At 44.9% G+C, this 57,671-nt stretch carries 32 protein-coding genes and 1 pseudogene (2 of these 33 cut by a window edge); 19 read left to right on the top strand and 14 right to left on the bottom strand.

All coding sequences use genetic code 11. The features are described 5' to 3' along the window. On the bottom strand, positions 1-1,636 hold the 5' portion of the coding sequence (locus L1271_RS18025; RefSeq protein ID WP_235368451.1) for a beta-propeller domain-containing protein. Its footprint begins 368 nt before the window's first position; the window shows 1,636 of its 2,004 coding nt (coding positions 1-1,636); it begins with the start codon at positions 1,634-1,636; its stop codon lies off the left edge, out of view. Between the two features lie 210 nt (positions 1,637-1,846). Between L1271_RS18025 and L1271_RS18020 the strand changes: the two genes are divergently transcribed. From L1271_RS18020 to L1271_RS18005, 4 genes are read left to right on the top strand one after another with little or no spacing between them, the layout of a single operon-like run. Further along, complete coding sequence (locus L1271_RS18020) at positions 1,847-2,722, top strand: MipA/OmpV family protein (protein ID WP_227388037.1); 876 nt, start codon at positions 1,847-1,849, stop codon at positions 2,720-2,722. After that, positions 2,697-3,101 carry a DUF3019 domain-containing protein gene (locus tag L1271_RS18015; RefSeq protein ID WP_227388036.1) on the top strand — a complete coding sequence of 135 codons (405 nt, stop codon included), beginning with the start codon at positions 2,697-2,699 and terminating at the stop codon, positions 3,099-3,101. The genes L1271_RS18020 and L1271_RS18015 overlap by 26 nt, the downstream gene beginning before the upstream one ends. Then, positions 3,101-3,790, top strand: coding sequence for a response regulator (locus L1271_RS18010; protein WP_010603913.1), 690 nt, complete (start codon positions 3,101-3,103; stop codon positions 3,788-3,790). Before L1271_RS18015 ends, L1271_RS18010 begins: the two co-directional genes overlap by 1 nt. A gap of 7 nt (positions 3,791-3,797) precedes the next feature. Further along, complete coding sequence (locus L1271_RS18005) at positions 3,798-5,036, top strand: ATP-binding protein (RefSeq protein WP_235368450.1); 1,239 nt, start codon at positions 3,798-3,800, stop codon at positions 5,034-5,036. A 125-nt stretch (positions 5,037-5,161) separates the two neighbouring features. Here the strand turns inward: L1271_RS18005 and L1271_RS18000 are convergent, their stop codons facing one another. From L1271_RS18000 to L1271_RS17990, 3 genes are read right to left on the bottom strand one after another with little or no spacing between them, the layout of a single operon-like run. After that, on the bottom strand, positions 5,162-6,364 hold the full coding sequence (locus L1271_RS18000) for an MFS transporter (RefSeq protein ID WP_235368449.1): 1,203 nt from the start codon (positions 6,362-6,364) through the stop codon (positions 5,162-5,164). Positions 6,365-6,400: 36 nt separating this feature from the next. Continuing rightward, on the bottom strand, positions 6,401-8,152 hold the full coding sequence (locus tag L1271_RS17995; protein ID WP_235368448.1) for an ABC transporter ATP-binding protein: 1,752 nt from the start codon (positions 8,150-8,152) through the stop codon (positions 6,401-6,403). Further along, positions 8,153-9,967: an ABC transporter ATP-binding protein gene (locus L1271_RS17990; protein ID WP_235368447.1), complete on the bottom strand. Its 1,815-nt coding sequence runs from the start codon at positions 9,965-9,967 to the stop codon at positions 8,153-8,155. Positions 9,968-10,489: 522 nt separating this feature from the next. On the opposite strand from L1271_RS17990, the gene L1271_RS17985 reads away from it, so the two are divergent. From L1271_RS17985 to L1271_RS17925, 13 genes and pseudogenes are all read left to right on the top strand, one after another. Continuing rightward, a complete protein-coding gene (locus L1271_RS17985; RefSeq protein WP_158299147.1) occupies positions 10,490-13,486 on the top strand; it encodes a salicylate synthase in 2,997 nt (998 codons plus the stop codon). A gap of 3 nt (positions 13,487-13,489) precedes the next feature. Then, on the top strand, positions 13,490-23,242 hold the full coding sequence (locus L1271_RS17980) for a non-ribosomal peptide synthetase (RefSeq protein WP_235368446.1): 9,753 nt from the start codon (positions 13,490-13,492) through the stop codon (positions 23,240-23,242). Beyond that, on the top strand, positions 23,239-27,768 hold the full coding sequence (locus L1271_RS17975) for a non-ribosomal peptide synthetase (RefSeq protein WP_235368445.1): 4,530 nt from the start codon (positions 23,239-23,241) through the stop codon (positions 27,766-27,768). Before L1271_RS17980 ends, L1271_RS17975 begins: the two co-directional genes overlap by 4 nt. Next, complete coding sequence (locus L1271_RS17970) at positions 27,761-28,543, top strand: thioesterase II family protein (protein WP_235368444.1); 783 nt, start codon at positions 27,761-27,763, stop codon at positions 28,541-28,543. Before L1271_RS17975 ends, L1271_RS17970 begins: the two co-directional genes overlap by 8 nt. A gap of 180 nt (positions 28,544-28,723) precedes the next feature. Further along, the gene (locus L1271_RS17965; protein ID WP_235368443.1) at positions 28,724-29,680 is read left to right on the top strand and encodes an ABC transporter substrate-binding protein; all 957 of its coding nucleotides are present in this window, start codon (positions 28,724-28,726) and stop codon (positions 29,678-29,680) included. Between the two features lie 19 nt (positions 29,681-29,699). Then, positions 29,700-30,713: a FecCD family ABC transporter permease gene (locus L1271_RS17960; RefSeq protein ID WP_235368442.1), complete on the top strand. Its 1,014-nt coding sequence runs from the start codon at positions 29,700-29,702 to the stop codon at positions 30,711-30,713. Further along, positions 30,710-31,783, top strand: coding sequence for a FecCD family ABC transporter permease (locus L1271_RS17955; RefSeq protein WP_235368441.1), 1,074 nt, complete (start codon positions 30,710-30,712; stop codon positions 31,781-31,783). The genes L1271_RS17960 and L1271_RS17955 overlap by 4 nt, the downstream gene beginning before the upstream one ends. Before the next feature lie 8 nt (positions 31,784-31,791). Beyond that, positions 31,792-32,622 (top strand): ABC transporter ATP-binding protein, encoded by an 831-nt coding sequence (locus L1271_RS17950; protein ID WP_206471746.1) that lies wholly within the window; start codon positions 31,792-31,794, stop codon positions 32,620-32,622. Between the two features lie 23 nt (positions 32,623-32,645). Then, complete coding sequence (locus tag L1271_RS17945; RefSeq protein WP_235368440.1) at positions 32,646-33,521, top strand: ABC transporter ATP-binding protein; 876 nt, start codon at positions 32,646-32,648, stop codon at positions 33,519-33,521. A gap of 9 nt (positions 33,522-33,530) precedes the next feature. After that, positions 33,531-36,860: a hypothetical protein gene (locus tag L1271_RS17940; RefSeq protein WP_235368439.1), complete on the top strand. Its 3,330-nt coding sequence runs from the start codon at positions 33,531-33,533 to the stop codon at positions 36,858-36,860. A gap of 269 nt (positions 36,861-37,129) precedes the next feature. Then, a pseudogene (locus L1271_RS17935) lies at positions 37,130-39,280 on the top strand (TonB-dependent receptor). A gap of 96 nt (positions 39,281-39,376) precedes the next feature. Then, complete coding sequence (locus L1271_RS17930; RefSeq protein ID WP_235368438.1) at positions 39,377-40,513, top strand: saccharopine dehydrogenase NADP-binding domain-containing protein; 1,137 nt, start codon at positions 39,377-39,379, stop codon at positions 40,511-40,513. Beyond that, a complete protein-coding gene (locus L1271_RS17925; RefSeq protein ID WP_235368437.1) occupies positions 40,510-42,387 on the top strand; it encodes a hypothetical protein in 1,878 nt (625 codons plus the stop codon). The genes L1271_RS17930 and L1271_RS17925 overlap by 4 nt, the downstream gene beginning before the upstream one ends. A gap of 70 nt (positions 42,388-42,457) precedes the next feature. On the opposite strand, the gene L1271_RS17920 is transcribed toward L1271_RS17925, so the two are convergent. After that, positions 42,458-43,369 (bottom strand): AraC family transcriptional regulator, encoded by a 912-nt coding sequence (locus tag L1271_RS17920; protein ID WP_102058252.1) that lies wholly within the window; start codon positions 43,367-43,369, stop codon positions 42,458-42,460. Between the two features lie 1,496 nt (positions 43,370-44,865). On the opposite strand from L1271_RS17920, the gene L1271_RS17915 reads away from it, so the two are divergent. Together L1271_RS17915 and L1271_RS17910 are read left to right on the top strand one after the other, a co-directional pair. After that, a complete protein-coding gene (locus L1271_RS17915) occupies positions 44,866-45,825 on the top strand; it encodes a DUF3137 domain-containing protein (protein ID WP_235368436.1) in 960 nt (319 codons plus the stop codon). Between the two features lie 226 nt (positions 45,826-46,051). After that, on the top strand, positions 46,052-46,987 hold the full coding sequence (locus L1271_RS17910) for a hypothetical protein (RefSeq protein WP_235368435.1): 936 nt from the start codon (positions 46,052-46,054) through the stop codon (positions 46,985-46,987). A gap of 269 nt (positions 46,988-47,256) precedes the next feature. Here the strand turns inward: L1271_RS17910 and L1271_RS17905 are convergent, their stop codons facing one another. The 9 genes from L1271_RS17905 to L1271_RS17865 all read right to left on the bottom strand — a co-directional run. Continuing rightward, positions 47,257-48,684, bottom strand: coding sequence for an alkaline phosphatase D family protein (locus L1271_RS17905; RefSeq protein ID WP_235368434.1), 1,428 nt, complete (start codon positions 48,682-48,684; stop codon positions 47,257-47,259). Between the two features lie 102 nt (positions 48,685-48,786). Then, positions 48,787-49,677 carry an SMP-30/gluconolactonase/LRE family protein gene (locus L1271_RS17900; RefSeq protein WP_235368433.1) on the bottom strand — a complete coding sequence of 297 codons (891 nt, stop codon included), beginning with the start codon at positions 49,675-49,677 and terminating at the stop codon, positions 48,787-48,789. A 7-nt stretch (positions 49,678-49,684) separates the two neighbouring features. Continuing rightward, entirely contained in the window at positions 49,685-52,054 is a 2,370-nt protein-coding gene (locus L1271_RS17895) for a family 20 glycosylhydrolase (RefSeq protein ID WP_235368432.1), read from the bottom strand. Positions 52,055-52,058: 4 nt separating this feature from the next. Next, a complete protein-coding gene (locus tag L1271_RS17890) occupies positions 52,059-53,012 on the bottom strand; it encodes a sugar kinase (protein WP_235368431.1) in 954 nt (317 codons plus the stop codon). Then, positions 53,009-54,439 (bottom strand): sodium:solute symporter family protein, encoded by a 1,431-nt coding sequence (locus L1271_RS17885; RefSeq protein WP_235368430.1) that lies wholly within the window; start codon positions 54,437-54,439, stop codon positions 53,009-53,011. Before L1271_RS17885 ends, L1271_RS17890 begins: the two co-directional genes overlap by 4 nt. Before the next feature lie 37 nt (positions 54,440-54,476). After that, positions 54,477-54,863 (bottom strand): RidA family protein, encoded by a 387-nt coding sequence (locus L1271_RS17880; RefSeq protein WP_010603922.1) that lies wholly within the window; start codon positions 54,861-54,863, stop codon positions 54,477-54,479. A 30-nt stretch (positions 54,864-54,893) separates the two neighbouring features. Continuing rightward, positions 54,894-56,360, bottom strand: a complete 1,467-nt coding sequence (locus L1271_RS17875; protein WP_235368429.1) for an N-acyl-D-amino-acid deacylase family protein — start codon at positions 56,358-56,360, stop codon at positions 54,894-54,896. Beyond that, positions 56,360-57,232, bottom strand: coding sequence for a MurR/RpiR family transcriptional regulator (locus tag L1271_RS17870; protein WP_010603924.1), 873 nt, complete (start codon positions 57,230-57,232; stop codon positions 56,360-56,362). The genes L1271_RS17875 and L1271_RS17870 overlap by 1 nt, the downstream gene beginning before the upstream one ends. 13 nt (positions 57,233-57,245) lie before the next feature. Then, positions 57,246-57,671, bottom strand: the 3' portion of a protein-coding gene (locus tag L1271_RS17865) for an amino acid deaminase (RefSeq protein ID WP_235368428.1). 801 nt of this gene lie beyond the right edge of the window; only the last 426 of its 1,227 coding nucleotides appear in the window; the start codon falls outside the window, past its right edge; the stop codon is at positions 57,246-57,248.

The following is a 57,671-nucleotide window of genomic DNA, read 5'->3' as shown; positions in this document are numbered from 1 at the left end:
CAAATGTATGATCTTTTAATAGCTTGGGTTCAGCAGGATTTGCAACATCAAACAAACTCACTTTGGTGCCGGGCTGCACGTTTCCATCAGGGTCTCCAAGGTGCTGACCTACCCCAAGAAGCAAACCGTCACCAACAGGGTGCAAATAAGAAGAGAAACCGGGGATCTCTATACTTCCCGCGATTTTAGGCTGTGATGCGTCAGATAAGTCCAGAACGTAGAGAGGATCTATTTGTCTAAAGGTCACGATATAAGCTGTATCGTTAAAATATCTAACCGCATAAATATCTTCATCCACAAGCCCCGTATCCGGATTAATTTTGCCAATAGGGGTTGGATTTTGGCTATTTGGTAGCGTCGCCACAGTGTTGAGTTCATTCCCTTCTGGTTTGAGCATATACAACTTATGGCTATTACCGATATCTGTATCATACTGACTCGTTACTACGCGCAGAACGCCATCTTTTTCATCAAATCGAGTCGCAGCCATCGTCTCGCTGACACGAGCAAGTTGACCTTCCACCTCACCTGTTGCTTGGTATGTCACCCCTTCGTCCGTTAACAATAACTTATGTAATACTATGCCTGATGGATCCCAGATTGATGTGTTGACATCACCATCACTGCCATTAAACGAGTAATTGTAAAGATACACAGCTGTTGCAGACATATAAAAACCAAAGGTGCGCGTGCTGACGCAAGTTGTTTTCACCTCATCAGGATTGCGAATGTCAATTTCCGTGACTGTTGTTAAGCCATTATATCCATCTTGCGTGGTAGCATCTGCTGGCAAATAACAGCCATCTGCGGCAACCAGTGGCGCTACACTTCCTTGCTTTAAATTTCTAAATTGGGGTAATAAATCGTTAATGTTAGTATCCATTAAGCGATTGTAGCTTGCTACTTTGTCAGCGCTATTAAAACCACTGTAGCGTATAGTGTGGTCGGCGATAACATAGAGTTTGTCACCGATTAATCTGCTGCCAACTAATGAACCATCAATTTGAAAGCGTTTTTCGACCTCAGCCTGTGCGGGTAGGGATACGTTACTAAAAGCAAGCTCAATCACGCCTTGATAATTTACTTCAGGTTGAACATCCAGTTCAGACATACCATCAGCAAAGTCATACTCATAGTCCATTAATACGCTGATGAGTTGATTGTTTTTAAGGTAAAGATTTTGGCTTGCAAACTCTGAATCTGATACCGCTAATTCATTAACTTGTGTAGGGACATCCGTAGCCTCAGTATCCAAGATCCTAACGAAGGTTTTGCTGTCTGTATCCGTGTATGCAACGCTGGTCGAGCCGCCGATAAATAAGTAACGACCATCGAATTTAATCCGGTCGCTTTCTGATACCCCTTCAACCAGTTGATTGGTGCCTGAGTAAGGTGCACTATCTGTGATTACAGATGGATTTTCTAAATCATCGCCATTATTCAACCCACCGCTGGCAACGAAAATGCCGTTTTTGATAAACTGACTAAACTGAGCTGATGAAGCTGACTTCAACGGCGCAGAGCTATTATTAAGCGCGTTGAGTTCTGGTAATTTATCTTCATCATTGTCGCTACTACCACCACATGCGCAAAGGCTAGCGGCAAGCGGAAGACTGAGCCAAATTTTGCATCTCATGATATGTTTCCTTGTAAGTTAAGTGCCAACGTAAGCCTAAACTTTCACACTAAAATTTCTGTTATCTTCGCTACTTGTTTTGTTATTTAATGTTACCCTTTCTGGTAATTTGTACAGCGACTGGTAAATTACACTGGTAGTAATAATGCGCTTTGATTGACACCTCTAAAAAGCCAGTGCAAAGCCCAAATTCAGAACTGGAGTTCCAAGTTGAATAAGTTATTAATGGCCTTAACCTTGCTGGTTACCACTCAGGTAAATGCCACGGTGGTGCCATGTGACGCCAATGACAGCGAGTGTACGCCAGTCGATGAATGGCGATTTGGCATTGCGCTTGGCGGCGGCGTGATCTCCAACCCACTCCATGACGGTGAAAATATTCCCTTGGTTGTTGTGCCCTATATTAGTTATTACGGTGAACACCTCTTTCTTGATAATGGGACTTTGGGCTATACCTTTCACTACACTGATAAATTTGATCTTAGCTTGATCGGCACGTTTAATACCGAGCAGGCCTATTTCGAAAAATTTCACCCGAGTAATATATTCGTGCAAAAAATGGGGTTTGATGCCAGCAATGAGCTACCTGGCGGTGAATTTGCCGCAGAGCAAACCGCTATTTCCTTAGACGATATCGAATCGAGAAAATGGGCCATAGATGGCGGCGTTTTAGCCCACTGGATAATAAGTGATAGCGTAAAAATCAGCGCATCATGGCTCACCGATATCACCAACACTTATCAAGGTTACAATGCCGATGTTGGGGTTAGCTATCGTTTTAGGTTCAATAATTCACCTAACACTTATGTGTTTATTAAAGCGGGGCTAAAATGGAAAAGTCGACAACTGGTGGACTATTACTACGGCATAGACAAAGCGGATACACCGAATAGTGAGCTATGGTATAAAGGCAGTTCAAGCTTCCAGCCTTATGTTAGCTTTGCCTACTCTTATCCCGTAAGTGAGTCTTGGACCTTCAAATTTAACGCTAAATATCAGCAACTTGATAGCACAATGACAGATAGCCCGATAGTCGAGGATAGCTATACCGCGACGGTTTTTGTCGGGGGAAAATATGAATTTTAGGCTGTACTTAATCACAATTATAATTTTCAGCGCACCAAGTAAAGCTTTAACCAAACCCAACAATGGCATTAAATTAGAAATAAAACCTATTACATGTATGGTGAAACAAGCAGGGCAACGCTGCGAAATGACGGCAAAAATTGCTTGGCAATCGCCCGCTAAAATGGACCTCTGTTTATTTCAGGAAAAACAAAAATTACAATGCTGGGAGCAGGCCAAGGAGGCAAAATCAACACAAATTATCCACCTCTCAAAGTCCATGCTCTTTACCCTAAAAGATGCTAAAAATAACGTTGTTGCAAAACAAAATATTGAAGTACACACAAGCGTCAACCAACAATATAGACGCAAACTCAGAAGCGATTGGAGTGTGTTTTAATGGCCAAGGTATTACTTGTCGAAGATGATGTAAAACTAGCGGAGTTAACCGCAAAGTTCTTAATCCATAATGGCTTTGAAGTCGTTCAATTACACAATGGTATTAACGCCATTAAAGCGATAGAAGCCGAAAAACCAGATATTTTAATTTTAGATATTATGCTTCCAGGCCTTGATGGTTTTTCTATTTGCAAAGCTGCACGCGGTGATTTTAAAGGGCCGGTTTTATTTCTTACCGCCAAAGATAGCGACTTCGACCATGTAAAAGGGCTTGAAATCGGTGCTGATGATTACATTATCAAGCCCGTTGAGCCATATGTGCTACTTGCCCGCTTGAATGCGCTATTAAGACGCACACAAAATGATGAAGTTCAGTCTGACTCCATTACCTTAGGGGAATTACAAATAGATAAATCGGACCGTAAGGTCTACTTGGCAGGTGACGAAGTTGAACTAACCAGTTATGAATTTGATTTACTAAAGACATTGGCAGGCCATGCGGGCGAAACGCTGAGTCGAGACTATATCTATAAACATGTTGTTGGCCGCGAATATGACGGATTAGATAGAAGTGTTGACGTACGTATTAGCCGTTTACGTAAAAAACTTGGTGACAATCTAGAGCAACCTGCAAGGCTTATTACCGTGTGGGGCAAGGGCTACCTCTGCTCTAAGTCTGCTTGGGGCTAGTGTATTTGTGCTAAAACTATTGCTCAGCCTCTATTTGGCTGTGTTTACCAGCATTGTCGTTATTAACCAAGTGAGCGAAGCTATTTGGTCTCATTGGGTGCACTCCGCGCCCGATGAGTTACGACACGCAAAAGCAGTTGCTAATACGCTCAAAGCGAGTATTTCCTCACACAACTTACCCCAAGAGTCGGAAACCGTGAAAATACTCAACATGGACGATGTCGCTTGGCTTCCAGAGCAAGCCGGCACTTTAGTTCAAGGTGGTATTTTAACGAGCTTTGACGATGAAGGTAGCGCATGGCTGACTTTCAAAGTACCTGATTCAACATTACTGATGCAGCTAGGGCCATTAGCACCAGCCGCTTCAGCGGCCAATAAACAATGGGTCATCAAATTGCTTTCTTATGCCGTGCTCGCATTTTTACTTATGCTGTGGATACGGCCCTTGTGGCTTGATTTATTGCAACTGAGGTATATCACCGAAAATCTCACTCAAGGTCAACTGCCCAAAGCGACCCGACATTCCCGGTTTTCTGCTATTTCAAATTTAACCGAGCAGATCCGCGATTTGGCATCTCAAGTCGCAAGGCTAATTGAAAATCAAAAACTACTCGTTAATGCGGTTTCTCACGACCTGCGAACCCCACTTGCCAGACTCAAATTTGCTTTAGCCATGTTACCAGAGCAAAGCCGTGAGCAAGCAAACGATATGGCGGATGATGTGGTCGAAATGGAAGCCATGATTGATGAAATGCTAGCCTACGCACGGCTTGAATTTGAAGTAGATAAACTTGAGGTAACACCACTGGATCTTTGCGCGCTTGTCGACGACCAGATAAACAAACTCCGTAAGCTCACCGATAAACAAATAACTCTTAATAAAAAGAGCATGCAGGTTATCGTCTCAGGTAACGCTCACTACCTCTCTCGAGCCATTCAAAATATTGTGCAAAACGCCGATAAATACGGTCGCTCAAACATCGAAATTAGTCTTGAATGTGACAAAAGCAACGCTTATCTTCATATTGAGGATGATGGCGATGGGATCCCTAAATCTCAGTGGGAATCGGTTTTTATTCCCTTCTCTCGCTTAGATGAAAGTCGCAGTAAAGACAACGGTGGTTATGGCCTCGGGTTGGCTATCGTGCGTAAAATCGCCACTTGGCATCGCGGCAGTTGCCATGTTGGGTTTTCCGAACTTGGCGGCGCGAAGTTCACGCTGACTTTGCCCCGCGCTTCATCTTGAAACTCTGATCACACGCACACCTGCTGACCTATGTGCGTGTATTCAAGGCATATAGAAGTTGACGGACGCTACCCTAAGAGATAACAACGGCTAAAGAGCAAGTAACTATCCCGAATTTTGGGTGATTAAGCGCGAGTGCGAGCTGGGATCAGAGCGACTAATAATAGCATTCCTGCTATTAGCCCATACGGCAACCCAATCTCTATTTCATAAATAACAGTTCCAACAATCGGGCCAATTACAATACCCAGTCCTTGCGCCGCCGAAATCGTTCCGGCCGCCGCACCTTGCTCATCAGACTCCACCGAGTTGGCAGCCAAAGCAGAGACAGACGGATATATCCATCCCATACCAAAGCCAGCGACACCATAGCAAACCCAGAGCAAGATAGGCGCTGATGCAAAAATCGCAGACACAAATCCAGCGGCAGCGATGACTCCGCCGAATTGGATTAGCCGCGCAGGCTGCCATTCAAGCTTCTGGAGTGCTACTTGCGCGATAATCAGTGCCACACCAACAGTCGCAAGTGCAATCCCTGCAGCACGTGCAGTGTCAGCAGGGTCAAGCTGAAGCCTATCAAGGATAAAAAAGCCAACTGTGATCTGCGCAACAGCCACACTAAAAGCTGCTATAAAAGCCACGGTAACAGGTCGACGTAGCCTTACATCCGTTAAACGAACGCGATTGTTGCTGGGTTTTGCATGTCGTTCGTACCTTGGCAGTACCCGCCAAAGAACAATCAGGGCAATAAGGGGCAACATTGCGGAAATATACAAAGGCATACTTAAGCTAAAAGGCCCAAGTAGTCCAACAAACCCAGGACCAATCACCATACCAGCCGCACTTGACGCACCAATCCCCGCCATCGCTGCCGCGCGTTGTTTAGGCACAACATGATCCGCGACTAAAGCGGCGCAAGTCGCAGGTACCGCAGCATAAAACATCCCAGCGAATCCACGTCCAACCACTATGCCTGAAAATGCAAGCACGGGCACTAATGCGGTCTGCATCGCAAAGTCGATAAAGACTGCTAAAAATGCATAGCTAATGACAAAACCTGTAAGCCCAAAGAGTATCACCGGGCGCCGACCTTTTCGGTCACTAAGGCTTCCCCAGAACCGTGCCATAATAACCCAAGCAACTCCAGCAACTGTCATCGCCGCGCCAATTTGCCATGCTTTGAGCCCAATCACATGGGCAATAGGACCTGCTAACGCAGTAAACCCCATCACAGCCATAGTGCAAACAAATGTCTCAAACATCAGCGGCTTCAGGCTAAATGCATCACCCGCCTCTGGCATCCCCTCATTGCTGGCTAAATTAGTCATTTTGCTTCCTTTTGATGATGGCAATACAAACTCCTTTTACACAAATTGCATAGCCTGCGTATTCCAAAGATATGTATAGTGCCCCCTCTGCGCTAACAAGCGATGGTGACAACCCGACTCCACTACTTTACCTTGCTCAAGTACAATAATGTGATCAGCACCCTCTATACTAGAAAGCCGATGTGCAATGGTCACCACGGTACGATTGTGCAACAGGTTATTCATGGCGATGATTACCTCTGATTGAGTAATAGGATCAAGTGAGGCTGTGGCTTCATCAAGCAGTACAATAGGTGCATCTTTTAATAGTGCTCGGGCAATTGCAATACGCTGTCTTTGACCGCCAGATAGCAATAAACCACTATCGCCTACTCGGGTATTTATGCCATTTGGTAACGTATCAACAAACTCTAAGCAGTTAGCCGTTTTGCACGCGTCTTTTACTTCTTCATCACTGGCATCTAGCCGACCAATACGAATGTTTTCAACAATACTGGCATCGATTAACTGAATATCTTGAAACACCATACTAACTAACTGATGCACGCCCTTGGAGCCAATATCTTTAAGATCTAGGCCACCGATTTTCACACAACCTGAATTAGGGTCAAAAAAGCGGGCACACAAATTTAATAATGTAGACTTGCCACTACCAGATGCACCTACAATGGCCATTGTCGTGCCTTGTGGCACACAAAAACTCACATCATCTATGACCTTTTTAGCCCCGTGTTGAAACGATACTCGCTCAAACTCTATATCAAAATTGCTTGGTAATTGGGGGCTATCTGGCTCTACCAACACAGGCTCATTTAGAATAACCTCAAGCTTGCGCTCAGACTGCATAGCCAGACGTAAAACCGTTAGATATTCGCCAACTTCTTGAAGGGGTTCAAGTAGTTTGATTAGCAGCAGGGCAAATAGAATAGTGGTAAAATCTACGCCTGAAAAACGCTGCTCGGGTAAGGCTATGGCTAGCATTATCACAAACATACTGAGCACCATATTTAGCACTATGCGATAGGTTAATACGGGGCCGGCTCCCCACATTTCCACTTGTAGGCTATGCTGCTTTGTTTTCTCTAGCTGCTTGGCAAGATGGGACAACCATGTTTGTGCTTGGTCATATAACTTGAGGGTTTTTAACGCTTCAATATAATCGGTAATAGTGCTGGCACTTTGCCGATATGATTGCTGCTTAGCGCTAGCGACTTGCACAAACTTTCGTTTCGACACCTCCATTACCCAAAATGCTAAAGGCAATAGTATCAATGCACTAAGGGCATAAATAGGATTGATAAATAACATCACCACTAGACCAATCACAGGTGTCACCAAAGCAGAAATCAGATCGGGAGCGATATGGGAAAAAATACCTTCAATTTTCTTTATATCCTCAGTGAGCATTTCTAAAAACTCACTGCTATGGGTGCGTCGCACACGACCAAGAGGCAGATGTCGTACATGATTAATCAATTTAATACGATACGCATGAACAACCTGATAACTGCCGACAAAGCTCTGATACTGGCCTATATATGCACATATCAGTTGCATCACAAAGCAACAACCTAGCGCCATCAAATAATCCACAGGTGTTGAAAGCCAAGGCATCATTTTTGCCGTGGTTAAAAACTGCTGTTGTAGCCAGTGGAAACATAACAGCAGCGGTGCAATTGCCACACTACGTTCCAACACTCGAAAAACAACGCCAGTATAAAAGCGCCACTTGCCAGAGCTTGCATGCTCTATCACACGACCAATACTCAATAATGCTTGTCTGTCCATTTAAATCTCATAATGTATAGGTTGGAAATTTGACGAGTCTTTCATCGGACTTTGTTGCTCTCCTTCGCTTTGTTGTAGCAACCAGCTGTGACGATAATAATCACAATTCGACAACAATTCGCCATGAGTTCCCTGTGAGACAATTTTCCCCTCTTTCAAGACAAGGATCTGACCGATATTTTCAAGACCTAAATACTTGTGGGTGATCACCAAGAAAGTGGTGTTTGGATAGTACGTTTGAATAGCCTGATAGAATTTAGATTGTGTCACATTATCCATTGCGGCCGCAGCTTCATCTAAAATCACCAAAGGGGGCTCGGCCACCAAAGCACGTGCAATAGCAATACGTTGTTTTTCTCCCCCAGACAAATTTTGTCCGCGTACTTGTACCTGGGTTTCGAGGCCATCAGGCAATTGACTTATCCAAAGCTTTAGTTGAGCGACCATAATGGCGCGCTCTATCGCATCGGAGCTAATATGGTTACGGCCAAACAAAATATTGTCTCGTAGGGTACCCTCAAATAAATAACACTCTTGCGTCACCACACTCATAAAGTGTGATCGGACACTGTCACTCATTAAACACACATCCTGCCCGAATAGTTGCACTTTACCTGATGAAGGAGACAATAAACCACATGCCAACATCGCAAGCGTGGATTTACCATTACCAGATGCACCGACTATAACATTCAATGAATTGGGTACTAGCTTAAAGTGCACGCCCGCCAAAACCTGATGAGATTGGTAAGCAAAATCCACGTGATGAAACTGCATCAGCGGCAACCTTTTATCAACTTTAACAGGTGTGCTAGCTGAATTAGAAAAGCGCGCCATGTAGATAGGCGTGATCCGTTTAACGCCAGCTAGTAACTCGTTTGCTTCCATAAAAAAACGACTCACTTTGATGATTGGGTTAAGCATGCCAACAGCCAGTAATATACTTAAAATAACCTGCTCAGTAGTGACACTTTGCGCACTATGTAAACTAATCGCTGCGGGTAGCAAGCAAACAAAAGATCCACTCAGCAATGCGGTGTATAACGTCCAGCCAGGTACCGTTTGGCCGGTGAGTTCGAGTACCAACTTTTGGTATTGATCCAACTTTCGATTTAAAACGGCAAATCGTTTACTGTCTAAATTATATAGCTTCATCAACGGCATATTTTTAACGTAGTCACTTAGTGTCGTGGTCAAATCCTCTGACACAAGGCTAAACCGCTCGTACTGACCTGCTGTTTTATGCATAAATAAACCACTAACAAAAAATGCTAGCGGCACAACAACAACCGCACTGAGTGCAAGCCGCCAATCTATAAATGCGATCACCGTAAAGACGACACAAGGTGTAAGGATTGCGTTAAACAACTCAACACTTTGATGGGCTATAAAGTTTTCAATATGCTCAACATCTTGCAATATATTTTGTTTTAAAACGGCGGGGTTTTGAGCACTGAGCCATAGCAACGACATATTTGCCAATTGGGTTGCGAGTGTCATTCTAACTTTAGTGAGCGCCTTAGAAGAGACTTGGTGGCTGAAGTAATAGGCGCCCATAGCACACCCTGATTTCAATAAAATCGCGCCACAAATCCCTGCAGCAATCCATAACAATTGTTCAATCGAAGCCGATAAAGGATTAAGTAAGGCTTGAATAGAAAGAAATAACAAATACACAGGCACGATTTCAAGCAAAGTGACAAGCACCATTAGGCTAAAAGCTATCAACATTTTGCCTTTATAAGGTGCACAGATAGCAAAAATAATTGACCAGGGACTACAATGTCCCTCGGTTTCATGCGATTCAACACGCATATACCTACTCCTTTAAATGCGGTTAAAAATCTGTCGTATAAACTAACCCTAAGCGGTATTAAAATCGTGCAACAACGCAAATATGCTCTTGCCGATCCCATAGCTTTTAGAAATATCAGGTTTATATCAACCAAACGTGCAACTTGAACAGCAGAGTCAATCATTAAAGACTAGAACAAATACCTAGTTTGTATCTCTGGTTTATGCTGCCACTTTTACCACACCGTGATTTATCTAAGCGCAATAAAAAATAGCGCTAAGCCTATTGCAGCAACCCTGACAACGCTCCCCTTATCCGTTCAATATCCCCCAGATCGGAAATAAGTATAAGTTCTCTGATATCCACGCAAATTTTCCCGAAAAAATTACCGATAGGGGCATACAACAACTTTTTGGGGTGGGAACAAATTGTCCAAAAACATATTTTTTGGGCAAGAAAAAAAACTTCATGACAAATAACACTCGCAGTTGCCTCGACTCAAAAAATAAACCGCGACCGTGCTTCATAACCGGAGAACAATAGTGAAAACAACAACTGATACGCCAGTCCGACTGAAAGCTGAGCAAGACCTCTATATTGAAAAAAATATTTGGCAGCAACAAAGTCTTGGTTCCCTTGTCGCCGATTGGCGGTCTCAATTTTCAGATAACGTCGCCCTGATTGAAGGTGAAACTGAGCTCACTTACGCTCAATTTGAGCAACGCGTGATAGCGCGCCGTGCTGGATTTTGCAATATCGGCTTAAAAGCCGGCGACCACGTGATGATGCAATTGCCTAATTCTCTCGATTTTGTAATTAGTTGCTTCGCAATGTTCCAATTAGGTGTCATCCCAATTTTGGCCATGCCCGCGCAGCGTGAGTCCGATATTGTAGCGTTGTGTGAACTCAGTAACCCTGTAGCATACGTAGTGCCAAGCAGTTATTTGGGTCACGATTATATTGCCATGGCCCAACGTATTGTGTCCAAATGTTCAAGTATTGAGCATGTCTTGGTCACGAGTGATACACCAAGCGATACCCCGTATACATCCCTTTCTCAGTTAGACAGCACCGAGCCCATGCAGGTTTCTAATATTGATCCAACATCCACGGCACTCATGTTGCTTTCTGGTGGTACTACAGGTACCCCTAAACTTATTCCACGCAGTCACAATGACTATTACTTCAATGCCAAAGCTTCTGCCAAGCTATGTCAATTTGATGAGCAAACCACTTATTTAGCGGTTTTACCAATCGCCCATAATTTCCCTTTGGCATGTCCCGGGATCATTGGCACGCTTTGTCAGGGTGGAACAGTGGTGCTGTGTCCAACACCTGGGCCAGACGAAGCGTTTCCACTTATAGAACAACACAAAGTTACTCACACCGCTTTGGTACCCGCTTTAACGAAACTATGGCTTGAGGCTAAACAATGGGATGACACCGATATAAGTAGCCTGCAACTGCTGCAAGTGGGTGGTGCTAAATTCACTGCCGAGCAAGCGACACAAGTGCCTGATGTACTTGGTTGTCAACTGCAACAAGTGTTTGGTATGGCCGAGGGATTACTGTGCTTCACCCGCCTGGATGATCCGTTAAATGAAGTGATGCATACCCAAGGCCGCCCACTTTGCGACCTCGATCAAATACGCATTGTTGACGAACAAGGCAACCCCGTCGCTCGAGGTAGCGTTGGTGAGCTGCAAACCAAAGGTCCTTATACCATCGCGGGTTACTACAAAGCACAAGCACATAACCAAACAACCTTTACCGCCGATGGCTTTTACCGTACGGGTGATTTAGTACGTATGAACCAAGCTGGTAACCTAATTGTTGAAGGGCGGATCAAAGAACAGATTAACCGAGCAGGAGAAAAAATCGCTGTCGCAGAAATAGAACAACGCCTGCTCTCCCACCCCTATATTGATGAAGCCATACTAGTGCCCGTACCAGACGCATATCTTGGCGAACGTAGCTGTGCTTGCATTATTTCTAGTCAACCTGTTTCCCTCAGTGAGGTTTATCAACTACTGCAAGAACAGCAGGTAGCACGCTTTAAATATCCAGATCAAATCATTTCGCTCAGCTTTTGGCCACTCACTGCTATAGGAAAGATCAATAAAAAAGCACTAATAAAACGTGCTGAAGATGAGTATGTAGAGACCACCATGAATCAGTTAAAACCAATACCCTATGTTGAAAAAACCATCTCTGTCCAGTCAACTTTAGCGCAGTTAGCCCCGAGTATTTCTGAGCTCAGTAATCATCCATTTAAAGCCGTATACGAGTGTAAATCTGCTTGGTCTGTTGGCCTTGGCAAAGTAGCTGAACTGCACTCTAACGGCAACGAAATAATCTTACAACAAGGTGAAAAGACAAAACACTTTAATGGCAAGCCTTTTCCCGAGCTGATGGCGCAGGCCCTGCAAAGTATTCAATTCGAAAACTGGCGGTTATATGGCGTAGCTAAGTTTGAACTAGCCAGCGTATTTCACGGTATTCAAACACGCACTGAGCATGAAAAGTCTTTACAATTATTTGTGCCAAAACTAGAGGTACGCCTTGAAGCAAATAAAGCGACATTGCGCGCGTTGACTGAGGCTGACCTCAAAGCGCTTGAAACATTAGTGTTAAAAGCAGATACATCATGCGTACAAACGGAGAGTACGGCTGCCTTTAAGCCTCTAAAAACACCACAGATCAACACGCAATATAAAGATGAATATAAAACATCGGTTGCTAAAGCCATTGAAGAAATTTGCAACAGGCAATATCAAAAAGTGATCTTGTCTCGCCGTATTCATGTACCGGACAGCATTTGCTTGAATAAGAGCTTCCGCTACGGCCGTTTACATAATTCCCCTGCACGCTCATTCCTCTACCAGCTAAACGACTTTTCAATTGCAGGTTTCAGCCCAGAAACCCTACTCGAAGCCAGCAACAAGGGATATATCAGCACACAGCCTCTAGCTGGTACTCGCTCACTTGGTAACTCGCCACAAGAAGAGCAGCAGCTGCGAGAAGAACTTCTTAACGACACCAAAGAAATAGCCGAGCACGCTGTATCAGTAAAATTAGCCCAAGAAGAATTGGAGCAAATATGTGAACCCAGTTCAATTTCGGTAAGTGAATTTATGGCTGTGCGCCGTCGCGGCAGTGTACAACACCTAGCCTCTCGCGTCTGCGGTCAACTAAGTAATGGTAAAAACCCATGGCATGCATTTCAAGCGCTCTTCCCTGCGGTTACGGCGTCAGGGATCCCAAAACGTGAGGCCATAGAAGCCATATTGCGCCTTGAACCAAATAGCAGAGGTTGGTACAGCGGCTGTGTAATGATTGTAGATAATGACGGGTTTATGGACTCAGCTTTAGTGCTGCGTTCAATTTATCGCGCCAATAACAGTACATGGCTACAAGCTGGCGCTGGTGTCATTGATCAATCTAAGCCTGAGCGTGAATTGACAGAAACCATCGAAAAACTCAGTTGCATCGCCAACTACCTAATTGATGAAAAAACGTTAGAAGAGGCGCAGGGCTAACACATGGCACAGGTAAAGACCCCCCTAAATAAGAAACAGCTGTTAAAACATGTACAAGCGTTTGTGCAAACACCGCTTGAAGACAAGCTAGATGCCAACCTTATTGAACTTGGCTTAGACTCAATGCATATGATGCGTTTGGTCAATCAGTGGCGAAAACAAGGCGCAAAAGTGACCTTTTCAAAACTGATTGAACAACCAGTTCTTAGCGACTGGATAACACTTTTATGCACGCAAATTGATACTGATGTCGAAGTTACTGAAGCCCCTAAACTACCCGATATAGATCCCTACGCAGAGTTTGAGCTCACTGACGTGCAATATGCCTATTGGATTGGTCGCCAAGATGAGCAAGAGCTTGGTGGCGTCGGTTGTCACGCCTATCTGGAAATAGACAATCAAGACATCGATCCAATTAGGCTCGAACAATCTTGGCATGCACTTTATCACTATCATCCCATGCTACGTGCGCAGTTTACTGAGTCTGGTACCCAGCAAGTGCATTCATCGCTACCCACTCCGGGGCTTGCAATTAACGACTTTAGGTCACTAACTCTTGATGAGGCAACTAAAGCGGCAGAACAAATCCGCAGCCGTCTATCACACCGAAAATTAGGTATTGAGTATGGTCAAACCCTAGGGCTGGAATTGAGTTTACTTCCCGAAGGAAAATGTCGGATCCACTTTGATGTAGACCTACTGATCGCTGACGTGCAGAGCTTAAATATCTTATTAAAAGATCTTGCGGTGCTTTATCATGGCGGTACACTCAACACGGATCCACACTGGAGCTTCGCAAAGTATCTAGCGTTTGAAAATGCACAAAATAAAGATAAGTTTGAAGCAGACAAAGCTTATTGGCAAACGCGTTTAGCAACCCTACCTTCGGGCCCACAGCTTCCCCTTCGTTGCGACCCTCGAACGATCACTCGACCAACATTTTCTCGCCGTTTGCACACCTTGAGCCAGTACCAGTGGAAGACGCTTAAAAATACCGCACAACAGCATCAAGTGACGCCCGCTATGTTGCTCGTCACTAGTTATGCGTACGTACTTGCCAAATTTAGTGCCGAGCAGAAATTCACGCTGAACTTACCTCTTTTTGATCGCAAAACTCAGCACCCAGGCATTGAAAACATGGTTGCCGACTTCACCAATCTATTGCTTTTAGATTGTGATTTTAGTGAAGCAAAAGGTTTTATTGATCATACGAAAGCAATACAAAGCCAGTTTCACCAAAACGTTGCACACAGTGATTATTCCGCAGTTCAAATCCAACGCGATTTAGTAAAACACGGTTATGCACAGGGTGTGAGCGCACCTATCGTATTTGCCTGTAACTTAGGCACCCCACTTCTGTCGCAACAAGACACGGTATTAGGTCAATTTAACTATATGATCTCGCAAACGCCGCAAGTGTGGTTAGACCATCAAGTCTATGAAGTCGATGAAGGTTTGATGCTGGCATGGGATGCTGTGGATGAGATTTTCCCAGAGTCGCTAATTGATACTATGTTTGCAAGCTATGTTGCATTACTTGAAAACCTAGCGGCAAATAGCAGTGCATGGCACGCATTACATCTTATTGACCTGCCAGAGTATCAGCAAATCCAACGCAAAGCAGCCAATAACACCGTCGCACCTTATACCCCACATACATTGCATGAAGCATTTTTTAGAGGTGCTCAGGTACACCCAGATAAGACTGCATTAATATTCAACACCGAACGGTTAAGCTATCGCACCGTCGCTGAAAAAGCGCTACGCATAGCCGCTTATTTGAAGCAACAAGGGCTGAATAGTGCAGAACCTGTAGCCGTAACATTACCCAGAAGCGCTGAGCAGATCATAGCGATACTTGGAATACTGGCAGCCGGTGGCTGTTATGTGCCTATAGGACCTCACCAGCCTCAATCACGGCGAGAAAAGATCCATCGCACCGCAGAGGTCAAGCTAGCAATTGCTATTGGTGACGATCCAGAACATGACCCAGCAGTAAAATGTATTGATATTCAACAAGCGCTTTTAGCTGAGCCACTAGAATCAGCTGTTATCAAAGACCCTGCAAATCCCGCCTATATCATATTCACATCGGGCTCTACAGGTGAACCCAAAGGGGTTGAAATGAGTCATCAGGCCACTGCCAATACCATTTATCAGCTCAATAAAGACTATCAAATTGGCCAAGATAGCTGTGCGCTCGGGGTTTCAGCGCTTGATTTTGACCTTTCTGTATATGATATTTTTGGTTTGTTAAGTGTTGGCGGACAGCTAGTCGTTATTGATGAGCAGCAGCGCCGTGATGCACAAGCATGGCTTGAGCTGGTACATCAACACAAGGTAACTATTTGGAACTCTGTTCCGATATTGCTAGATATGCTTTTGACCACGGCGGAACAAGATAGCCGCCAACTGCACTTTGAGCAGGTGATGTTGTCTGGTGATTGGATAGGCTTAGACCTTCCTCCTCGGCTACAACATATCAGCGCCACCAATCCACCTATTATTGCAATGGGTGGCGCAACAGAAGCAGCTATTTGGTCAAACCGGTGTGAAGTTCGCTCACCACTGCCACTGCATTGGCACTCAATCCCATACGGTAAACCTCTGCCAAACCAAAAGTATCGCGTTGTTGATAAGCACGGTCAAGATTGCCCAGATTGGGTTCCTGGTGAGCTATGGATCGGCGGTATTGGTCTAGCAACTTGTTATCGTGGTGATAGCACGCAAACGGCGGCACGCTTCGTTGAACAACATGGCGAGCGTTGGTATCGCACTGGCGACCAAGGTCGTTACTGGCCTGATGGCAACCTCGAGTTTTTAGGACGCATCGATCATCAAGTTAAAATACGCGGGCATCGTATTGAGTTGGGTGAAATTGATACAGCCCTTGCCAATATTAATGGTGTTCAGCGCGCTGTTACCGTGACCATTGGCGAGCCTAAGAGCCTAGCGAGTGTTGTGGTTTTAGCTGCTCAAAGCACGTTAGACAGCGCCGCCATACAACGCCAATTACACAAGCTACTGCCAGATTATATGGTGCCAAGCCATATCGAATTTGCACCGCAGCTGCCACTCAGTGGCAATGGTAAAATAGACCGAAAAGCACTTGTCAACCAGCTGGCTGCCACGCAGCAGCAGTGTGCGTTGAGTTTAACCGCGCCGCAAACAGACAACGAAAAATGCCTTGCCAATATATGGCGGTCTTTACTGGGGGTTGAGCAAATCGGTCAGCAAAGCCATTTCTTCGAGTTAGGTGGAGATAGCTTAATTGCGACTCAGCTTATTGCAAAGCTCAAACAACAAGGTTTGGCATCTCCAAAACCACTGCCCGACTTATTCTCATCTCCTCAATTAAGCGCCTACGCAGCGCGTTTAGAAAGCATCGCGCCGATAACAAAACTCGAAATAGTGGCAGATCTAGATAATCGTTATGCACCATTCCCTCTCACCGAGGTACAACGTGCTTATTGGATGGGCCAAACACCGGGATTGCCGCTTAACTGCAGCACTTTGTATTTGCTAGAGTTGGAGGGAGAAAATGTCGATATTCAACGTATGGCAAAAGCTTGGGACCAACTGGTTGAGCACCATGAGATGCTGCGAGCAGTGATCACACCAGACGGTCAGCAACAACTGCTGTCTCATTTACCTGCGGTGTCTATTGCACAAGTGAGCTTGAAATCAGAAACCAATAATCACGCCAATGCTGCTCGGGATCATCTCCACCAGTTTTGGCGTAGAGTTTGTGAACAGGCGCTACAAAGCCACGACCAAAATGAGTCAGTGACGTTACCTAATCACCGTATTTGCGCCGTAAATTATGGTACTAATAAGACCCGTTTAGGGATCATTTTTGATTACTTAACGCTCGATGGATTTAGTATTAAATTGCTGCTAGATCAGCTTGCAAGCCTTTATAACGATCCCGCTTATCACTTGCCTGAGATTAATGTTTCGTTTAGAGACTACGTGATCCAAGTGCAACACAATGATGCAGAGCGTATAGCTGCACAAGCATACTGGCGAGAACAGATTAATATCTTACCACCTGCGCCACAATTACCACTGGCACAAGACCCACAAAATATTACTCAGCCTGAATTTGTGCGCCGCGAAGCACAGCTAGATGCGACTACTTGGCAAGCACTTAAAAATAAAGCGAGATCCTATGGCATTACCCCTTCAGTACTACTATTAACGGCCTACAGCAATGTGCTGAGACGCTGGAGCGAAGGTGATCACACGCTCAATTTAACCCTGTTTGACCGCCAAGACGTGCACGAGGATATCAATAAAGTGTTTGGTGACTTCACCACATTAGCCCCCATCGCATTTCGTAAAAATATTGGTAACTCATTATTGGTACAAGCGCAGGAAGCGCAGCTGCAAATTGCACAGGCTATTGAACACAAAGCAATTTCATCCATTTGGATCCAGCGCGAGCAAGCTCGCCATAGCACACTCACATCAGCAGCGCTGCCTGTGGTATTTACCAGCACCTTGGGTCTTGGTGGCGGCTTGTTTGAAAACTCAAACGGCGATTTCCCCAAGATTGTACCTGGAGGTTTATCACAAACACCGCAAGTTTGGCTCGACCATCAATTATACGAATTTGATGGTTCACTTATTCTATCTTGGGATGCGGTGGATGCACTTTTCCCAGCCGGTATGATTGATGACATGTTCAACAGCTATGTTGGTGCGCTTGAAAGGCTGTGTCATAGCAGCTGGGAAGAGGAGCTGTCCTTACCATTACCTGATGCACAAGCGCATACACGTCTCGCGGTAAATCACACCGAACGCCCACAAACACCACGCACTTTGCACCATGCTATTTTTGCGCACGCACAGCAAAACCCCGGCGACATGGCACTGGTATTTGAAAACTCGCATGTCAGTTATGCACAGCTATGTGAGCAAGCGCTCTGTATTGCAGCGCTATTGCAGCAACATCAGCTCGAACCAGCAGAACCTGTTGCAGTCACTTTGCCACGTGGCATAAATCAAATTGCGGCTATTTTGGGAGTTATGGCTGCGGGCGGCTGTTACGTGCCAATCGGGATCCATCAGCCTGCGAGTCGTCAGGCAAAAATACATCGTATAGCAGGGATCCGATTAGTGCTTACTGACTGTGATCACTTAGAAGTCGAATCCATCGAGTCAGTGATAAGGTTGGACGTGGCTACAGCAAGTACACCACAAGCAATGCCTATAGAAGTATCACCAGAGCAGCCTGCATACATTATTTTTACCTCGGGCTCGACTGGTGAACCAAAAGGGGTGGAAATGTGCCATCAGGCAACCGCAAACACCATAGATCAAATCAATCAACTCTATAAAATTGATAAACATAGCTGTGTATTAGCAGTGTCTGCAGTGGATTTCGACTTGTCGGTATACGATATCTTTGGCTTACTCGGTGTGGGGGGCCAAGTTGTGTTGCTCAGTGATGAAAACCGCCGCGATGCCAGCGAATGGTTACAGCTCGTGCACCAACATAATATCACTGTCTGGAACTCTGTACCCGTCCTGCTGGATATGTTGCTCATCGTTGCAGAGCAAGATGACAGGCAACTGCCTTTCAAACAAGTGATGTTGTCAGGTGATTGGATTGGCCTAGATATTCCACCGCGTTTACAAGCCAAAAATAAAGCCGAAGTTCCACTTATCGCTATGGGTGGCGCAACAGAAGCAGCTATTTGGTCGAATTTCTGTGAGGTAAAGGGCGACATTCCAGCTCACTGGAACTCCATTCCTTACGGTAAACCACTACCGAACCAAACCTACCGTGTCGTCGATGCCTACGGACGCGACTGCCCAGATTGGGTTGCAGGTGAGCTATGGATAGGTGGTGCAGGCCTTGCTAGTGCGTATCGGGGAGATCAAAAGCTCACAGCTGAGCGCTTTGTCAACCACGAAGGTACTCGTTGGTATCGTACCGGCGATAGAGGTAGATACTGGCCAGATGGCAACCTTGAGTTCTTAGGGCGTATAGATCACCAAGTGAAAGTACGCGGTCATCGTATTGAACTGGGTGAAATTGATACGGCTCTCGCCCGTATTAAAGGCATTTCTCGTGGAGTGGTATTAACCATTAGCGAGCCTAAAATGTTGGTTGCTGCACTGGTAATGGATGAAAGCACGGAACTGGATCTCGATGCAGTAAAAACAGAACTTGCTCTTTCTTTGCCAGATTATATGGTACCGAGTCACTTCTTAGCCTTAAATGCACTGCCACTAAGCGCTAATGGGAAAGTAGATAGAAAACAACTTGCTACCCAGTTTGACGACCAACTTAGCGTTGAAGTAGCTGTAACAGCGCCACAAACAGATAACGAACTTCAAGTTGCACAGCTTTGGAAAGACTTACTTGGGGTTGCCAATGTTGGCCTAGAAAGCAGCTTTTTTGCACTCGGTGGCGATTCGCTGGTCGCGACCCAATTCCTAACTCAGCTCGCCCAACAAGGGTTGTCGACCAAGCAACCTTTACGCACTTTGTTTGCCAGCCCAACGCTTGGTGCATTTGCAGCAACACTTGAGATGCATGAAGCCACACAGTGCAAGCAAATTGTAGCTAGACCAGAACATCAGTTTGAACCATTTGCACTGACTGAAGTACAAAGTGCTTATTGGTTAGGCCAAACCCCGGGCTTCCCGCTTAATTGCGGCACTCACTACTTACTCGAACTCGATAGTTTAACGCTTGATACCGAGCGAATGATGCTCGCATGGAAAAAGCTGTATGCACGCCATGATATGTTGCGCGCCCAAGTGAGCGATAATAACCAACAGGTTGTGTTGCAGCACAGCGTCATACCAAAATTGGATATCGATCCAATGACTTACACCTGTTTAGACCAAGCACGAACGCAAATTCACGCATGGTGGCAAACTAAAAATAGCCAACATTTACATGATGCGATAACGATTAAAGTTGCAAGATATCAAGCGGGTGAAACTGAGCGTACGCGTCTTGCTTTGATGTTTAACTACATGACATTAGACGGCTATAGCATCATGCTGTTATTGCGCGAATTCGCTGCTTTATACCAAGCGCCAGATACTGAGCTAACGCCACTTTCCTCAACCTTTAGAGACTATGTCACCCAAGTTCAACATAGCCAGCAAGCCATAGATGAAGCCCAAGCATACTGGCAAGAACGTTTATCTACCTTGCCGGATGCTGCGGCACTACCACTGGCACAAGATCCACTGCAAATTGAACACAGCGAATTCTCTCGCCGCAGTGCAAGATTGCCAAAAGCCAAGTGGCAAGCCATTAAACAAGCGGCTCGCTCGCAAAATGTAACACCAAGTATTTTAGTGCTGAGTGCCTATGCGGAAGTACTCAGTCAGTACAGTGGTGGCCATCCACATACCTTAAATTTAACTCTATTTGATCGTCAAAATGTACACCCAGAAGTTGGCAGTATTGTTGGTGATTTTACGTCTCTGGCCCCCCTTGCTTACCACCCTGATGAGCACATCACAATTGCTCAACATGCAAAGCAACTACAAGAGCAACTTGCTGATGTACTTGATCACCGAGCAGTCTCATCTGTGTGGGTGCAAAGAGAGCGCAGCCGAACTATGGGGCGCACCGCAGCTGCATTGCCCATTGTCTTTACCAGTACATTAGGAATGGCTGACGACTTACTGGCAGACTCTTTCAATGAAGATTTACCACAATTTACCGATGGCGGATTGTCAGCAACTCCACAGGTTTGGCTTGATCATCAAATGTATGAGTTCAAAGGTGAGCTAATTCTATCTTGGGATGCCGTAGAAGCACTGTTTCCAGCTGAGTTGCTAGACAATATGTTTAGCCGTTTCTTAACATTACTGGACGAAGTATCCATTTCAACGGATACAGCATTTAGCCACGCATTACCCAAATCTCAACAGTTGGTGCGAGACCGAGTAAACAGCACCTACGCTGAACAAACGCCTCGTACTTTACACCAGGCTATGTTTGACTATGCCCGTCAGCACCCCGATACCGTTGCGCTGATAGCTGATGATCAAATAGTAACCTATGGCCAATTGGCAGATAAAGCACTGCGTATCGCCCACTTACTTACTCAACGAGGATTATCGCTAAGTGAAGCGGTGGCAGTGAGCTTGCCAAGAGGGGTAGATCAGGTTGCTGCCGTATTTGGCATTATGGCCGCTGGAGGCTGCTATGTGCCAATTGGTATTCATCAACCCACCAGCCGTCAAGCGAAAATTCATCGCACTGCGGGGATCCGTTGGATACTTACGAACGAAGCACACATCAACCAAGACGTTGAGCAGGGTGTCACTCGCTTCAATGTAACGGATGCAGAGGACTTTACGCCACTGGCAACCCCCTTGACAGTAGCAACAGATGCACCCGCATATGTGATCTTTACCTCAGGTTCTACCGGTGAACCCAAAGGGGTCGAAATGTGTCATCAAGCGACTGCAAATACCATTGACCAGCTAAATCGACACTATGCTATCAACAGCAATAGCCGAGTACTTGCTGTTTCTGCATTGGATTTTGATCTCTCGGTATACGATCTATTTGGCTTGTTAAGCGTTGGCGGCAGTGTTGTATTACTCAATGAGGCAAGCCGTAGAGACGCAGCTACGTGGCTTGAACTAGTGCATCAACATCATGTCACTACTTGGAATTCAGTGCCGATATTGCTCGACATGCTACTGGTCGTTGCTGAAAACGATGCACGCCCACTGCCATTTTCGCAAGTGATGCTATCGGGTGATTGGATTGGCCTAGATTTACCGCCAAGATTACAAGCCAAGACTCACTCACAGATCCCATTAATTGCCATGGGTGGTGCCACTGAAGCAGCCATTTGGTCAAACAGCTGTGAGGTAAAAGGTGAGTTGCCTGAACATTGGTCATCTATTCCATACGGTAAACCGCTCCCGAACCAAACATATCGTGTGGTAGACCCATGTGGCCGTGATTGTCCAGATTGGGTTGCAGGTGAACTGTGGATCGGCGGTATGGGCCTTGCCACTGCCTATCGAGGAGACAAAAAACTTACAGCTCAGCGCTTTGTGATGGCTGATGGTAAGCGTTGGTACCGCACGGGTGACCGCGGTCGTTACTGGCCGGATGGCAACCTCGAGTTCTTAGGCCGAATTGATCACCAAGTTAAGGTTCGCGGACATCGCATTGAGCTTGGTGAAATCGACGCCGCCTTGGCTCAGGTTAAAGGCTTAAATCGCGGTGTAGCACTAACAATTGGTGAGCCGAAAAAGCTGGTTGCTGCCTTTGTTAAGGAAGCCCAAGCCACGCTAGATACACAGGTTATTACTGCACAACTGGAACAGCAACTTCCAGAATACATGGTGCCCAGTCATTTATTAGAACTTGAGACATTACCGCTAAGCGCCAACGGTAAAATTGACCGAAAGCAATTGCTCAATGAATTTATGGCATTGGAGCTAAAGCAAGCTGAGTTCGAGGCGCCTGAAGGTGAGCTTGAAGAACAGCTTGCAAAAATCTGGCAATCACTTTTAAAACGCCCTCAGCTCTCTCGCCACGACGACTTTTTTGCCATAGGTGGTGATAGCTTGAGCGCAACACAGCTTATCCAAACACTGCAACAACAACACATTATTCCAACATCTGTGTCACTTACAGCACTATTTAGCGCCCCAAGTATTGCCAGCTTCGCTAATGCCATAACACAAGCTTGGCGTGACCTAAGCGGCACAACCTCTGACACAGATGAACTATTTGAAGAGGGTACATTATGACAATCGCCAGTATTATCGCTGACTTCGAAAGCCGCGGCGTTTACCTGTGGGCCGATCAAGGCAACTTAAAATTTAAGGCCCCTGCTGGAGTAATGACAGCAGCACTAAAAACACAATTACAAGACAACAAAGCAGCGCTTATCGACTATTTAAGCGACCCTGTAATGGCAGCTATAGAGCCTAATTATGCAGACCGCTATCAGCCGTTTCCACTAACCGATTTACAGGTCGCTTACTTAGTTGGCCGTAACAATGCCGTTGAGTATGGTGGTGTTGGCTGTCATAGTTACATTGAGTTGGACCTACCGAATATTGATGCAAAACGCCTGCAAACGGCTTGGCACAAGTTAGTTGAGCGCCACGATATGCTACGCGCTATTATCAACCTTGATGGTACTCAACAAATTATCGCACAGGTTACGCCAAAAGCGATCCGCGTGCATGAGTTTGCAGCGCTTGACCAGCAAACTCGTCAGCAAAAACTATTAGACCTGCGTGAACAGTTGGCTCACCGCCACTATCAACCGGATAAATGGCCACAATATGATTTACACCTTAGCCACACCGGTGAAGGGTCAATTCTACATTTTTCTATCGACTTACTTATCGCCGATTTTGCTAGCATTCAAATTATGCTCGCCGAACTCGGTGAATTATATAACCATCCAGAGCGTGCTCTTGCGCCTTTGGGGGTTTCGTACCGAGATATTGTCATTGCACGCAAAGCCTTGTTAGAGCACCCTAAAACAGCACAGCGCTATGAACAGCACAAAGCCTATTGGCTAGAGCGCATTAAAACGCTACCAGCCCCTCCCGAACTACCGAGAGCAAAAAGTACGGGCAACGAGGAAAGCGTCGCATTTTCTCGCTTGAATTTTAAGTTAGATCCCACCCTTTGGCGGCGCCTTGGCGAGCGAGCAGCAAGACACAAACTAACACCTTCTAGCCTTGTATTAGCCGCATTTACAGAAGTAATTGGACGCTGGTCTCGCCATCCTAATTTTTGTTTAAACCTCACTATGTTGAATCGCGCCAATGTGCACCCAGATGTCCGTGGCGTGGTTGGCGACTTTATCGCAGTAAACGTGCTAGGGGTATCGCCAGATCCGCAAGCGGGTTTCGCCAAGCGGGCAAGTCAGTTACAGAAACAACTTTGGCGTGATTTGGAACACAGTGACTTTACTGGCGTTGAAGTATTACGAGCTATGAACCAAATACAGCAAAGCAATACCATAGTACCAATTGTCTATACTAGCACCCTTGGTTTATCAGGTGATGAGTTAGACAGCAACCAATTTATGCATGATGCACAGTTGCGTTACGGAATTACTCAAACGCCGCAAGTCTGGCTTGATTGTCAAGCAACGGAGCGCAATGGAGAGCTGATCGTAGATTGGGATATCCGTCAAGGGATTTTCCAAGCCGGTGTGATTGAGCAAGCACATCAAGCATTTTGTGAACTATTACACGAGCTGGCTAATAATGAAGCACTATGGCAGTCCACCAGCCCGGTGAGTTTACCAAAGCAAACGCAAGTACACATCACCGCGCTAAACGACACCAAAACAGAACAAGCTAGAGGATATTTGCACTCTGGATTTGCACGACATGTTCTAGATACCCCAGATCAAATTGCGGTGATCGACCAAAACGGCGAAATGAGTTACCAACAACTTGCACAGTTGGCACTTCAAATCAGGCTCACCTTTGTCGACTCGGTAAAACCGAACGACCATATTGCAATCGTATCAGACAAAAGCACACAACAAATTGCAGCAGTGTTTGCTGTATTGTTTGCCGATTGTGTGTATGTACCTATTGAGGCAAAACACCCGCTTGCTCGTCAGCAATCAATCATCGCTAACTCAGGTGCCAAAATCGTACTCACAGAGTTGCAATATGCTAACCTAGACTTTGGCTCTGATGTCACTGTTATTGCATTTGATCAATTACTACCGGCTATTCCGCAGCAGGACCTTCAAGGTTTATTGGAAATATTCACGCAACGTCGACAGCAGCAAATTTTTGTCGAAGCGCCAGCTTATGTAATATACACCTCCGGTACGACAGGTCAGCCAAAAGGGGTGCAGCTATCACACGGCGCAGCACTGAATACCGTGCTGGAGATTAATCGCCTGTATGATGTCAACTCGAAAGATAAAACCTTAGGACTGGTGAGCTACGGCTTTGATCTCTCAGTTTGGGATATCTTTGGCACTCTCTCAGCAGGGGCGACTCTGGTATTACCAGCTCAAGAGCTACGGGGAGATCCAAACCACTGGCATCAAGTGATCGCCAAGCACCAGGTCAGTCTGTGGAATTCCGTACCTGCGCAAATGCAAATGCTGATGACCAGTTTGCCATGGGCGGAAGATCAGACGCTCAGTACACTTAGGTTAGCCATGCTCTCTGGCGATTGGATCCCCGTCCAACTCGCACAGCAAGTAATCCAACAACTGCCTCATATTGACTTGATCAGCCAAGGCGGCCCTACAGAAACCGCGATTTGGTGTGTCCAGCACACTGTCAAAAACATCGCGGATGATGCTGCTTCAGTACCATATGGTAAGCCACTAGCAAACCACCAAATTCACATTTTAAATGACCGACTAGAGCCTTGCCCAACTTGGGTCACCGGCGAAATGTATATTGCAGGTGATGGTTTGGCATTAGGGTATTTAAACGATAAACAAAAAACTGCTGAGCTATTTATTAAACATCCACAAACAGGTGAAAGGCTTTATCGCTCTGGCGATTTGGGCTGCATTATGGATGACGGCATCATTGCCATTCAAGGGCGCGAAGATGGCCAAGTCAAAATCAATGGTCATCGTATTGAGTTGGGTGAAATAGAGTCAACTATTGCCGCACATCCAGCTGTAAAAGACGTCGCGGTGGTCAATCTATCTACTGATGGTAACTTAGCTGCGGCACTGGTTGTCAAAGAAGTAACCGATAGCGAAATCATGTTCACTGAATTGGGCACCTTACTTAATGACAAGTTGCCTAAATACATGTTACCGACGCATTTCTTTACCTTAGACACACTTCCTCTTAGTCAAAACAGTAAAGTTGATAGAAAACAGCTTAGAGTACAACTGACGCAATTACAGCAGCAACTGGCAACACAATATGAAGCACCATTTGACAATCATGTTGAGCAAATCGTGGCGCAAATCTGGCGTGATTTACTCAACGTGACGGAGGTATCGCGCCACGATGACTTTTTCCAACTTGGTGGTACCAGCTTAAATGCCATCAACCTGCTAAGCGCATTTCTAGCAGCCGGCTTTGATGCAGATATTGACCTGATTTTCAATCATGCCGTATTCAGCGAAATGTCCGAAGCACTGGCAAAAGCAAATGAAGCAAAACAAGCATGGCTTGAGAGTATTGATTTAAACAGCATGGCTACTGAAGCACTCGAAGACCTTGCTGATGCCCTACCGTATGATTCGAATTCCGAACCAAAAACCCTATTATTGACTGGCAGCACGGGGTATTTGGGTAGCTATGTTTTGCGCGAAATATTGGATACTACGGATTATCGTATTCTATGCTTGATGCGCTGTGATGATATTCAGCATGGATTCTCACGCTTGGAGCAGGCCGCTGCAGAAAAAGGCCTGCCTACAGCTATACCTCACGAGCGTATTCAGATAATCAGCGGTACGATGTCCGAGCCTTACTTTGGTTTAAGCAATACAGACTATCAAGCTCTAAGTGCACAAGTGGATGTGATAGTTCACAATGCATCGATCATTAACCTCATGGATCCGCTTTCTGCTCTTTACCCAACCAACGTCGAAGGCGCCCGTGAAATTATCCGCTTAGCAAGCTCGCATCAAGTGAAGCCAGTGCATTATATTTCTACTATCGGAGTACACCACGCGTTACCAAGTGATGTACCTCAGCCTGTGGTAGAACATACCCAAGTGGTGCCATGGCGTGAAGTGGAGTTAACGTATGAGCAGTCAAAAATTATGGCTGAAACCTTATTTACTGAAGCGAGAAGACACGGCGTACCAGTCAATATTTTACGTCCCGGAACCATCACTTGGGCAACCACAGAAACACCCTTTATTAATGATGATGCATTCTTAAAATTTTATCGTGCTTGCTTGAATATTCACGCCTATCCTGCGTCCGAGCTGGCGGTAAACATTGTTCCCGTAGACTATGTGGCAACCTGCATCACGGCCATAGTGAAAGGTGCGACGGGCCAAAACAGTAACTTCCACTTAGTGTCAGACCAAAGTACCGATGTTGCACAGATCTATAATTGGTTTAACGAACTCGGTTGCGATATTCAACCACTTGATTTTATAACATGGAAAGACAAACTCAATGACAACTTTGTGCGCAGCTTTGTTGAGCTTTACTTCAAGCAAGGTATGGACTCAGGTGGTCACCACCAATACGCCACAGATAACCTAAAATCCATATTGGCCCAATTCAGTCTCCCAAACTTTGCGGTCAGCCGCGATTACCTCAAGCCACTTACACAGAAGTACAACAATGCTTAATACCACATACACCAACAACAGTGCCTGTTACCGCATTTTTAAAGCACGCCCCAATGCCTCTAAACGGTTAATCATTTTGCCTCATGCAGGGGGCAGTGCAAGCTACTTTCGTCACTGGGCTAATATCGCCGACTCAGATTTAGAAGTCGTGGTTGTACAATATCCAGGTCGTGAAAACCGCATGGCTGAGCCTTTGATTTCGGACATGGATCGTTTGGTCGGCAACTTGGCCACTGGTCTTAAAGCAATACTCAACAAGCCTTATATCTTGTTTGGACATAGTATGGGCGGCGGTATCGCTTACGAACTTGCCATGCGCATTCAGGCCTATCGCTATCCGCCTCCAACTCAACTGGTGGTGTCTGCTGTTGAAGGACCTAGTTGCCACCATGCGACCGAAGTACACAAGGCCCCTGATGAAGTCATGCTTAATGAGCTTAAACGTCTCAATGGTACGGAGGTTGATCTCAATGCCCTTCCAGAGCTACTAGAGATGATGTTGCCGTTGCTGCGCAATGATTACCAGTTAATTGAGACTTATCAACCAAACCTCAATGCACCAAAATTGCAGCTTCCAATCACCGTGATGCTCGGGTCAACTGATACCGAGCTCACCTACGAAGAAGCCCAAGCCTGGCAACAAGTGAGTAGTCAGCCCATCAACATTGAGGTCTATGAAGGTGGCCATTTCTACTTAGCCAATCATGTTGAGGCTATTTTGACCCATTTGGGCACGCTGTTCCCAGTGCAAAAAACATGGTTGTGTGCACCTTAGTAACCAACCCCCTTGAGGATAAAGTTTGTTCAAACTAGGAGCTGCCCCACAGCTCCTTCTTCCAGCGCTGTTAAAATTATCTCTTTTGGGGATTACAAATCCGATGTGGGTAGTGCTGGGTTTTTAAGCATTGCAAAATGTACCTATTAAACCAACTCAATTATTCGCAAGGAAACGCTAATGCGTCGCTTCATATTGCTATTTTGTGCATGTTTATCAACATTATCGTCTCTCAGCGCTAATGCTCAGTTTCCTGTCGTAGTGAAAGATGACCGCGACAAACTTGTTACTATTAACACTTCACCCAAAAAGGTCGCCGCTGTCTCCGTATTTGGTGCTGATTTACTCAGTGCTCTAGGTATGCAAGCTGCCGCGATCTCAACACTCAATCATCAGATGTCACCCTACCTCGGTGAGCAAACTAAACATATGCTAGATCTTGGTGAAATTCATGAGACGAACTTGGAAGTGTTGACTGCGCTACAACCCGATCTCACCATCGGACTGCGTACCTACACCGAGCCATTTGAAGCCAAATTTGAGGAAATCAGTCCCTTTTTAGCTTATGACTTGGTCACCAAATCCGACTCAGATCGGGCTATAATCTCTGCGGCTAAAGCGCTGGGCAAGGAAGCAGAAGGTGCTGAATTAAATCGAGTATTTGCAGAGCAGCTCAAGCATTTTGCAACTGCACCTCTAAAAGCACAATCTGTGGTGTTTTTGTGGCATTGGTCAGATGTACCTTATGCATTTTACGACCATCATTTTACCGTTGAAATGATGGCGACCCTCAAAGGTAAAAATAGCGTCGGCACCTCTCCACAGCCAGACTTAAAAAAGCTTGATTCCGCCCCGATTTCGATGGAGTCGTTGTTAAAGCTTAACCCTGATGTAATTATTTCCTTCAAAGGCGAACCTGGGCCCTTTAAATCACATCCAGTTTGGAAGCAGCTCAAAGCCGTTACCAATGGCCGCGCCTACCGAGTCGCAGACCATTACGTGATGCCTCACGGCCCAATTGCTAGAAGGCTCGTCTTACAAGAATTAGCGCATCTATTGCACCCTGACCAATTTGCCCCACCAAGCGACCTAGCTAATAAAGCACGGGCCACACCAATGCAATTTGGTCATTTATAGCAGGTAATGTAAGCACGCTATGATTAACTCAGAGAGACCTCGCTTCGCTACAACGCCCACTGGCTTATATCTAATCGGCGTATGTATGTTACTACTCAGCCTACTGCTGTCTTTAACAATCGGCGACTATCAGCTCACATTAAAAGAAGTTTGGTCAGTACTTATTAACCCGTCAAAGTCACAAGCTAGTTTTGTCGTTTGGGAGCTGAGACTACCTCGTCTAACATTGGCTATCATTGCAGGTACAACACTTGGCATAGCAGGAGCCATTATTCAGGCAGTAACACAAAATGAGCTCGCATCCCCAAGCCTCGTCGGCGTCTCTTCTGGAGCCGCATTGGCTATTGTACTGGTCCTCACTTTTACCGGTTTAAGTACCTACTTCCAATTTATAGCGGGTATATTTGGCGGTGCTTTGGCGATGTCAGTCACACTATGGCTTTCTTGGAAGCAAAAACTAGAGCCTGTGAATCTTATTCTATCTGGTTTATGCGTTTCTCTGTTTTGCGCCGCCGCAACAACTTTGCTACTAATCTCGGTAAGCACTGACACTAGAGGGTTGTTTTATTGGTTGCTTGGCAGCGTTGCAAATCGCACTTGGCAACATGTGTCGTTATTAGCTCCTATCGCATTACTCGGTCTTATTTTATGTGCACTGTTAGCCCGTCCGCTCACCGTTTTACAACTCGATAGCGATGTCGTAAACAGTATTGGGGGAAGTGTAAAACGCTGGCGTATTCAAACGCTCACCGTTGCCGTTGTGCTAACATCTGCCACCGTGGCTGTTACGGGCCCCATCGCTTTTGTGGGACTGGTTGCTCCTCACCTGTGCCGCACTTTACTGCCCAAGCACTTGGCTTTTGAATACCGCTATGTTTTATTTGGCAGCGCGCTAAGCGGTGCTGTGCTTGTCAGTCTGTCCGACTTACTGGCAAATTATCAGGAGATCCCTGTGGGTATACTATGCGTGCTGTTTGGCGGACCAAGCTTAGTTTGGCTCATCCAATCTCGCTATCAGCAGGCGTCTATATGAATCGAACAATGACTATATCCGCTTGCCGAGAAATTAAGCCTTGGCCTTTCTATGGTTTATTAATCTCACTCATCGCGCTACTTATTTGCTTATTTTTTACGGCGCTAAGTATGGGGTCTGTACCACTGTCGATGCAATCTGTTTGGCAGATACTGATTTCCTCAATACCACAAAATAGTGATTCGAATATTCTTTGGCAGCTGCGTTTACCTCGCTCATTGTTAGCCATGTTGGTTGGGATCCATTTTGCGCTGGCAGGACTAATTTTACAGGCCGTGATCCGCAATCCTCTTGCCGACCCTAGTATATTGGGAGTCAATGGTGGCGCGAGTTTAGCTATCGTACTTTGTTTACTTGTAGTGGATTATATTCAACTTCATGTATTCGGCTTCAGTGATTTCAATTTTAACTTTGCTTGGCTTCCCGCTGTAGCATTGCTCGGTGGGGTACTAGCCACGGCTTTGGTGTTGAAACTTAGTTGGCGACAGCAGCTACAGCCTAATCAATTGGCACTTAACGGAGTGGCGATAGGCGCAATATTGAATGCTTTAGTTATGTGGGCCATTTTGGCATGGGGAGGGAATCGTACAGAAACCAGTTTGATTTGGTTAGCAGGTAGCCTGTATGGCAGGGACTTTAGCCAATTGTTTTTGCTTCTTCCTTGGACATTTGTTGGCGTGCTTATTTGCTTCGCATTATTAAAGTATTTGTCGATACTGCAATTAGATAGCGATGCCGCACGAACTTTAGGGCTAAACGTCACTAGGTGGCGTTTAATTAGCTTATTGATTGCGGTAGCACTGGCGGCCAGTGCCACCGCAATCACGGGTCCACTCGGATTCGTTGGTTTAATTGTGCCACACTTTGCCAAAGTGCTACTTAACCGACTCGGCTTAGGTACCAGCCTCCCCCACCTGATGGTGGTCTGTATGTTAGCTGGGGCTTCATTAACGCTGGCGGCAGACATTGCAAGCCGAACGCTCATCTCTCCTTTGGAGATCCCCACAGGCACGCTAACCACCTTGATGGGCATTCCCATCTTGCTGTTATTGATCCGCCGCCAAAATTAGGATTTATCATGTTAAATGCAGATCAAATAACCTTACATTATCAACATAGGCCGGTGCTAAAAGACTTGTCGGTCTCTATTGCACGTCATCAGATCACCGCAATTGTCGGTCCAAATGGCAGTGGTAAGTCCACCTTACTTAAACTACTTGGCGGACTCATTCAACCGCAGCAAGGGACTATCTCTTTGGAGCAACAGCCGCTTCACCAATGGTCCCCTAAAACGCTAGCAAAGAAACTCGCATTACTTGGCCAAAGTCCACAAGCTCCAAGTGGTATGCTCGTTAAACAGCTTGTTGGTCATGGTCGGTTTCCCTATTTGGGAATGTTCAAGACATTATCGCAACATGATCAGGATGCCATTACTTGGGCGCTCAAAAAGACCAAACTTGACGCGTTGCAACATAAGCCGTTACAGCATTTATCTGGTGGTGAGCGCCAAAGAGCATGGTTAGCAATGGCCTTGGCACAGCAATCTGAAATTTTACTCCTAGACGAACCCACGACTTATCTAGACTTAGGTCATCAATTTCAGCTTTTAGAATTACTTAAGCAGTTACAAATTCATGAACACAAAACCATTGTGATGGTGCTACACGATATCAATCAAGCCAGTCAATTCAGTGACCGAATTATCGCTCTTAACAATGGCTCGATAATAGCTGATGGCACACCGCAACAAGTCGTCACAGAGCAAATCATTAAACGGCTGTTCAACATTGATGTTGCAATTGTGTCTCAGTGCTATGGCCAGATAACTAAGCCGCTGTGCTTGCCACTTGGAACAGAGGATCAATTTACCTCTAATTCAGCGGCGCCACTGCGCAGTGTCGCAATCTAAAATCAACAACAGAAGCTAATGAAATGGAATTAGAAATTCGTGACGTATCAAAAACGTATGCAAACGGTGTTCACGCACTAAAAGATATCAATTTAACCATAAGCAAGGGCATGTTCGGCCTGCTTGGTCCCAACGGAGCTGGTAAAAGCAGTATTATGCGCACCATTGCCACCCTACAAACGCCCGACAGTGGCAAAATATATTTTGATGGGCAAGATATCTTCACAAACCCTGCTGAGTTCCGTCGTCAACTGGGCTACTTGCCTCAGGATTTTGGTGTTTATGCAAATGCATCCGCCACCGATATGCTGGACTATTTCGCTCGTTTAAAGGGTATTCACAATGCCAAGGAACGAAAAAGTCGAATTAATGAATTGTTGGAGCTGGTTAACCTCACAGAGCATTGTCATAAAGCGGTAGATACATACTCAGGTGGCATGCGCCAGCGGTTTGGTATAGCGCAAGTTTTATTGACCAACCCTAAGGTCATCATTGTTGATGAACCAACCGCAGGACTAGACCCTGCAGAGCGCAACCGCTTTTATAGTATTTTGCACCAACTCACTGACAGTGCCATCGTGATCCTCTCCACACATATTGTAGGAGACGTCACCAACCTTTGTGATGATATGGGGATCCTCAACCAAGGAACTCTACTGGCACGCGGCAAGCCCGATGAGCTCGTCGCCTCAATAGAGCACCAGATTTGGCACAAATCAGTATCAAGAAATGAGTTGAAAACACTACGAGACAATTACAAAGTGATTTCGACACGTATTGTTAAAGGCAACATCCAAGCCACTATCCAAAGCGACACCGCACCCACCGCAAACTTTATTCAAAGCACTGCGGACCTAGAAGACTTTTACTTCAGCTACGTCCCTGAACTTGCGGTTTAAGGAGCATGTATGTTCACCAGTTTTTTGTTTGAGTTAAAATATCGACTACGCTCCGTAGCCACTTGGGGTTGTTTAATAGCCATGATAGCCATGGGCTACCGAGAAATGTTAGGCGGTGAATGGGATACACTCATGCAAAGTGGCAGGGTTGCACGCAACTCGCCATATGCAATCTATTACTTGTTTATGTACTACACATTTTGGGCTGCCACGGTGGGTAGCGCACTGGTAGTCCCAACATTACTCAGGGATCTTAATTCTAAAACTGCAGACTATTTATATAGTTTTGATATCAATAGCAAACACTATTTTATCGGTAAATATTTAGCGAGTTTAGCTATTGTGCTGTTAGTCATGAGCTCAGTTGTCATCGCCATGGTGACTTTACCTCTGATCTCAAGCCTCTTTGGACTCTACCCAGATAGTGATTTTATAGTAACTTCCTGGCCCCATATTTTACACGCTATACTGCTTTGGGTACTCCCAGCTTGCATTGTTTATACCGCTATTCCGTTTGCGCTCACGGCACTCACTGGACGCGCTACACCAGCTTATGCAGCGATGATGATAGCCGTTGGCTCGTTTGTCATTATCACCGCTTTGTTTGGTGACGGCGCACCACAAGCCCCTTGGCTGCAAGTTGTTGATCCATTGGGTAAGGTCACAGTTGAAGGACAAATCTTTTACTGGACGGCACAGCAAAGAATGACCCAGTTTTTGAACTTAGAGAGCGCATTACTTTACAATCGTTTGCTTTATTTAGCACTAGCATTAGCTTTGCTGGTATTTGCATGGTGGCGCTTCGATTTAACGAAATTTAGAACCAGTAACAACAAAAAAGCCTCAGCAAAACCCGTTGCAAAAGCGCAACAACACACGCACAGTTCAAGCAAACTAAATATGAACCCATTAACCTTGATAACCAATAAAGCCACAGTCTACTGGCTTAAATTCAGCGCCTACTCCGGTTATCTTCAAGCTCGCCAAATCATTACTAATAAGGCGTTTTACTTATCAATGTTGACGCTTTCGTTGATGCTGATCATCGCCGGTTTAAGCTACCGTTTGCCGGGCATGGAGGGCAGCGCAGCTATTTTGCCAAGAACGCACACGCTGCTTCCCGTGTTAATTTATCCCAGTTTGATTTTTACCATGCTTGCCGCCGCTTTTTTTATAGTTGATCAGTGCCACAAAGACCACCAGCTAAATACCGCACAGCTAGTCGCTGTGTGCCCAACGCCCGATTGGCAAGCTCCTTTAAGCCATATAATCTGCGCTGTTTTTGTTGCTGTCGTATTAATGCTAGTGCCTATTTCAGGCTTATTGGGTACACAATTTATACAAGGTTATTTTGACCCCGATTGGCAAAGTTTATTGCATTTGAGTATGCTTGTTTTGCTGCCATTAATGCTCGCTTACGTGTTTATAGCCATCATTAGTTACGGGCTATTGCAGTCTAAAGTTGCCGCACAGGTATGTGCCGTGGTGCTCTGTATTTCTCCTGCGATATTCAATGAAACTCACGCGATAGAGAACTTTATGTATTTATGGGCATGGCCATCTATTGCTCAACTTTCCGAAATTGCATCTACAGAGCAATTTATCATCAGAGATCTCAATCTTATGCTCTACTGGTTCAGTTTTTATTGTGTATTGCTAGTATTAAGTAGCTGGCTGTGGACACGAGGTGTGCTTGCACCTTTTAAAGAAAGATTAATAGCTTTACCACAAAAGGTTACACCGCGATCACTGGCTATTATGCTGTTGTCAGGCACTGTTTTTGGCTATCAAGCCTATTCAATTCATCAAGAGATGATCATTAACGGTCAATTTGAAACACAAGCCGATGGTTATGCTGTGCAAGCCGACTACGAAAACCAATACCGGCAATTCGATACACAACCGCAGCCTAAAATTCGCCACGCTGAAATTGCCATATCGCTACACCCAAATCAGCGCGCTATACAATACACGGCCAACTTAACGCTGGTTAATTCACACCAGAATGCAATCGAGCAGTTGCTACTCAACACCAACAACTATACCGCTTTTGATGAAATCTTACTTTCTGGTCAAGCGCTTTCACTGCTCGCTTTAGACAAAGCGCATCATGCCTCGGTTTGGGGCTTGAGTACGCCTCTCATTCATGAGCAACAAAGTCAGCTCAGTTTTACGGCTTCAGTCAAATATCAAGGCTATAGTAATCACGCAACTGATTACATTGGCAAAGTGACAAAAAATGCCAGCTATATTGATGCAAGTTTTTGGCCCTCCATTGGGTTCGAGAAAAACAACATCATCAAAGACAACGTGTTACGAGAGAAGTTTAACCTCGACCCGCTGGCACCAGACTTTTTCAGCCAATCACAAACACTAGACTTGTACCAACACGACGACGCCGATCTGCTCACCTATAAACTAAAAATTGACGTCCCCAACAATCAAGTAGTTGTGGCGCCGGGGGATCTGCAGAAACACCAAACACAAGGACAGCGCCACAGCTATGAATTTCAAACAATGACCGCGAGTCATTGGGATCCTGTCATTGTGAGCGCCGGATACAAAATTCACCAGTCTACATGGACAAGCGCAAAAACCGGCAAAGATATTCCCATAGAACTGTTTTACCTTAACGCCGATGAAGCCATTCTACATTCCATGACACAACGAGCAAAACATGCACTTGGACAAGGCGAAGCAATATTTGGAACCTACCCATACAACAGCTTAAAAATAGCAGCGTTACCTCAGGGTATGGGAGAACAAACGGTTAGCGCAAATTTAGTGCTTATCCCCGAAATGTCCGCTTGGCAACACAATTATCATGATCCATCCAGTTCCGACTGGTTAGAATACACCGTACACGATGCAGTTGCTCAGGTTTGGTGGCAGAATATCGCAATCGCAAACACCGCAGGTTACCCCATACTGTCTGAGGGGGTGCCAACTTGGTTTGCGCTGACCAAATCAAGATTGAGTAGCAAAGCAACACAACAACTATTGGCTAGCATTAAAAATGACTACTTATTAGCACGTACTAAAGAGTCCGGTGTGGAGAAAAACGCCTTAGCATTGACGCACCAACCATACGCCAAAAGTAAATCGCAGCTTGTTGTTTATGAAGTGTCACAGCTCATTGATAATGAGCAATTTAGCAATGTGATCAATGATACCCTAGCACATTATCGAGTGCAGAGTGCTTCACAGCCCATATCGGCACAACAGTTGTACCTGAAGCTGTTGCAAGCCGTAAATCAGCCTAACCATGAAAAACAACTAGATATATTATTTCACCAAATGACGCTACATGACGCAAAAGTGCAAAATCTATCTCTGTAAACCCCCATTACAAACGATTAGGGCTGCCACATAAGTGCCCTAATTACTATCAGCCTTGTTAACTACCTTTAAAAAAAACCGCACAGAGGGGTAATGGCCGTTTTCGGGTAGTGGCTTTCCTTGCTTATTCAGACAATAACGGGCAATAAAAACAGGGCCGACCAAATGGTCAACGCTGACGAGAAGTAAGCCTAAAAACCCATTTCTAGCGCAGCATAACTCAATGCCCAACTACTCTACTATTCGTTGTTACTAGGAGCTAATTTACTATGTTTCGTTATAAGCTGACGTCTGTGGCCAAACCTCTCTTCTCCACTTCTAAACTCAACTATCACATTTCGCGTACCTTGTTAGCAATGAGTTTAGGCGTTTTCTCTTCAGCAGTATTTGCTGATGATCAAGCCAAACATATCGACTTGGAACGAATTGAGGTTACTTCTGAAAAGCGTACCGTGAATATTATGGAAGTTGCTTCTAGCGTAACGGCTATTTTTGGACAAGAACTAGTCGACTCTGAAGCCTATTCAATCACAGATCTTGGACAAGCGATCCCGAGTGTTCACGTTTATAGCTGGGGTGGCCGAAGAGACAGTAATGTATTTATTCGTGGCATAGGCCCGGGTTTATTCACCGAACCCACCATAGGTTTTTACGTCGATGGCGTGAATTATAGTAGCAATAGTATTTTTGATTTGGACCTTGTGGATATAGAGCGTATTGAGGTCCTAAGGGGCCCTCAAGGCACACTATATGGGGGCAATTCTCTGGCTGGTGTTATTAATATCATCACCAAACAACCAGACGAAATGCCGGAGTTCAAAGGCGCCTTTTCTGCAGATAACTTTGGCTCAAAGCGGGTTAGATTAGGTGTGAATACCCCCTTGACTGCGGATAATCTATTTCTCGGCTTATCAGCTTCGGCATACAACACCGATGGACATCTTGAAAATACCTACTTAGATAAAGACTTTGGTGCACGCGACGATCTGAGTGCGAGAGCTAAACTTAGATGGATCGCGTCAGACAATCTTGAAGCCAATTTTGTGGTGGATTATGAACGTTTTCGTGGCGATTCGTATGCGATGGGACAACTTGAGCGTATCAAAGCCAACCCAGATCACATAGAACATGATTTTGAAGGAGTTGACGATCGCGATGCACTTGGGGCTTCGGTTACACTGGATTATAGCGGTGACAATGTAAACTTCATCTCGATCACAAGCTGGCGTGACTGGGATAACCTGAACACCGCGGATCAAGATACAGGCAATGACGCAGGATATCAGTTCCATAGTCACTCTGAGGACGACTTTGATCAGCTCTCCCATGAAATGCGTTGGAGCTCTAAAAATACTGAAGACTACCATTGGCTAGTCGGGTTCTATGCCTATCAATCAGATACCCAGAGTACGACAAGAAATGATCTAAACTTCTCCTCTATGTACCCAGGTAGTGGACCCATGGTTGATCGTTCGATTATCGGGAAAGATGACCAAGCTTGGGCGGTATTTGGCCAGGTTGACTACGCAATCACTCAGGATATTACCGTCATTGCAGGGTTACGCTACCATAAAGAACAGCGAGAAGCCGATATTAACATCGACTCTCAGTCCACTGGAGTAACCTCGCAACACGGTGGCAAGGAAGAATTCAGCGAAGTTCTACCCAAATTAGCCCTCTCTTATCAAACTGCCAATAATGACCTTGTTTACGCGTCTTGAAGTAAAGGTTACCGAGCAGGAGGATTTGACACTTTATATCCCAACTTAAGCAAGCCTAGCTTTGAGCCTGAATACAGTAATAACTATGAAATCGCCTATAAAGCACTAGCGCTAGAAAACCAACTGAGCTTTTCAATCACTGCATTTTACGTTTCTTTAGACGACCAACAAGTGCAACAGATGTTAGAAAACACAACCATTATCACTGATAACGCTGGCGAAAGTACCAGCCGGGGTGTTGAATTTGAGTCGCGCTACCAGCCTCACCCGGATTGGACCATTGGCTTCTCAAGTAGTTATGTTGACGCCACTTATAGCGAGTATGAAAGTGTGAACTTTGCAACTGGTGCAATAGAAGATTATTCCGATAATCGTTTACCAAACACGCCTAAGATCAGTGCCAACCTGTCCATTAGCAATCGTACAGAACTCAACAGCGACTTCACCTTATTCACACAGTTAGAAAACATTTATATGGGCGATCACTACTTTGATGCAGGTAACCAAATGAAGCAATCTGCATATCACCTTTTAAATGCCAAAGTAGGACTTGAAAGCGAAAGCTGGTACGCGCACTTATGGGTGAAGAATGCGCTTGATGAATATTACTCAAAAGTTGAATTTAACTTTGGTTTCGGTGTTACGGCAGAAGCAGGAAACCCGAGAACCATAGGCCTCACTGTAGGTACTAATTTCTAAACCAATGACGAGTGGAAAGTGGCGCACGCACTAAGCGCCACCGTGACGTTGTATAAATAATATCAATGCGTTGATACGCTTATTAAGGGAGTTACCATGCAAGCTCAATCCGTGTTATTGCTCGGTGGTACAGGTCAAGTAGGCTTAAAAGCAGCTGAGTATTTACTTGAGCATACACAAGCCGCACTTACGTTTGCTTCACGTAGAAAAGCCTCATTACCCAGTGCAATTTCGCAACATCAAGACCGAATAAATACAGTACAACTTGATGTCCAAAACACCGACGATTTAAAAACTCAGTTAAAGAATACAGATCTGGTCGTCGCCTGTGTTGGCCCCTCAGGCATTATTGGCGATCAAATAGTATTGGCCTGTAAAGAGTTAGGCGTACCAATTATTGATGCTGGTGGCTACGATCCAGTGTACGCGTCTCTCCACGAGCATGAAAAGAAGCACAGTAGTGAAGTACCGCTCATCATCAACGTCGGTTTGCTACCGGGCTTATCAGGCGTATTCCCCGCCTATCTTATTCAACAATGTAGCCGTGGAGCGGACATCAAATCCTTAGAAGTGCAATACGTTGGCCGAGACGCTTGGAGCTACAATTCGGCATGGGACATTATAAATGGGTTAGGAGACTTTGGTCACGAACGTGGCTTTTGCTACTTGGAAAACCAGCAAGTTAAACGTGAAAAGTTCTCAAAAGCTGGTACTAAAGCACACTTTCCTGCTCCCATAGGCACCGCATCTACTATGTTGATTTATGCAGAAGAAATTGTGCAACTCGCCAACGAACATGACATACAAACAGCTAAAGTCTACGGTGCTAATCTAGGGCCCCGCGCTATGTTTGTTTGCATGATTGCCAAGATATTCAAGATGTACAAAAACCATAAAACTATCGCTCGTGCGGCGCGATGGTTATGTAAGGCCTCAGCTAAAGATATGCGTAAGCTCGACCCAATTTACGCCGTCGATGCCCAAATTAAATGTGCTGACAACCGCGTACACCATGGCCAAATCATTCTAGAAGATACCTATCAGGCTACAGGCTTTATCATCGGCATAACGGCTAAGCAATTATTAAACAATCAAATCACCAAAACAGGTCCAATGATGCTACATGAAGCTGTTGATGCCAATCATTTTATAAAAGATCTCGAACAAGCAGGTGTCGTTGCAGGGCTTATTCTTTCTAAATCAGACAACAACACCAAACAGGAGGCTGCATGAGTAAAAATATCATCGTCTTGGGAGGTACAGGTGAGTCGGGCAGGCGCATTATCAACTTACTCAGTGAACGCCTCTCAGATTTAAAAATAAGCTGTGCGGCACGGCGAACACCAAAAGCGGGCATATTGCCAGAGCATATTAACTTTGTTCCTTTTGATATAAATGACAAAGCCAAAAGCATTGAAACACTCAAAAAGTTCGACTTAGCTGTGATTGCTTTAGGTCCAATGGATAAATTTGCCCTACAGGCGCATCAACTGTGCTTGAACGCGAATATAGATGCCCTCGACATTAATGACAGCCTACAGGCTGCAGATCAAATACACGCACTGAATACTGAGGCCCAATCAAAACAACGTTTGCTACTCACAGGTATGGGCTTCTCCCCTGGTATTTCAACATTACTGTTAACTGAGCTTGCGCATAAAAAAGCATCTGCAACGGGCTATTATCAATGTCGTTTGTATATGGGCGCAGCCTATGGTGGCGGCGAGACCAGTCCACAAGCGATTTTAGCAAGCTTTACCAATCACTTAACCTGCTGGCGAGAAGGGACTCGCAAGCAGGTTGAGACGCCTTGGCAGGACACACAACACCAGTTTGCTTTTCCAGCATTGAAAAAGCCAGCCGACCTAATTCCATTTGCAACACCTGAAGTCGCTGGGCTTGGTTGTGAGTATGTTGCTGAAGACCTAGACATAAAGCACCTAGATAGTCGTTATCACATCCAACACCTAACGCTTGGATTTGCAAAGTTTATGAGTAAATATCGCTTAGGCGAACGTAAAAATACATTTTTCTCCAAGATGTTTTTTAACAATGGGCAAAAGCTCAAAACCAAAAAAGAGTCAGATCCCGATACTTGTTTATGGGTTTACCCAGACAATAATCCGCAATCAGGGCTAATGTTACACGGGGTTATTTCTTCTTATGAACTAACCGCCAAGATGGCATGTGTTGTGGTTGAGTGTTGGCTAAACAATGTGTTCTTTGACAGCTATGGCGTCAAAGCCGTAGAGCATTTGTCTTATAAAACGCGCCAAAAGCTACTGCAAACATTGGCTTTATATGGTGTCACGGCAAAACCTGCAAACACCCAGAACACACATCGAGCAGATCAAGAGTTTGGCTGGGTAGACAGCGTATCATCAGACATCAATAGTCTCAGAAATTTGGGGTTAAATTGGTATACAGTAACAAAGCAACATCCAAAAATGGCAAAAAGGCAACAAGAATATCTCTATAAATCAGAGATATGGCGAGCACTTAAAGAGGCCACCAGTAGGTATAGCTTTGCAAAGTTTGTAATTTCTACGCTGTTAGCATGGCGTCGAGATAATAAAGGCTTACAGCACTGGCGCGATAGACACCAAGGAGAATATACCGAAATCTGGAAGTCCATCACTAAAGATATGAGTATGTTTAGCTCAGGTTATGGCAACGCGAGGAAACTACTAGGACAGGATAAAGCCTACCGATTATATCGTGACATGTTTCTAGAGACAGGCAAAATGGAAATGCGCTGGCTATGGCCTAATCCTGAATCCTTTAATATATTCGAAAACAAAGAGAATGTGATTTTAGAGTACTGGCTCACTTGGCTTAGAAACTACGCCAAACTTGGCCTATTTACACTAAGCGAATCAAAGGCTGACTCCACAACGATTTGCATTTCTATCACCGACTGTGCGTATGCTGCTATGTTTAAAGAGCTCGGTTGCCCTGAGCTTGCAGACATGGTGAGAGAAATGGAGCAAGAAGCACTAGTCTTTTTAGCCAGTCAGAGTAATTTGAACATAACTTGGAACTTTAAAGGTGAAGGTGTTGTTGACATCACTTTGAGTAAAACGCTAACGCTTCAGGCCGTTGGTTAACAGAAAAAGACGACGGAGAATGGATTTATGTGTTGCGGGCAAAGCCCGCAGGGCACACACTCAAAAATGATTAACCACAAACAATACTGGGAGCGAGGTTCAGTCTCGCTTCTTTAGGCAACACCCCAAATTGTTTTCTAAAAGCCACGCTAAAATGACTTACATTGCTATAACCCAGCGAGACGGCTGTTTCGGTTACATTATTGTCTTTTAATAGGTTCATTGCTTTGTGCATTCTTTCTTCTTGGAAACAACCATAAACCGTATTGTTAAATAGCACCTTGAAGCCTTTTTTTAGCTTACACTGGTTTAATCCAACCACCTTAGCCACATCTGAAATGGTAGGTGGGCAACTAAGATCGGATAATAGAAAATCTCTTGCTGCAATAAGCTGCTTTTTCTCTCGAAGCGGGAGTTGGTTGCTCGTGTCAACTGATTTCAGTGCAGTGAGATGCCAATATAGATAGTCTAACGTAGCGGAATGCAGCAGCAGAGGGTTGGCTTCTTGATCTTTTATCAACTTATGAATACGGTTCGCACATGTGCTGACTTTTCTACTGGGGCCACTTTGCTTCACAAAGAATGACATACTTTTCCCTAGATCTACCCCACTGAGCTCTTCACCAGCAAGCTCATTAAGCACTTCGGGTTTTATCATGATCTCTAAGTTACTAAAATCATTACTATGGTAAGCACAGAAATTCTCCCCACCCGAAAAACCAATATTGAAGTCTCCGCACTCACATTGTAACAGCGTATTACCGACCGTCGCTTCAAACTTCCCCGCAAGAACATTGTTAATGTGAATATATTGGTCATCGCCAGGAAATATATGTTTAGTATCTGCCGCCCCCAAATCCTGCGCTGAAGATAGGCTCACAGAAAGCCCTGGCATCAACTGCACAAAATTCTGCCCAACCACATTATCAATATGCTGCTGTTTATTCGCTGTACTTATTTCAATGTCACTACACATAGTCATTTTTAACCCCCCTTCCAATCCCCGTATCACTCAGGCATCTGTAGCTAATACTTCCTTTAGAGAAACATGTAAGTTACCGAGAACAGCCGGATGTTTCACCATATCAACAAGTCAGATAAGAATGAATTTCACTTTTAGTTATTCAGTCGTATATAGCTATCTATTACATCACCCATTATTAACCGCATCAGAACAACAAAATATTAACAAATGAAAAACGATAAAAACAAATTCTGAGTTATGTTTCCTAAGAAGTTAACACTAATAAAAATCATTCTCAATAAGAAATTCCAAAAAATACAATTTTCAACCAGAGATTTGCATAAGGAAAGAGTTAGAGCATTCCTTATTTTACTAGAGAGTTTTAGGGATAGTTTCGCTCTCGTGTCCTGCCAAAGTCTAGGTACCAAATCGGAGGTGTTATACCAATTTCAGCTGTTGGCGCCGAAACAGGCTGCTATAAATGAGTTAGTTATCCATAGTCACGACTACCCAAACTAAAAGACTGTATGCACCTGTATAATAAGCGGTAATTTGACTGCCAGCCTTGATAAGTAACCTGAACTCGGGATAACAATATGTTTTCTAGCAGCTGTTATCCCTTTCTACTGCGTTAAATTTGTTGCAATAGGCCAGAGGTTAAATAAGTCGTGTATCTAAGCCAAGGTGGGATGCTGTGCATTGTTTTAGTAATAGCCTACTGGCATTTGAGCGACACTATCGCCTTGAGTGTTGACTACAACCATTAGTTTGTTTCAAAAGTAGTATTAGTAACATCGCGGTATTTGTCAGTTATCATTTTTAATCTTATCCAATTTATATAAATAAACTAAAAGCCCGACGCATCTAAAGTTATGCGGGTTTTTAATATTTCCTTATGAAATTTTGGCCCTTTACCATGACGCTTCTATAAGGTGTAGATTGACCATAGAGTGTTTTTAACAACAATAGGCAAGGAAAATAACGACCTTAGAACCATATGCCAATGTGAGATGATGACTTTTTCAGATACTTTTGTGATCATAGATTTCGCTGCCTGTGTCGAAGTGCCAAATCAAACCTCACTTGACCATTGATAATAATAAAAAGGGATTAAGCATCCAGAAAAATTTGCGTCATTCATCTTGATACCGTCCCATTTCCTATCGCGAACAAGCCATTAAAAGCAACGGGGAATCCCGAGGTTTTATTGACGAGACGATAGTAAACAACACTCAGGTATTCGGATACTCAATTTATGTTCGGCATGGGTTTGAGTTAAATAGGCCAAAGCTTGCGTACGAACTGGTTTATGCCCTGCAAGTCGAGTGTCGTGACCAAAACACACTCAGAAGAATAAAAATCAAACAGCAAAGGTCAAAACGCCCTAGTGAAAGACGTCACGTAAAAAGTTGAACTCGCCTTTTATTATATTCACCACTCTTATCACTTACTTTATAAAGTATTACAAGGTACAATTTTTTCTCAATCTCCATTGCGACTTACAAGGAAAAGTTATGCCATTATTAGAACAGAGGTCTCTGCATCATATTGATCCACGCCTAGCTGGCGTTGAGATGCAGTTAAAAGAGGCCTATTACAATTTAGATAAAACCACATCCAGCTTTGATAGCGATCTTGACAATAAATTGAAGTCGTTTAAGCACTATAAATGGTGGGCGGTTGGTATTGCAATCCCCCTACTATTTTTTGCGCCTTTTCTCTTAATCTCAATAATTCCTATTTACTTTTTGTTAAAACATTCTCTTAAGTCTTTCACTAAGGGTGTGTTAACTAGAGCTTATATGATGGCGCCAATTGCTTCAGCACTTAACTTAGAATATTCAGTCGGCGGTAATTTACTTATCTGCGAGGAAGCTATCAGTGCAGGTATATTAGCCAAAGGAGGCCGAGCTGTGGCTGAAGATGGATTTAACGGCGAAGTAAATGGCATTCCCTTTTACTTTACTGAAGTGCATATACGCACGCATCACCAGAACAATGACAGCAAACGTTTGTTTAATGGTGCAGTTATAAAACTGAGTATGCCTGAACCTGTAGATACTCCAATCGTAGTGTTACAAGATGCGGGGCTTTGGAACATGCTGATAAATCGACGTCAATCTTTAAAAGGATTACAGCGAGTTAAATTTGAACAAAAAGACTTTGAAAAAGAGTATCAAGTCTATGCTAAAGATGAAGAAACCTGCCGCGAAGTACTCACGCCAGAATATATGGCGCAATTGTCGCAAGTCAAAACGTTCTTCTCATCCAGTCACCTACCAAAAGGGTTAAAAATCCCCGAAGTAAAAGCCCAAATGTTTATAGAAGGTAGCGATATACTGATCTCTCTTGACTATGGAGCCAACCTATTTAGCCCTAAAAAGCTACAAAAAGAATACGATCCCAGCTGGGCCGAAGACATAGCCAAACAATTCTTACTGATTGAAAACCTAGCAAAAAGTCTGGTGCACTAGCGCTGGACTTAGGTAGCTTGTGGTTGAAAGTGCAATAATCTGACGACAAACACAATGGCTGTTATAACCATTACAAAAAAGGCCCTGAGGCCCTTAAACCAACTTAGCTTTTTTAGACACGGAGTTAGTTCAAAGATGATACAGTGTTCGCTGTTCAAAATAATAATGTAAAGCGCTAACCCCCTGCGACTGTGAGCAGGTTTATCAAGTGCCTAAGGAGAACAGGATGAATTTTATAAAGCCCGCCACCTCTTTGCTTTTTGCAGTCATCATGCTCACCAATGATGTCCATGCTAATGAAGCCTTTCCTAGGCTAAAAGGACCTTGGCTCGGTCAGACACCACCAGGCTCAACCGCACAGCTCTTTGCTCCTAATATCATCTCCATTAATGGTCGTTATGAATTCGGCGTGTCGTTCTCTCCAGACCTTACAGAAGTGTATTTTACTGCCTTTAAAGAGCAAGAAACTGTAGACTCAAGCCCACAAATCATGTATTCAAAGGTAGAAAATGGACAGTGGACTCAACCTCAAACCGCAGATTTCACCCGTGGAAGAATGAGTTATGAACTGGTTCCCCACGTTAGCTTAAACGACAACCGGATTTACTTTACTGCGCGTTCAGATGACCCCAAGGAGTCTGGAATTTGGTACGTTACCCGTAGCAAAAATGGCTGGAGTGAAGCCAAAAGATTCGATTCGGCAATAAATACGGGTAAGTTTTCAGACTTCAACCAAAGCGCAAATGGCGAACCTGTTTTCTCCAATATGTCAGAACGCAAAATGTATACCGCTGAAAATAAAAACGGCGCGTTTACGACTCCCAAAGCCATTGACATTGACTTTGGATTTCATGGCTTTATTTCGCCCGCTAACGATTACCTATTGGTTAATAGTCGTCACAGAGGCGATGATAGTAGAAAAGACAACGACCTATATGTCTATTTTAAGGAGCATGATGGCACTTGGTCTAGTCCTATTAATTTAGGTGAAGGGGTTAATACCCGTTACTCAGAAACCGTTCCAAGAATTACACCCGATGGTAAATACCTGTTTTTTGGCAGATATAATGAACCCGGTGATGTATCAAACATTTATTGGGTAAGCACCGAAGTCATTACCAAGCTAAAAGATACTTATTTTGCAGGAAAGTCGACTAAATAACCTGAACTCGGGATAACTTCTGGCTAGAGTGATATTACACTTTTAAACTTTGGTATTTTGGTAGCTTAACTAACTTCTTTCCCGAATTCAGATTAAATAGCTTTAAAGCAGCGCAATTGTATGATTCCTTTTGACTTTAAGATAAAACTCGGCATGACACAATGCGGAAAATATAAGATAAAATTGCGACACAGCAAAAATATCATCATGTACCCTCCACAAGATTTTGGAGGGCATCTGGACTATACCTTCTTAAAACACTACAGATATCACTCAAGGGGAAACACATTACTAATGATCACGTTTCCCTTAGTATCTCTTATTTCGAATATAAGCGCGGACTCTTTAACTTCAACATAAGCGACACCATTGCTCGCATAAAAGTCGTATTCTGTTGTCGATAATGGTTCTGATATCGAGTATCTACTGGCTCCATATATGGCTTTGCTAAACCTAACATCATCTTTAAACCAACGAATAGAGTTAATTATAAAGCTAGTTGGCCAGAATAATGAGCCAGAAACTAATTGATGGATTGAAGTGGGCTTTCCTTCATAGTTAAGCCGACAAGCGAAGTGAGAGTGAACATCTCCAGATAAAAAGAACACATTTGTAATATTTTTCTTCGTCATGTGATCTAAAATTCTTTTCCGTTGCTCTGCAGCTTTTTTCCAATTATCCGCCGCGTCTGCATTGGAATAATTATCAGCCAAAAAAGTGACAGAAGTCCCTATTAGCTTAACTTTATAATGAGAGTTAAGAAAATCCAATAGGGCATTTTCTTGAGCTCTTGATATAAGCCCTTGAGAGCTTCGCTCTTTGCGAGAGTCCATTAAAAATAGACCAATGCTGCCAAAATCTACCGCTGCATAATGGCGAATAGGTACTTGATTGTGCTCCTGCCCTTTAACGTAAGAGACCCCCGGCACATCACTTGGTATAACATCAAAAATTGGCCCATGTGACGCCTGATAAGAATAGAAAGCATTAATGCTGTTAATGAGCCTATCTTTATCTTTAGTCAACCAGTTGACTTTAGTATCTTGGTAGTCAATAGCTCCGTGTTTAAAACTATCTTCTACTTCGTGATCATCCATAACCATGTAATTAGGCATGGCACATAAGATATCTTTAACATATTGATTATCAAAAAACTTACGATAAAGTCGCTTAAAGTCCTTGGTACTTGAGTTATTTATTGTTAAACCTAGATACATGTCGTTATATACTTGATCCCCTAACCAAAGCATCATATCCAACGGCTTTTCTTCATTAAAGGCTTTCACTACTCTAAGCGCTTTTCCAAAACGTTCATCACCGTTATTTCTAAGACACGAACCAAAGCAAAACCGGAATCCCTCTCTACCTAGAGTTGAGAAAGAATATTCAGGTAAATCAGCCCAATTAGACTCACTTTCAATGCGCTGTTCAGAAAAGGTTGGATTATAACCGACTTGATAACAATAAGTAGTATTTGGCCTTAAACCGGTAAGCTCTATCACTCCCGTATAAAAAAAGTTTTGATTAAACCTGAACTGCTTTGGCTGCTCCCAATCTCCATCTGCCGGTTTTATCCTAATCCACCCGCAATTAGGTTTAGCGTCCTTTCCCGCAGACTGAATACCACACATAACTCGAACCGTTTGCTCTGTAGTAACACCAATAACAGGACCTACTTTAGGGTTTAGCAATGACATAATGTAACTCCTTGTAACTTTAATGATGTAATTAAAGTATCAAAAAGCTCATATTTCAAATTTATGATTTGATATTTATACTTCTCGAAGTATAAATATCAATTAAACACCATTAGGTAATTCTACCATCTCGATAGCGCCGCGTTTTTGCATGGTAATAAATAAGCGTTTACCTTCCTCGCCGCCAAAAGCCACATTGGTCGGGTACTTGCCTTTCAGTTTAATTTCTTTAATTAGCTTGCCCTGAGGTGAAACCACAGCGACCACACCAGCGCCATAACGGGCGATATAAAGATTGCCTTGGTTGTCCGTGCGCATACCATCTAAGCCAAAATCGGTAAACGAGATAAATAATTGTTTGTTACTAATATTGCCTTGTTCGTCTAACTCATAGCGCCATACTTTACGCTGCACGCTTTCATTCACATAAAGTGTTTTATTGTCAGGGCTAACTTCAATGCCATTGGTGGTGCCCATATCCGCTTCTAATAGGGTTACTGCTCCGTTTGTATTTATACGCCAAAGTTTACCGCTACTGGCTTGCCAATTAGGATCGCTGGCGAAAAGAATTCCGTTGTCCATGATCGCAAGGTCATTAGGTTGATCCATGCGATTATCGTGAGCAAATACCGACACGGATTGTGACAAATCACCACCTTGTGCAAGAGCTGCTTTGGTGGCTTTGAGCACGTTATGATTGACGTAATCGGCTATATACATATTTCCTTGCTTATCAAAGCGAATACCGTTACCAATAGAGCCATTTTTTAACGTCAGCAGGGTTACCACTCTGCCTTGCGCAGTCACTTTACCAATAGTGCCTTGCTGTTGATGGTTAACCGCATATAACACGCCCGCAGCATCCACCGCAGGTCCCTCAATACCTTGCGTGAAAACCCCATCCGTTATCCAATCTTGTGTATCTACAACCGTGTTGGCAGCTACATAACCACTGCTCTGTAGCAAAAATAAACTGAATATGACTTTTCTCATGACTTTCCTATTTACAATGAAGGTAAAGCGCTCGAACTGGATATATTCCAGTTATGACCACTTCATCCGTTAAATTTTGCAGCGCTAACAGCTTGCTATCTAGGTGCGGAGCCTGTAAAGCCCCTTTACAAACCTCAAGCACTTGCTGACTCAATGCAATAAACTGCGTCATCGTTAACGCCGTTAAGTGTGCTTCTGTAAGTTTTGGACTTTGCTGTAACAGTGTTAACGCCTCAAGCCCCGCTTGCCAACGTTGCAATATCGCGCCAATGTGCGCTAACGCAGTGTTATCACCAGCGATATAGCTTGCGACTCGCTCCTCAAGTAGCCTCACCTGACGGCTTTCAACCGCAACATAGTCGACAAATTTATCAAGCGCTGCAAACTGGTGATACTCGTCGTTTAAGAACTTAATATGGTGACGCGTGTAATAGTGACTTGGCTCTACAAGCTCTGCAAGATGAGTGAGTAATTCAAGCGTAGCCTTGCGCTTTGGCTCATCCAAGGTTGTGCTGATAAGCCTATTAAAACCCGCTTGTTGCTGCGTTTTATGACCTAAGCCAATGACGTTATGTGCAAAATCGCTAATATGATCCAACCGCGCATACATCTGCTTGCTATCCGTAAGCGTTTTAGCAGACCATAAGCGCTCGGCAATCACAAAAAGTCGCGGCCATATTCTGATATCAAGATTATGTTCGGTGACCATTTCGCTCCAAATGGTCGCCTCACCACCTAAAATACGTGCACCATTTTCTTGGCTTAACGGTGTTGAAACCTCGACTGGTTGTGGCTTTTCAAGCGCCTCAAGTGTGAGCGGATAACGGCTATTACCAATCATTACCGCGCCTTGTTGCTGCGCTGTATTAAACTCAAACTGTAACGGTCCCATCCAACTATCCATGGCTGCGGTAAATTGCTGAGTCTTGCTGGTAATTGGCTTATCTGTTTGTGCTAGCTGATGGCGGTTGTTATTAAGCTTTATAAGCACTTGTTCGCCCAACACCACAAGCTCGCCTTTGACTGCGCTGCCTTTTAGGCGTGGGATCGTAAAGGCTAAGCTTAATACTCGCGGTTGAGTGAGATCCACTGTCGGTAGCACCGGATGTGGGTCGTTACGGTAATGAAATGATGAATACTGCGGCTGATCAATATAAAACCCGGTTGATAAAATGCCTTGATAACCTGCTTCTGCAATTGCAGTTAACGAATCATGACCACGCCAAGACTGCACGACAGTATCCGTAGGCAACGCCGGATGAAAAATTTCATCCCACCCCATCATCACACATTGATGCTTAGCAATAAGCTTTTGTACGCGAATATTAAAGTAGTTTTGCAGGTCGTGACCGTCTTTCAACGCATGTTTTGCCATTAGCCCCTGTATTTCAGGGCTTTCCAACCAATGCTCAGGCTCTACCTCGTCCCCCCCAATATGCAGGTAGCCGTCTGGAAATAAACTCGTCATCTCAGCCAGTAAATCGTCGATAAAGGCATACACATCAGGACTTGCGATATTGAGCAGTGGCTTAAACACTCCCCAATGGCGCTCCATCTCATAAGGTTGCGATTTAGTCATCAGCTCTGGGTAAGCGACGGCAATCGCGCTTGCATGCCCCGGCATACCAAATTCAGGCACCACGCGGATCCCTAAAAGGCTTGCATACTCAATCACTTCTTTCACTTCTGATTGACGATAATACAATCCGTCTGAAGCCAGTTGAGTCAGCTTAGGAAACACCTTACTTTCCATTCGCCAGCCTTGGTCATCAGTTAAGTGCCAGTGCAAAACGTTTAGCTTTGCCGCGGCCATGCCATCGAGTTGGCGCTTTATTGTCGCAATTGGCATAAAGTGGCGAACACTATCAATAAGTAGCCCACGCCAAGGGAAGCGAGGACTATCGCTGATCGTTGTATAGGGGAGTATGAATTGCCTCGATGTATTACTCTGGGCCAATTGTAATAGGCTAGCAAGACCATGCTGCGCGCCGAAAACGGAGGTTGCGCTAAGCACTATTCCATCCTCTTCAATATGAAGCTGGTAGTCTTCTGGCATATTCAGCTGAGGAAACTGTAACTCGGTTTCGATATTTTCTACGCGAATGGTTAAGTCCGCTTTGCCACCTTTTACTACCCGTAAAAGAATAGGTTTTCCAGTAATGCGCTCAATGTATTGCTGCATTCTGGCGAGCAGAAATGCCTGCCTCTGCGCACTAAAGCCGTGTATCGCAACCTTGATTTCGTTATCAAATACTAGCGAGCCTTCGGTCATACTCACTTGTTGCGGCATGGGCATAAGCGACAGTGGCGTTGCTTTTGCAGTTAAAATCGGCAACAACACGGTGAATAAAAAAAGACTAAAATACATTCTCATCATTACACTATTCCTGAGTAACAAGCTTTGGCAGAAAGTCGGCGGATATCAGCGCGCCGTGATGCTGAATAGCCTCGGCGGCAACTTGGTGTGCAAAGCAAGCAGCCGTTTGCAAATCGCAACCTTTCAGCCAATGTGCTAAAAACCCTGCCGCAAATGCATCTCCTGCACCACAGGTATCTAAGATAAGCTGCGGCGCTATGTTTTGCGCCGCGATATAGATAGGTGAAGAATCATCAGCTGGCGCGAGCACGCATGGCTGAGCGCCTTGGCGAATAACTAAGAGTTGTGAGCTTTGCTTTTGATGCTCTGCGATTATTTCGTCCACATTTGCGGTGCCATACACTGCATATTCGTCCTCGTCGGTTAAAAATGCGATGTCCGCCAGCGCCATTACAGCCTGATAACTCAATTTTGGGTTATCGCTACGCCAAAGGGTTTGGCGATAGTTGTTATCAAAAAATATGAGCCCACCTCTGTTTTTAAACGCGGCTAACGCCTCAAACAAGTCCTTTCTCTGCGACTCACATATAATGGCAAGGCTTATTCCAGAGAGGTAAATCGCATCAATAAGCTTGTTGTGAAGTGCCTGAGTTAACGTCTCATCACGCTTAAAATAATGCCTTACAGGGCTGTGCTCACGGGCAAAGGTAAAGCGTCGCTCTCCTTTCTCATCGAGCGTAATCCAGTACTCGCCAAGCGCGCTATGTGGTTCAAGCGAAATATAGTCTTGTCTGATGTTGGTGTTTGATAACATATCAAGCAAGTTTGTACTGGCCTTATCCGTACCAATGGCGCTGGCAAAACTAACTGCGATGTGGTTATCGTTGCTTTGTTTGAGTAACTGAGCCATGTACCAAGCCGTGTTAAAGGTATCACCGCCAAACGAGCTAGTGCCATCTGCTCTATGCTCCACCATGCATTCACCAAAGCACACCAACTGTTTTATTGCGCCTTTCATGATGCCACTTCCGTTTTTTCGGACGATGCGGTAACACTGGGTTTTGTCACGATACTCGTCAATACACCAAACACCAAAGCACTGAGCAGCGCAGGAATAATCGGGTTACCAAAATAAGCCTGCCAATCGTCGTTCATACCAACGAGTAGGGCAGCCACTGAACCTGCCATCAAGGTGACTAAACTGCCTTGCCAAGTATAACCTTGCCAAAAGCGCCCCAATAACCCCATCACACAAAGCCCCGCTAATACAACGGAAATCATTTTGGTGATATAGCTGATAATGTCGCTCGACAGCACCGCCATAAATAATGCCAGCGATACGGTAGTCAACATGGCAATACGAGAGACCAAAAGCGGATTGTGTGGCGCAATATTTCCCTTATACCAAGTCAGATAAATATCAGCAACCAACACACTGACTCCAGCAATGGCATCGGAGCTGGCACTAGAAAGCGTTGCGGAAATACCCGCCAATAAAATAAAGCCGCCAATCAACACCGGCATCGCCGTTAACGCCAAATAGGGAAAAGCAAATGAAGGGTTGTCTAAACTCGAGTTAACTGCATAAGCACCAATACCAATCACAGCAGGAATACATGAAAACCCTAAATAAAGTAATCCCGAGATAATAAACGACATACGAATACTGCTTATGCTTTTGGCGGAGTAGATCCGCTGCCTAAACGATGGTGTTGCCAATACGCCCACCAGCACCGCCAGCGCCATTGAAATAGCAGGCAACAAACCAATATTTTGATATGAAAAGAGCCCAGCTCCCGCTGCAACCGAAGCACTGGTTAGCGTTTGCCAACCACCGACCACCTCGACTACAAAGTAGGTCATCAACAAAAAGCCCGAAAACAAAATAACGGCCTGAATAGCATCCGTCCAGACTACCGCCGAATATCCGCCTAAGGTCACATATACAGCAAGCCCCAGTCCAATAATCAGTTTTGCACTGGTCTCATCTAGCCCAGTGAGCCAAGCTAAGTACATGCCCCCGCCAATCAAATGTGCGCCAAGCCAGCCGACACTTGCCGCGTAAATCAATATTGCTAAGAGCTTTTTAACGACTTGATGATTGCCTACATAGCTTGCTAACTCTTCACTCATTGTCGCGAAGCGCTCAGCCCTAACCGGCGCAAACAACCAAGCCAGCAATAAAATACCCAGCGCGCCGCCAATGCCATAAAGCGTGCCCGCCCAACCGTGTTGATAGGCAAAGCCGACCGCTCCCATCGACGAGCCGGTGCCGACCATAGTGGCAACGGTGGTTCCTAGCGTCAGCATCAGCGGTACTTTTCGCCCAGCTAATAAATAGTCGCAATTTGACCGTTGCCACCGAGATGCCAGCCAACTCACCAATATCATGGCAGACAAATACAACAGAAAAATAAGCAAATACACTTGCTGACTATCCGTCATGCTTCTCCTCCTGTGAACATTGTTGTTCGTATAACGTCTATTCGCCTTTGTAACAGGTGACATCAACCTCAACTTTACAATCCACGACTAAGTCGGCCACCATGCAAATTCGCGCAGGAGGATGCGCTGAAAAATACTCTGCAAAAACCTTATTAAAGGACTGAAAATATCTTGCGTCAGTTAATACCACAGAAACATGCGTAACATGCTCAAGGCCATAACCTGCCTCGGTCATAATCGCGATACAGTTTTCTATGGCCAGACGCGACTGCTCAACAATGCCACCCTCAACCACTTCACCATCTCGCATTGGCGTTTGCCCCGAGACTTTTAACCAACCGCCAGCTTCAACCGCTCGTGCAAAGGGTAAGTGTTGTCCACCAGTACCCGTACCGCCTTCAGCACCTATTCTTCTTATTGTCATGTTAACCTCTTGATGATTTTTTGATTTTTATTAGTTTTGACGCGTTAAAAATCGTCCTGCTCGGCCGAAATCGACAATGGTGTCTGCATTCGCGCCCTCAACGTAGCTGAGCTTGCCATTCACCCAAACCTTCACAATGCCTGAGGCAAGTTGTTTTGGATTACTGTAACTTGCTTGGTCTAGAACCCGATTGGGGTCGAATAACACCAGATCGGCAAAGTAACCAATTTGAATATAGCCACGTTGCCGCAGCTTAAAGCGCGCTGCTGGCAGCGCTGTCATTTTGTAGATAGCCAATGCCAACGGCAGCGATTGTTGTTCTCTACAATAATGTCCAAGCACCCGCGGAAATGTCCCCCACAGTCTCGGATGCGGATGCGGATCGCACGGCAAGCCATCAGACCCCACCATGCTGTGTTCATAACTTAAAAACCGCTGCACATCATCTTCCAGCATACAGTGATACACTGCGCCCGCTGGCTGCAAGCGCTTTGCCGCTTCACGCTGAGGCACTTGCCATTGCGTAGCAATGTCTGCCAAGCTTTGCTGTGCAAGTTCTGGATGAGACTCCGACCAAGTAATAAAAATGTCCGTCTCCTCCGTCACTTGATTAAGATCTAAGGTGCTTGAACTCGCGGCGTAAGGATAGCAATCGCAGCTCACTAGGTGTGTTTGCCTATGCTGTTCAAAATGCGCTAATACCTCTGGTGCCCTGCCCCAATTCTCTCTACCTGCACATTTTATATGTGAAATAACCAGCGGCAGTTTGGCATGCTCTGCCGTTGCAAAGGCTTCGTCCATGGCTCGGATGACTCCTTGAAATTCTGTGCGTAAATGCGTGGTATAGATACCATCAAATGGTGTAACAACCTCGGCCAACGCATTCACTTCAGCTTGACTTGCCCCCTTCGCATTGTAATAAGCAAGGCCTGTACTAAAGCCTATCGCCCCTTGCACCATCGCTTGGTGCAGCAAGGTTTTCATCTGTTCAAGCTCTTGCGCATTGGCGGCTTGAGATAAATCCGTCATGACCTGCGCTCTGAGCGTTGTATGACCAACTAACATGGCTAAATTGACACTCGGAGCGGCCTTATTAAAGGCATGTTGATAATCCTGTAGTTCACGATAGGCGAATTCTGATTGCTCCCCGAGTAAGTTAATGGGGTCGAGCGGCGCTTGATTTGTACAGTAAGGCACTGCGCTAATGCCACAATTACCGGCAATGACGGTGGTGACACCTTGGCTCACTTTGCTCAGCATATGTGGGCCTCGCAGCACTTCAAGGTCATCATGGGTATGTACGTCAATAAAACCCGGCGCGAGCACTAAGCCCGTGGCATCAATGCATTGCTGTGCTTGCAAATGGTTGCAATTGCCAAGCGCAACAATTTTGTCTTTGCTAATCGCGACATCCACCACTTGTGCTTTAGAGCCTGGTTCAAAATACACCGTCGCGCCTTGAATGAGGATATCAACATAAGGAGATGAGCTCAGCATTAATCCCCCAGCGGAAAGCGTTTATCGGCAGGAGGCATATTGCTGTTTTTATCTCGATGCTGATCTAACTGGGTTTTAAGCCTTCTGAGCTTTTCTCTTGAGCGCTTTTGATTGCGGATAGCAACTTCGCTCGACAAGATATCCACTGCCGCCATCATGGCATAGCGTGCAGCGCTGGGCTTAAAGATATAGTCACTTTCTTGAGTTTTGATGGCTAAGTGGTGATCGGCAATGTCCGCCAAGTCGCTCACTGGGCAAATAGCAATAACCTCAGCACCATACTCTTTGGCGATAAGCGCCGCCGCTTTCACATCAGGAGAAACACCACTAAGTGAGAGACAAATCACCACATCCCCTTTGTTCACCGTTGCGGCAACCATGCGCATCATCATAGGATCGGAGTGAGCATTACTAAGTACGTCCAAGCGAAATAAGCGATTTTGACATTCTTGTGCCATCAGGCTGCTACCACCACCAACCCCAAAAATTAAACAATGACGCGTGGCGCAAATCACTTCACTCGCCTGCTCCACAACCGCTTCATCGATGAGTCCCGCATTGAGCGTGAGGATCTCCTGAATAGAGGTATAAACATGAGAAATCTTTTCTTTTTCAATTGGCTCAGGATTTGTAAAACGCTCACCAATTGCGGCTGATTGTGTCAGCTGAAACTTAAGGTCACGTACATTGGTACAGCCTAAGCTACGCGCTAACCGTGTGATGCTGGCATGACTGACCTGTGCTTTTTCGGCTAACTCACTAATGGATGCGCTTGCGGCAAAGTTAAGCTCAGCCAAAATAAGCCGGGCAACTTTTTCTTCCGCAGGGCTAAAGTGCCCCAAACCTTCCTTAATTTTGCTAATAATGTCCACAGCTTCGCCTCAATTAAAAATAGGTAGAAATGGTTTGGGTGATCACCCAATCTCGCTCAACAACACCAATTTGTCGCCACTTATCAAAGGTCAAGCAAGGATGAGAAGTCGAAAAGCAGATCATATCGCCAACCTGTACCTCGCACCCAGATGCAATACTTACCATAGCATGTTGATCCATGATTTTTTCGACCTTTACCGCGCCGCCTAATGAGCACAGCTGCTTTGACGGCGGAGAGTAAATCAGCTCTGGTGTGGGCATGCCAGCATCAAATGCGACATCCCTTTTACCCATGCCAATTATCGCGACACCCGGCTCTGGAGTCGAAAGCACGTAAGCCCATATACTTAAGCTCGACACCAAACTTTCCCCCAAATCGCATGCGAGATTGCTCCGTGATAACACCGCTTGCTGCGCATCCTGATAGATCCCAGTATC

The organism is Pseudoalteromonas sp. OF5H-5 (assembly GCF_021530695.1).
Classification (GTDB): domain Bacteria; phylum Pseudomonadota; class Gammaproteobacteria; order Enterobacterales; family Alteromonadaceae; genus Pseudoalteromonas.
This window is presented reverse-complemented; position numbering and strand designations above follow the sequence as displayed.

Bases quoted from the DNA above. Each gene is read 5' to 3' on its own strand.
- L1271_RS18010 (WP_010603913.1), top strand. From the start codon at position 3,101: ATGGCCAAGGTATTACTTGTCGAAGATGATGTAAAACTAGCGGAGTTA.
- L1271_RS18000 (WP_235368449.1), bottom strand. From the start codon at position 6,364: ATGACTAATTTAGCCAGCAATGAGGGGATGCCAGAGGCGGGTGATGCA.
- L1271_RS17995 (WP_235368448.1), bottom strand. From the start codon at position 8,152: ATGGACAGACAAGCATTATTGAGTATTGGTCGTGTGATAGAGCATGCA.
- L1271_RS17990 (WP_235368447.1), bottom strand. From the start codon at position 9,967: ATGCGTGTTGAATCGCATGAAACCGAGGGACATTGTAGTCCCTGGTCA.
- L1271_RS17980 (WP_235368446.1), top strand. From the start codon at position 13,490: ATGGCACAGGTAAAGACCCCCCTAAATAAGAAACAGCTGTTAAAACAT.
- L1271_RS17975 (WP_235368445.1), top strand. From the start codon at position 23,239: ATGACAATCGCCAGTATTATCGCTGACTTCGAAAGCCGCGGCGTTTAC.
- L1271_RS17970 (WP_235368444.1), top strand. From the start codon at position 27,761: ATGCTTAATACCACATACACCAACAACAGTGCCTGTTACCGCATTTTT.
- L1271_RS17965 (WP_235368443.1), top strand. From the start codon at position 28,724: ATGCGTCGCTTCATATTGCTATTTTGTGCATGTTTATCAACATTATCG.
- L1271_RS17960 (WP_235368442.1), top strand. From the start codon at position 29,700: ATGATTAACTCAGAGAGACCTCGCTTCGCTACAACGCCCACTGGCTTA.
- L1271_RS17955 (WP_235368441.1), top strand. From the start codon at position 30,710: ATGAATCGAACAATGACTATATCCGCTTGCCGAGAAATTAAGCCTTGG.
- L1271_RS17950 (WP_206471746.1), top strand. From the start codon at position 31,792: ATGTTAAATGCAGATCAAATAACCTTACATTATCAACATAGGCCGGTG.
- L1271_RS17945 (WP_235368440.1), top strand. From the start codon at position 32,646: ATGGAATTAGAAATTCGTGACGTATCAAAAACGTATGCAAACGGTGTT.
- L1271_RS17940 (WP_235368439.1), top strand. From the start codon at position 33,531: ATGTTCACCAGTTTTTTGTTTGAGTTAAAATATCGACTACGCTCCGTA.
- L1271_RS17930 (WP_235368438.1), top strand. From the start codon at position 39,377: ATGCAAGCTCAATCCGTGTTATTGCTCGGTGGTACAGGTCAAGTAGGC.
- L1271_RS17925 (WP_235368437.1), top strand. From the start codon at position 40,510: ATGAGTAAAAATATCATCGTCTTGGGAGGTACAGGTGAGTCGGGCAGG.
- L1271_RS17920 (WP_102058252.1), bottom strand. From the start codon at position 43,369: ATGACTATGTGTAGTGACATTGAAATAAGTACAGCGAATAAACAGCAG.
- L1271_RS17915 (WP_235368436.1), top strand. From the start codon at position 44,866: ATGCCATTATTAGAACAGAGGTCTCTGCATCATATTGATCCACGCCTA.
- L1271_RS17910 (WP_235368435.1), top strand. From the start codon at position 46,052: ATGAATTTTATAAAGCCCGCCACCTCTTTGCTTTTTGCAGTCATCATG.
- L1271_RS17905 (WP_235368434.1), bottom strand. From the start codon at position 48,684: ATGTCATTGCTAAACCCTAAAGTAGGTCCTGTTATTGGTGTTACTACA.
- L1271_RS17900 (WP_235368433.1), bottom strand. From the start codon at position 49,677: ATGAGAAAAGTCATATTCAGTTTATTTTTGCTACAGAGCAGTGGTTAT.
- L1271_RS17895 (WP_235368432.1), bottom strand. From the start codon at position 52,054: ATGATGAGAATGTATTTTAGTCTTTTTTTATTCACCGTGTTGTTGCCG.
- L1271_RS17890 (WP_235368431.1), bottom strand. From the start codon at position 53,012: ATGAAAGGCGCAATAAAACAGTTGGTGTGCTTTGGTGAATGCATGGTG.
- L1271_RS17885 (WP_235368430.1), bottom strand. From the start codon at position 54,439: ATGACGGATAGTCAGCAAGTGTATTTGCTTATTTTTCTGTTGTATTTG.
- L1271_RS17880 (WP_010603922.1), bottom strand. From the start codon at position 54,863: ATGACAATAAGAAGAATAGGTGCTGAAGGCGGTACGGGTACTGGTGGA.
- L1271_RS17875 (WP_235368429.1), bottom strand. From the start codon at position 56,360: ATGCTGAGCTCATCTCCTTATGTTGATATCCTCATTCAAGGCGCGACG.